Source organism: Arthrobacter sp. SLBN-53, from assembly GCF_006715585.1.
In the GTDB taxonomy this organism is placed as follows: Bacteria; Actinomycetota; Actinomycetes; order Mycobacteriales; family Mycobacteriaceae; genus Mycobacterium; species Mycobacterium neoaurum_A.
In genome coordinates, this window is the sequence record NZ_VFNN01000001.1 from 2060443 (window position 1) to 2116758 (window position 56316).

Consider the following 56316-nt stretch of genomic DNA (forward strand, 5'->3'; position numbering starts at 1 on the left):
CAGCGCACCATCTCCTCGATGGCCGACGGCAACAGCGACAGGTCGCCGCGCAGCAGATCGAACTGTTCGGGATGCTCGATGAGCGCCAGCAGACCGCCCGCGACGGCGTTGCGGGTGGTCTCCGCACCGGCACTGAAAAGCAGGCTGAAGAACAGGTAGAGCTCGACCTCGGAAAGGGGAGCGAGCGAGTCGTCCAGCTCGGCGTTGGCCACCACCGAGAGCATGTCGTCGGTCGGGGTGGCCCGTTTGGCGGCGATCAACTCCATCCCGTAGCTGTACATCCGCGAACCGGCCTCTTCGGCGCTCAGCTGCCCCACCGCCGCGCTTCGCGCCTTGCCGAAGTCGAACTGCGGTTCGATCGCCTCGAACAACCAGTGCCGTTCGGAATCGGGTACCCCCAACAGGATGCAGATCATCTGCATCGGCAGTTCGGCGGCCACATCGACCAGGAAATCCAGCGGCTCGCCCGGGATGACCGCATCCAGCAGGGTGCGGGCACGGGCCCGCAGATCCTCTTCGACGCGGGTGATCATCCGCGGGGTCAGCCCGGAGCTGACCAGTCGCCGGATTTGGGCGTGGCGCGGGTCGTCCATCATGTTGAGCACCTGACCGGCAACCGCGAGATCCTGTAACAGCGTTCCCCCGTAGCGGCGCGTACCTCCGGTCACCGAGGAGTAGGTCTGCGGATCACGCAGTACGGCAAGGGTTTCGGCGTAGGTTGCCACCGACCAGAAGCCCTCGCCGTCGGGGGTGTGCAAGGTCGGTTCGTGCCAGTAGACCGGGGCCTCACGACGATGTAGCGCGAACAGTTCGTGCGGGAATCCCTGCGCGAAATTGTCCAGATCGGTGAGGTCGGCCAGTGTCACAGAATGGCGCCCGAGGTGTACTTCGCCGCGTCGGGATAGCGGCCGATCAGTTCCCCGACGGCGGCCACGACACCGTCGACCTGGTCACCGGCGGCGCCGGTGAACGCCGCCTTGTCGGCCAGTGCGTCATCGAGGGCGATCCGGTCCAGCGGCAGCCGCGGATCGGCGGCCAGCCGGTCCAGCAGATCGGGTTCGGCACCCTTCTCGCGCATGGCCAGCGCGACGGCCACCGCGTGCTCCTTGATGACCTCGTGCGCGGTTTCGCGGCCGACGCCGGCGCGCACCGCCGCGATCAGGATTCGGGTGGTGGCCAGGAACGGCAGGTAGCGGTCGAGTTCGCGCTGGATGACGGCCGGATAGGCACCGAACTCGTCCAGCACGGTCAGGAACGTCTCGGTCTGTCCGTCGATGGCGAAGAAGGCGTCCGGCAGTGCCACCCGGCGTACCACCGAGCAGAACACGTCACCCTCGTTCCACTGCGCGCCGGCCAGTTCGGCGGCCATCGACGCATAACCGCGCAAGACCACCTGCAGCCCGTTCACGCGTTCGCAGGAGCGGGTGTTCATCTTGTGTGGCATGGCCGAGGACCCGACCTGCCCCGGCGCGAATCCCTCGGTCACCAGTTCGTGGCCGGCCATCAGGCGGATGGTGTGCGCGAACGAGGACGGTCCCGCGCCGAGCTGGACGAGGGCCGAGACCACATCGTGGTCCAGCGACCGTGGGTACACCTGTCCGACGCTGGTGAAAACATCGGTGAAGCCCAGGAACTCGGCAACCCGGCGTTCCAGCTCGGCAAGTTTGCCCGCGTCGCCACCGAACAGATCGAGCATGTCCTGGGCCGTGCCCATCGGGCCCTTCACCCCGCGCAGCGGGTACCGGTCGATCAATTCACGCAGCCGCGTCAGCGCCACCAGCGTCTCCTCGGCGGCCGAGGCGAATCGCTTACCCAAGGTGGTCGCCTGGGCGGCGACGTTGTGACTGCGCCCGGCCATCACCACATCGCGGTAGAGCACCGCCCGCTCGGCCAGCCGCGCGACGACCGCGACACCGTGGGTGAACACCAGTTCCAACGATTGCCGGATCTGCAGCTGCTCGACGTTCTCGGTCAGGTCGCGGCTGGTCATGCCCTTGTGCACATGCTCGTGGCCCGCCAGGGCGTTGAACTCCTCGATCCGGGCCTTCACATCGTGGCGGGTCACCCGCTCACGCGCCGCGATGGAGCCCAGATCGACGGTTCCGATCACCCGCTCGTAGTCCTCGACGACCCCGTCGGGGAGCGGAATGCCCAGCTCGGACTGGGCGCGAAGAACGGCCAGCCAGAGCTTGCGCTCGGCGATGATCTTGTTCTCCGGCGACCAGATATCGGCCATCTCGGCGCTTGCATAGCGGTTGGCCAGAACATTCGGGATCGTCACGGACACACAGCTTAGGGTGCGTCCTCGAGATGGCTCGGATCGGTGATGCCCTCACCGCGGATCCCCAGCTGCCGATTGATCAGTGTGGTCACGCCGTAGAGGACGACACCGGTGACGACGAGCAGACCCGCCAGCAGATACTGCTGGGCCGGCCGCCCGGACAACGGGGTGACCAGATAGGCCGAGGCCAGCGCCCCGATGACCGGCAGCACCGTCGGCGTCCGGAAATGCGCCCCGTCGGCCTTCACATCCCGGCGCAGCACCAGTACCGCGATGTTGACGATCGTGAAGACCGCCAGCAGCAGCAGTGACGTCGTGCCGCCCAGGATCGAGATGGCCTTGCTGCTGGCGAAGGCGGACACGTAGAAGATCAGGCCGAATGCGATCACGGTGGTGAAGGCGATGGCGACGTACGGGGTGTGGCGGGTGCGGTGCACCCTGCCGAACACCGGCGGCAGCACATGCTGGCGCGCCATGCCGTAGATGAGCCGGCTGGCCATCAGCATGTTGATCAGTGCGGTGTTGGAGACGGCGAACATCGTGATGAACGGGAACAGCGTGTCGATGGGCAGGCCGGGTGCGGCGGCCTCGACGACGTCGACCAGCGGGGTGGAGCTCTCCTTGAGATCACCGATCGGCACCAGGGCGACCGCGATGATCGATACCAGCACGTACACGACGCCGGCGATACCCAGCCCGGTGAGCAGGACCTTGGGAAAGATGCGGACCGGGTCCTTGGTCTCCTCGGCCATGTTCACCGAGTCCTCGAAGCCGACCATGGCGAAGAACGCGAGCGAGGTCGCGGCCGTCACGGCGACGAATGTGCTTCGGTCGCCTTCGCTTTCGAACACGGTCACCCGGGAGAAGTCGACGTCGCCGCCCTGGGTGAAGGCCCACAGCCCGACCAGGATCACCACGCCGAGGCCGGTGATCTCGACGATCGTGAGCACCACGTTCAACTTGACGCTCTCGCTGACGCCGCGGAAGTTGATCGCCGCCAGAATCGCCATGAACGCCAACGCGATCACGGCGATACCGAACTTGCCCCAGTCCAGCCCGAAACCCTTGACGAAGTTGGAGGCGAAGGCCTGCGATGCCGTGGACGCCGAGGTGATGCCCGAACACATCACCACGAAGGCGACGAGGAAGGTGACGAAGTGGATGCCGAAAGCCTTGTGCGCGTACAGGGCTGCGCCGGCCGCCTGCGGATACTTGGTGACCAGCTCCAGGTAGGAGAAGGCGGTGACGGTCGCGATCAGGAAGGCGATCAGGAATGGCAGCCATGCCGCGCCACCGACCTCGCCCGCGACCTGACCGGTGAGCGCGTAGACCCCGGTGCCCAGGATGTCGCCGACGATGAACAACAACAGCAGCCCGGGCCCCATGACCCTTCGCAGCTGCGGTTCGTCGTTGGTTTTCGGCTCTGGCACTGCCGCCCCCTCACTGGCCTCAGACGTGCGCGACCCGGTCGTCGACCGGCGCGAGCACATCGATCACATCGATCAACGTCGCTCGTGCGGTTGCGCGGGGACCCTCCCCTTCATCCACCAATGAGGCAACCACAGCTCCGTCCACCGCGCACACCAGGGCGGTGACGAGCTCGCTGCGCACCGCACGGCCCGACCGCTCGACGACTTCGACCACCGCATCGGTGCGCTGCCGCAGGATGCGGCGTTGGATATCGCGTAGTTCCGGCTGCCGCGCACAGGCGATGAGACGTTCGTAGCGCGAGATCAGTTGCTCGGGCATACGCGCACCCGGGGCGTCACCCACCAGCAGGTCCACCAGCAGATCCGCCGTCGACTCGGCTCCGCGCCGGCGCCGCGAAAGGGTGGCGACCTGCGCACGGAGTTGCTCGGCCTCTCGCATCCCCACGTACTCCACCGCCTTGGCGATGAGGTCCTCCAGCGACGAGAAATAGTAGGTGGTCGATGCCAGTGGCAACCCGGCGCGAGCGGCGACCGCACGGTGGCGAACCGCGTCGATGCCACCCTCGCAGAGCAGATCGGCGGCGGCGCTGACCAGAGCGCCCCGCCGTCGCTCTCCCTTGGGGGTCACCGCCGCCGTCACGCATTGCATCGTGCCAGCGAAATCCCAGTTGCATGGGGTTTTTCGGCAATCATTACGGCGTTACACATGTATCGCCGCGTGACCAAGATCAAACGCCGATGGCAGGATGTCGCACATGCCCGCACCGAATCGCCGCGCCCTGTTACGGATGGGTCTGGGCGCTCTCGCCGGTTACGCAGTGGGATCCGCGTCCGCGCCTGTCGCACACGCGCAACCGGCACCGACATACCAGTCGGGTTCGTTCCGTTCGGCCGCCCGCGGCGGGCTCGCGACCAACTGGGCGATCGCACGGCCGCCGGGCCAAACGGCACCGCTGCGACCGGTGATCGCCTTGCACGGCAAGGGCAGTGATGCCGCAACGGTGATGGCCGGCGGTGTAGAACAGGGCCTGGCCGAGGCGGTGGCGGGGGGCCTGCCACCGTTCGCGGTGGTCGCGGTCGACGGTGGCGGCGGATACTGGCACAAACGGGCTTCCGGCGACGATGCCGGGTCGATGGTCCTCGACGAGCTACTGCCGATGCTCACCGACCAGGGCCTGGACACCTCGCGCGTCGGATTCATCGGCTGGTCGATGGGTGGTTACGGGGCGCTGCTGCTCGGAGCGCGGCTGGGACCGGCCCGCACCGCGGCCATCTGCGCGGTGAGTCCCGCGCTGTGGACATCGCCGGGGGCTGCTGCACCGGGCGCCTTCGACGATGCCGCCGACTACGAGGCCAACAGCGTATGGGGCCTGCCCGCACTCGGGCAGATTCCGCTGCGCATCGACTGCGGCAACAGCGACCCGTTCGCCTCGGCGACGCGGCAGTTCATCGCCGGGCTACCCAGCCCGCCTGCCGGCGGGTTCTCCCCGGGCGGTCATGACGGCGGATTCTGGAGCGAGCAGTTGCCTGCCGAAATCTCTTGGCTGGCACCGCTGTTGGTCAGAGGCTGATCTTGCCCTCGGCCGCCGCAAGCCCGATGTCGGTACGAAAGTGGCTGCCGGGCAACTTGATCGAGCCGATCAGCGCATAGGCCGCGGCGCGCGCGGCATCCAGGTTGTCGCCGGTTCCCACGACCGACAACACCCGCCCGCCGGCGGAGACCACGGCACCGTCCTCGCGGCGGGCGGTACCGGCGTGCAGCACTCCCGGCGCCTCCGCACCGACGATCACATCACCGGTACGGGGGCGGCCGGGATAGTTCTCGGCGGCGATCACCACCGTGACGGCCGCACCGTCGCGCCACTGCAGCTCACCGAAGGAGGCCAACGTGCCGGTGGCGGCCGCCTGCAGCAATCCGCCCAGCGGGGACTCCAGCAGCGCCAGCACCGCCTGGGTTTCCGGATCGCCGAACCGGCAGTTGAACTCCACCACGGACGGGCCCGTGGACGTGATCGCCAGACCCGCATAGAGCAGTCCGGAGAATGAGCTACCACGCGAGACCATCTCGGCGGCAACAGGTTTGACGATCTCGTCGACGATCTGGGTGACCACCTCGGCCGGCAGCCAGGGCAGCGGGGTGTAGGCACCCATGCCGCCGGTGTTGGGGCCGCTGTCGTTGTCGCCGACGCGCTTGAAGTCCTGAGCGGGCAGCAGCGGCACGACAGTCTCGCCGTCGACGACGCAGAACAGCGACACCTCGGGGCCGTCCAGGAACGATTCGAGCAGCACGGGGTGACCGGAGTCCAGCAGGGCGGCGGCATGCGCCCGGGCGGCATCCCGGTCCGCCGTGACGACCACACCCTTGCCCGCGGCCAGCCCGTCGTCCTTGACCACCCAGGCGGCCTGGCCTGCGGGCGGGCCGAACCGGTCCAATGCCGCGTCCAGGTTGGCGGGGTTGTCGACGATCTCGCTCGCCGCGGTGCGCACGCCGGCGGCGGTCATGACGTCCTTGGCGAAGGCCTTGGACCCCTCGATGCGGGCGGCATCCTTGGACGGCCCGAAGCAGGCGACCCCGGCGGCGCGCAGCGCGTCGGCCACGCCCAGTACCAGTGGGACCTCCGGACCGATCACCACCAGGTCGGCGTCCACCTTGCGGGCCAGCGCCACCACGGCGGGGCCTGAGGTGATGTCGAGGTCGCACTGCTCGGCCAAGGCGGAGGTGCCGGCGTTACCCGGGGCCACCCCCAACCAATCGACCTGCGGGTCGCGCCGCAGCGCGAGCAGCAGGGCGTGTTCACGGGCTCCGGATCCGATGACGAGGACGCGCACGGACGACAAGCCTATCCGCATCGCGACCGCCCGCGCGCCGGGACCGCGGCCATACACTTGACATTGACATGTATGGTCAATGTCGGCGAGTGCGGTAGGTCACAGAAACGAGGCTGTCGATGACGACGTTGGATGCGTGTCCGTTCGGTGCGGGGTACGACTTCACCGACCCAGAGGTGCTGCTGCAGGGGCTTCCGGTCACGGAGTTCGCCCACCTGCGCAAGACCGCGCCGATCTGGTGGAACGCCCAGGGTGAGTCGATCTTCGATGACGGCGGCTATTGGGTGATCAGCAGGCACGAAGACGTCAAGACCATCTCCCGCAACTCCGGCGACATCTGGTCCACCAATGCCAAGGGAGCGGTCATGCGGCTGCCCGATGGCATCACCGCCGACCAACTCGACCTGACCAAGGCCCTGCTGATCAACCACGACGCACCGGAGCACACCCGGTTACGCAAGCTGGTCTCGCGCCTGTTCACCCCGCGCTCGGTGGCTGCCCTTGAGGAGAAGCTGGCGGTGGCGGCGCGCGAGATCGTGGCACGGGCCGCCGAACGCGGCTCGGGCAATTTCGTCGATGACGTGGCGATGCCGCTACCGCTGCAGGCCATCGCCGATCTGATCGGGGTGCCCGAACAGGATCGGGAGAAGATTTTCCATTGGTCGAACTGCATCATGAACACCGACGACCCCGACTTCGACAGCGACCCGACAACCGCCAACGCGGAGCTGATGGGTTACGCCTACAACATGGCCGAACAACGCCGGAAGTGCCCGGCCGATGACATCGTCACCCGCCTGGTCCAGGCCGATCTGGGCGGAGAAGAGGGCATCACCGAGGTGGAGTTCGCCTTCTTCGTCATCCTGCTGGCCGTGGCAGGCAACGAGACCACCCGCAATGCGATGACCCACGGGATGAACGCCTTCCTCGAAAACCCGGATCAATGGGAACTTTTCAAGCGTGAGCGCCCCGATACCGCCATCGAGGAGATCATCCGGTGGGCGAGCCCGGTGCACTGCTTCCAGCGCACCGCGCTGGAAGACACCGAGATCGGCGGGGTCACCATCAAGCAAGGACAGCGGGTCGGGCTGTTCTACAGCTCGGCAAACTACGACGAATCCGTGTTCACCGACCCGTTCCGGTTCGACATCCTGCGCAACCCGAATCCGCATCTGGCCTTCGGTGGCAACGGCGCACATTTCTGCATCGGCGCCAACCTGGCCCGCATGGAGATCAAGCTGATGTTCAACGAGATCGCCAACCAGATCCCGGACATCTCCAAACTGGCTGAGCCGCAGCGCCTTCGATCCGGCTGGATCAACGGCGTGAAGGAACTGCAGGTTTCCTACACCTGATCGCTACAATTCTGCGCGTGCGAACCCACGGGTGGTCGGGTGCGGCGCCGGCCAGTGACGAGGAGGCCGTCGCCCGCATCCTGGCGGCCGCGGGCCGGGCGATCGACGAACGCGGCGCCGATTTCTCCATCGCCGATGTGGCCAGAACCCTCGGGGTCACCCGCCAGACCGTGTACCGCTACTTCCCGAGCACCGATGCGCTGCTGATGCAGGCCGGTGTGGTGGCCGCAGGAGATTTCCTGGAGCGGCTGGCCACCCACATCCAGGGCATCACCGATCCCGCCGACGCCGCGACCGAGGCCATCGCGACGGCATTGGAATGGCTGCCCAAGGACAAACACATCGGACTGCTGCTGACCCCCGAGCGATCGCCATCGCTCAGTGGGTCGGTGACCTCCGATATCGGCCTGCAGTTCGCCCAGTCGGTCGTTCGGCGCTTCGATGTCGACTGGGCCGCAGCCGGTTTCGCCGACGACGATCTCGACGAGCTCGCCGAGCACCTGCTGCGCATCATCCAGTCGTTCGTCGTCGACCCGGGGCGGCCGCCACGCACCGGTGAGCAGTTGCGTGCCTACCTGCGACGCTGGGTCGCCCCGGCGCTGCGACCCTGACCCCCTGCGATTTGTGGAGTCCCGGCCGTACTCATCGCGGGTGCGGCTCCACAAATCGCGGTCAGACCACGGTGAGCGGCAGCGACTTACGCTCCTCGAACACCCAGGACGCGCCGTGACTGAACTCGCACACCTCGACCTCGGGCAGTTTCTTGGCCGCCGTGTCGGTCTCGATCACCCGCACCGTCCAGTCCGATTCGGTACCTGCCACCTCGGCGCGCAGGTGCGGGTCGACGGCAGCGACGATGGCCTGCAGCGGGGCGTCGGCGACCGGCGAGACCAGGGAAATCCAGGCCCCGTCCTCATACGCCGGGGACCGGCGCACATGCACGAAGCCCGGGTCGATATCGGCCGACACATAGGCGGCGGGATTCAGCAGCGGGTGAAGTTCCAGCACCCGCAGGGCGCCGGCGGTGGTCGTCGGCAGCTTCAGCGCCCTGTGGATGCGTTCGGCCGCCACACCCGCGATGCCGATGAGCTGCTTGGTGCGGATCGAGCGGGCCAGCTCGGTGTCCGCACCGGCCCGCTTCTCCACGGCGATCTGGAACGACTTGACCAGTAGGTGCATCTGCAGACACACCTCGTCGGCGATCCGCACCAGCGCCGAATGGGAGAACGCGGCGAAGTCGACGTCGGCGAGCAGCTCACCGGAATAGTCGCTCGCACCGTCGTCGTCGGGATCGATCGGGTCCAGTTCACATGCGTGCGCGTGGGTCGCGGCGACGATGTCCATCTCGGGGATGAACGGAACCTCGGGGTAGGACTCGTCGATGATGACCGTCCACCGGCAGTGCGGGTGCTGGTCGGCCGGGGCGCGCGGCGGCCGATGGATCGGCCGGACCTGAGCCTTGCGGTTGGTGGCCAACGCGGTGGCATCGAAGGTCGGGTCCTCGATGTCGTGGCACATCCCCTTGACGTAATCGGGGCCCATCGGCTCGACGTCCAGCAGCGCCCCGCAGTGATCGAGGTAGAACTCACCATGCCAACGGTCGTGCACGACATAGCGGAAATCCATGAACTGCGGCGGGGCACCGATGTCCAGCTGCAACCCCTTGAACAGGGTGAAGATGTCGACACCCTCGTACTTGAGCGCCTTCTGCATCCGCCGGGTGTATAGCGGACTCGACGCCGCCCACTCCTCGATGGCGATCTGCAGCATCTCTTCCCGACCGAAACTGCTTATGCACCAGGCCATTCCGGAGCGATCGATCAGCTGCCCGATCAGCAGTAACTCGGGTACCAGAGTGGCCAGCTCGTCGCGCGAGAGCGCGGCATACCTACTGGTCATCGAGCGACTTCCCGGAATGCATCCGCAGCGCGGCATCGACATTGGCGCGCTTGTCCTCCGCGCCCGTGCCCTGGGCCTTCTCGGCGGCCTTGCGGCGTTGCCGCACCACCTTGCCGACGGCGCCGTCGAGCTTGGAACCGAGCGGGAATCCCAGGTAGTGCGTGATGAACACGGCCACCTCCTTGAGTTCCTCGGCAGTGAGTTCCTCATTGTGCAGGGCCGCGTTGATCTGGATCTCGGCCAGATCGGAGTTCCCCACCGCGGTCACCGCCGCCAGGGTCAGCAATCGCTTGTCCCGCATCGACAGACCCGGCCTGGTCCAGATGTCACCGAAGAGGTGCTCGACGGTCAGGTCGAAATACGGATCACCCTGGATATCGGGCATCTCCCAGCCGTAGACCTCGTTCATCTTCTGCAGGCCCTGCTGGCGGCGGTCGGTCATCCTCACTGCTCCTTCGTGTGTGGCACTCCGAGTCCGTCGGCCAGGGTCTCCAACGCCACCTGCGCCAACGGAAGTTCTACTCCCACCGCGTCACCGAGCCCGAGCGCCAGCGACAGATCCTTCTCGCCGAGACCTCGGGTGTGGGTGAACATGTCGAACAGCCAATGGTCGGGCTCCAGCGGTGCGGTGTCATCGCGCAGGATGATCGCCCCGGGCCCACCGCTCTGGGCATCAGAGTGGCGGACCACCCGACCCAGCTTCTGCAGGTCGATGCCGGACGCCTCGGCCAGCGCCATCGCCTCGCACGAGGCGGCGAAGCCGATGAAGGTCAACATGTTGCGCGCCAGCTTCATCCGGGTGCCCGCGCCGGGCTCACCGGCGCGCACGACCAACGAGGCCCACTTCTTGAAGACGGGCTTGACCGCGGCATAGGCCTCCTCGGAGGCACCGACCATCACCGCCAGCTCGCCCTTGTCCGCTGCCCCGGCTCCCCCGCTGACCGGGGCGTCGACGATATGGATCCCCTTGGGGGCCAGTCGTTCGGCCAGCTCGGGTGCGGTACCCGGCTCGATCGTGGAGTGGATGGCGATGACGGTGCCGGGTGCGGCGTGCTCACCCAGTTCGGCGACCACGTCGCGCACCTGGGCGTCGTTGAGCACCGTCACGCTGATCACGTCGGCCGCTGAGACTGCAGCGACGTCATCGGCGAGTTGCGCGCCGAGTTCCACCAGCGGCGTCATCGCCTCGGTGCGCACGTCGAAGACGATCAGCCCGTCCGGCCAGTCGACGAGTCGCTTGGCCATCGGCGCACCCTGGTTGCCCAGGCCGATGTAACCGAGCTTCATGAGCGGATGATCTGTCCGCCGTCGACGTTGAAGATCTGCCCGGTGATCCACTTCGCCTGATCCGACAACAGGAAAAGGCACATGCCGACCAAGTCCTCGGGCTGCCCCATCCGGGACAGCGGGATGCCCTTGACGATATCGGCGACCATCTCCTGCGGGGTGGTGGTGCGGTTGGCCTCGGTGTCGATCGGCCCGGGCGCGATGGCGTTGATGCGGATGTTCTGCCCGCCAAGCTCACGGGAGAGCTGCTGGGTCAGGCCGTTGACACCGACCTTGGCCAAACCGTAGAAGTTCGCGTACATCCAAGCCGCCGTGGAGGACTGGTTGACGATCGCGCCGCCGCCGCGCTTGGCCATCTTCTTGTACACCGCACGGGTGCACCACAGCGCACCGTCGAGGTTCACGCTCATGAACTTCTTGTAGTACTCCGGGTCCACGGTCACCAGGAAGTCGAGCTTCATGCCACCGAAGATGGCGGCGTTGTTGACCAGGTAGTCGATCCCACCGAATTCCGAGAGCGTTTGCGCCGCCATGTCCCGTGCCGATTCGGGATCGGACACGTCGACCCGCACCGCCAGCGCGTTACCGCCCTCACCCTTGATCCCGTCGGCCACCTTCTGGGCACCCTCGAGGTTGATATCGGCGACCACGACGGCCGCGCCCTCGCGGGCCAGCGCCTCGGCGTAGGCCTGGCCGATACCGCCGCCGGCGCCGGTGACGATGCCGACCTTGTCCTTGAATTCCGCGTACATGTTCTTCCTCTCGGCCGAGTGGCCAGTTATTGCACGGTATGACCGTTATTGCGTGTAGTAAGTGGCCAGTCGACCTCAGGTGGCGAGCGTGGCGATGAGCTTGGTCTCCAGGTACTCCTCGAAACCGGCCACGCCCATCTCGCGGCCGATCCCGGACTGCTTATAACCGCCGAACGGGGCGTCCGCGGAGTACCAGACACCGCCGTTGACGTTGACGGTGCCGACCCGCAGCCGTGCGGCGACCGCCTGCGCGCGGGCGTCGTCTCCGGAGAAGACGGTGCCCGAGAGCCCGTAGGGCGAGTCGTTGGCGATGCGCACCGCGTCATCGTCACCGTCGTGGGCGATCACCGTCAGCACCGGTCCGAAGATCTCCTCGCGGGATACCTTCGCCGAGTTGTCCAGTCCGGCAATGACGGTCGGCTCGATGAAGAAGCCGCGATCCAGATCCGCGGGGCGGCCTCCGCCGCAGGCGAACCGGCCGCCCTCGGCGATCGCCGAATCCAGGTAGCCCTGGATTCGGTCGCGCTGACGCGCCGAGATCACGGGTCCGCAGACGGTGCGCTTGCTGTTCGGGTCCCCCGGCTTGATCCCACCCAACGTCGCGGCCGCCGCCTCGACGGCCTCGTCGTACTTCGCGCGCGGCACGACAAGGCGGGTGGTGATCGCGCACCCCTGCCCGGCGTGCATGGCCACGGTGAAGGCCGCCATCGAGCACGCGCCGGCCAGATCGGCGTCGTCGAGCACCACGAACGCGGACTTCCCGCCGAGTTCCAAGAACACCTTCTTGATGGTGACCGCGGCATCGGTCATCACGGCGCGACCGGTGTTGGTCGAGCCGGTGAACGACACCATGTCCACCCGCGGATCCTTCGACAGCAACGCCCCCACCCCGTGATCGTCGGAGGTGACGATATTGATGACACCGGCCGGGAAATCGGTGTGCTCGGTGATGATCTCGCCGAGCACCGCAGCCGCCCACGGGGTGTCCGGTGCCGGCTTGAGGATCAGCGTGTTCCCCGCGGCCAGCGCGGGTCCGATCTTGGCGAGGTTGATCTGATGCGGGAAGTTCCACGGGGTGATGGCGCCGACGACACCGATGGCCTCGCGGGCCACCACGCGGTTGGTCGGCATGCCCTGCGGGGTGGCGTGCCCGAGATCGGTGCGCCACTGATAGCCCGCCGCCGTATCGGCCGAGAAGGCCAGATCGTCGACGGGACCCTCCAGTTGGGCACCGGCGGTCAGCATCCGCGGCGCACCCACCTCGGAGATCGTCAGCTCCCGCAGGTCTTCGATGTTGGCCTGCAACGCCTCTCGCAGCTGGCGCAGGCAGCGCACCCGCAGCTCGGTGTTGGTCGACCAATCGGTCTCGTCGAAGGCGACGCGCGCGGCGCCGATCGCCGCTTCCATATCGGACTCGTCGGCGTTGGCGGCGACACCCAGCACCTCCTCGGTGGCCGGGTTGACCGTCTCGAAGGTCCCGCCGCTGCCGGCGACGAGCTTGCCGTCGATGAGCAATCGGCTTTCGCGATCGGCCAGAATCGACATCCCACTCCTAGCGATTTCCTGGACAACTGTCCGGCAACATTTCACCGAACCATAGCCGCACGGCCGCGACGGTGGCAAGACCGGTCACCAAAGGTGGGTCAGGCCGACCGCGATAAACGGTCTTGTAGTGCATATTTCGTTCCAGAGCTTGCCCACCGGCCGCCCCGTCGGATAACTTGGACATGTGTCCAGCGATTCGGTGGTGACTGTCACAGACAGCGCGAGCGGCGGTCCGGCGGAGACGACGCGCAACCGCCGCCAGGAAGAGACCTTTCGCAAGGTCATGACGGCCGGGATGGAGATGCTGCGCGAGACTTCCTATGCCGACCTGACGGTGCGTGCGGTCGCCGCGCGGGCCAAGGTCGCCCCGGCGACGGCGTACACCTACTTCTCGTCGAAGAACCATCTGATCGCCGAGGTGTACCTCGACCTCGTCAAGCAGGTGCCCTATTTCACCGATGTCAACGACGCCATGAGCACCAGGGTCGACAAGGCAGTGCGCGCCCTGACCCTCGTCGTCGCCGACGAGCCCGATCTGGCCGCCGCCTGCACCACCGCCCTGCTGAGCGGCAGCAGCGATCCCGCGGTCCGCACCGTCCGCGACCGCATCGGTACCGAGATCCACAAGCGCATCCGCTCGGCGGTCGGCCCCGACGCCGATCCCCGGATCGTCTCAGCCCTGGAGATGACGTTCTTCGGCGCGCTTGTCAACGCAGGCAGCGGCGCCTTCACCTACCACCAGATCGCCGACCGACTCACCTATGTCGTCGGCCTCATCCTCGGAGAAAACCAATGACCATGAGCCCGGGCGGCGCCAGATGAGCTCTCCCACCGTCGATCTGATACTCGACCCCTACAGCTACGACTTCCACGAGGATCCGTACCCGTACTACAAGCGGCTGCGTGACGAGGCCCCGATCTACCACAACGAAGAGCTCAAGTTCTGGGCGTTGTCGCGCCATCAGGATGTCGTCGCGGGATTCCGCAACAGCGTCGCACTGTCCAACAAGCACGGCGTCGCACTGGACCCGATCTCACGAAACGACGAAGCCCACCGGGTCATGTCGTTCCTGGCCCTCGATGATCCCGGCCACCTGCGGCTGCGCACCCTGGTATCGAAGGGATTCACCCCACGACGCATCCGCGAACTCGAGGGCCGGGTCACCGAGATCGCCCACCAGCATCTGGACACCGCCCTGCAGAGCAGCACCTTCGATTACGTCGACGAGTTCGCCGGCAAGCTGCCGATGGACGTCATCTCGGAGTTGATGGGCGTTCCCGACTCCGACCGGGTCCGCATCCGCGCCCAGGCCGACGCGGTGATGCACCGTGACGACGGTGTTGCCGACGTTCCCGATTCGGCCATCGCGGCCTCCGGCGAACTGTTGATGTACTACGCGGACATGGTCAAACAGCGCCGCAAGCGACCTTCGGATGACCTGACCTCGGCCTTGGTCGAGGCGGAGATCGACGGTGACCGGCTCACCGACGACGAGATCATGGCCTTCCTGTTCCTCATGGTCGTCGCCGGGAACGAGACCACCACCAAATTGCTCGCCAATGCCGCCTATTGGGGGCACAGGAATCCGAGCCAACTGGCACCGGTCTTCGACAACCACGACCTGGTGACCCCCTGGGTCGAGGAGACCCTGCGCTACGACGCATCCAGTCAGATCCTCGCCCGCGCCGTCGTCGATGACCTCACCTTCTACGACACCACCGTTCCGGCCGGCGATGTGCTGGTGCTGCTGATCGGCTCGGCCAATCGCGACGAGCGGGTCTTCGAGAATCCCGACGAGTACCGCATCGACCGCGAGATCGGTTCGAAGACGGTGAGTTTCGGTAGCGGCGCACACTTCTGCCTCGGTGCCCACCTGGCGCGCATGGAGGCCAGGGTGGCGTTGACCGAATTGTTCAAACGAATCCGCGGTTACGAGGTCGACGAGGACAAGGCCGTCCGCGTCCACTCCAGCAGCGTGCGCGGATTCGCCCACCTCCCGATGACCGTCACCCTCCGTTGAGTGGCTTGAAAGGTTCCTGACGTAGATGCCCAGATTTGATCCCCTGCCAGAACGGCGACCCGCGCTGGTGGCCGGTGCCTCCTCCGGTATCGGCGAAGCAACCGCGATCCGGCTTGCCCGCAACGGCTTTCCCGTCGCGCTCGGCGCCCGCCGGGTGGAGAAGCTCGACGAGATCGTCGGCAAGATCCGCGCCGACGGCGGCGAGGCCATCGCGGTGCACCTCGACGTCACCGACCCGGACTCGGTGAAGGCGGCTGTCGAGAAGACCACCACTGAACTCGGTGATATCGAGGTCCTGGTCGCCGGTGCAGGCGACACCTACTTCGGCAAGCTCGACTCGATCAGCACCGAGCAGTTCGACTCCCAGGTTCAGATCCATCTGATCGGCGCCAACCGCGTCGCCTCCGCCGTCCTGCCAGGGATGATCGAACGCCGGCGCGGTGACCTGATCTTCGTCGGCTCCGACGTCTCGCTGCGGCAACGCCCGCACATGGGCGCCTACGGCGCGGCCAAGGCCGCTCTGGTCGCGATGGTGAACAACTACCAGATGGAGCTGGAGGGCACCGGCGTGCGGGCCTCCATCGTGCACCCAGGACCGACCAAGACATCCATGGGTTGGAGCCTGCCCGCCGAGCTGATCGGGCCCGCCCTGGAGGACTGGGCCAAGTGGGGCCAGGCCCGGCATGACTACTTCCTGCGCGCGGATGACCTCGCGCGGGCCATCACGTTCGTCGCCGAGACACCGCGTGGCGGCTTCATCGCCAACATGGAGCTGCAGCCCGAGGCTCCGCTGGCCGATGTGAAAGACCGCCAGAAGCTCGCCCTCGGCGAAGAAGGGATGCCGCAGAATGGCTGATCTGAAGGAAGTGGAACGTGTTTCAGGTGGCGAGGAGGAGCACGGTCACCTCGAGGAGTTCCGTACCGATCCGATCGGCCTGATGCAGCGGGTCCGCGCGGAATGTGGCGACGTCGGTTGGTTCCAGCTCGTCGACAAGCAGGTCGTCATGCTGTCCGGCTCGGAAGCCAACGAGTTCTTCTTCCGCTCCAGTGACGCCGAGCTCAATCAGGCCGAGGCCTATCCGTTCATGACGCCGATCTTCGGCGAGGGTGTGGTGTTCGACGCCGACCCCGAACGCCGCGCCGAGATGCTGCACAACACCGCACTGCGCGGTGAACAGATGAAGGGCCACGCGGCCACCATCGAGAACGAGGTGAAGAAGATCATCGCCGACTGGGGCGATGAGGGTGAGATCGAACTGCTGGACTTCTTCTCGGAATTGACGATCTACACCTCGACGGCCTGCCTCATCGGCCTCAAGTTCCGCGAGCAACTCGACAGCCGGTTCGCCCATTACTACCACCAGTTGGAACGTGGCACCGATCCGCTCTGCTACGTCGACCCTTATCTCGATATCGAGAGCTTCCGGATCCGCGACGAGTCACGGGCGAAGCTGGTTGCGCTCGTCCAGGAGATCATGGACGGCCGGATCGCCAACCCGCCCAAGGGCAAAGAGGATCGCGATCTGCTCGACGTGCTGGTCTCGATCAAGGATGAGCAGGGCGAACCCCGCTTCACCGCCAACGAGGTCACCGGCATGTTCATCTCGTTGATGTTCGCCGGGCACCACACCAGTTCGGGCACCTCCTCCTGGACGCTGATCGAACTGCTGCGCAACCCCGAGGTGTACGCCCAGGTGCAGCAGGAACTCGATGAGCTCTACGCCGATGGCCAGGAGGTGAGTTTCCATGCCCTGCGCCAGATCCCGAAGCTGGACAACTCGCTGAAGGAGACGCTGCGCCTGCATCCGCCGCTGATCATCCTGATGCGTGTCGCACAGGACGAGTTCGAGGTGGCGGGCTACCCGATCCACAAGGGCCAGATGGTGGCCGCCTCCCCGGCGATCTCGAACCGTATCGCCGAGGACTTCCCGGATCCCGATACCTTCGATCCCGATCGCTATCAGAAGCCACGCCAGGAGGACCTGGTCAACCGGTGGACCTGGATCCCGTTCGGCGCGGGTAAGCACCGTTGCGTCGGTGCGGCGTTCGCGCAGATGCAGATCAAGGCCATCTTCTCGGTGCTGCTGCGCGAGTACGAGTTCGAGATGGCACAGCCCGCCGACACCTATCAGAACGACCACTCGAAGATGGTCGTTCAGCTCGCGCAGCCGGCGAAGGTCCGCTACCGCAGGCGAGTACGGGGCTGATCGCCGATGGGTTGCTATCGCATCGAACTCGACGAGGACCTGTGCCAAGGCCACGCCATGTGCGAGCTGGAGGCGCCCGATGTCTTCCGGGTACCCAAACGCGGTGTCGTCGAGGTTCTCGACCTCGAGCCGCCCGATGATCTGCGCGACGCCGTCGAGATGGCTGTAGACATGTGCCCTACCCGCGCTCTATCCATAATCGAAAAGAACTGAAAGGCAACGACAATGGCGTCAAGAGAAGCTCTCGAAGACTGGGTCCAGCGCTGGCTGCAGGCCAACCGGGATGCCGAAGCGGCCGGCGACTGGAAGCCGATGGCGGACTTCTACACCGAGGACGCGACGTACGGCTGGAACATCGGCCCCAAGGAAGACGTCATGTGCGTCAACCGGGACGAGATCCGCGATGTCGCACTCGGGCTGGAGATGGAAGGGCTGGAGAACTGGGTGTACGAGTACCAGAAGACCCTCATCGACGAGAAGCAGAACGAGATCGTCGGCTTCTGGAAGCAGATCGCCCACAAGAGCGACGGCACCAAGGACGAGATCTACGGTATCGGCGGCAGCTGGTTCCGCCTCAATGACGACTTGCTGATCGAGTGGCAGCGCGACTTCTTCGACTTCGGGCATGTCCAGAAGGCGTTCATGAAGCTGATCTCCTCCGGTGACCTGACCCCGACCATGCAGAAGCGCATCGAGCGTTCGCTGGCGGGCGAGAAGCTGCCCGGCTACTACCCGCTCGGCGAGGCTCCCGTACCCCTCTGGTGACCACCCGGCCAAGCGGTTGCTTGGGGGTGGGTGTGACGTACCTAACTACTGCCTCTAGTCTGATGGGCACCGGTTCTAGTGGAAGGCATATGCGCATGAAGACAAAAGGCGCTCTCATCTACGAGTTCAACCAGCCGTGGTCGATCGAGGAGATCGAGATCGGCGACCCCGTCAAGGACGAGGTCAAGATCCAGATGGAAGCCTCGGGCATGTGCCATTCCGATCACCACCTGGTGACCGGTGACATCCCGATGGCCGGTTTCCCCGTGCTGGGCGGACACGAGGGTGCCGGCGTGGTGACCGAGGTGGGCCCGGGAGTCGAGCACATCGCCCCCGGTGACCACGTGGTGCTGTCGTTCATCCCGTCCTGCGGTGAATGTCCGGCATGCCAGGAGGGCCTGCGCAACCTGTGCGACCTGGGCGCCGGACTGCTCGCCGGCACGGCCGTGTCCGACGGCACCCACCGGATCCACTCCGTGAAGACGGGTGAACCCGTCATCCCGATGACCCTGCTGGGCACCTTCAGCCCGTACATGGTGGTGCACAAGAGCTCGGTGGTGAAGATCGACCCGAGCATCCCGTTCGAGGTGGCCTGCCTGGTCGGTTGCGGTGTGACCACCGGGTACGGGTCGGCCGTCCGCAGCGGTGACGTGCGCCCCGGTGACGATGTCGTGATCGTGGGCGTCGGCGGTGTCGGGACCGGCGCCCTGCAAGGCGCACTGAACGCCGGCGCGCGCAACATCTTCGCCGTCGACCCGGTCGAGTTCAAGCGGGACAATGCGCTGAAGTTCGGTGCCACCCATGCCTACCCGGACATCTTCAGCGCCATGGCCGGTGTCGCCGAGGTGACCCAGGGCCGGATGGCACACAAGACGATCGTCACCGTCGGTGAGCTCAAGGGCGAGGATATCGACCACTACATGAACATCACCGCCAAGGGCGGCACGGTGGTGGCCACGGCGGTGGCGAACATGGCCGAGAACGACGTCAAGCTCAACCTGTCGATGCTGACCCTGCTGCAGAAGCGCCTGCAGGGCACCATCTTCGGCGGCGGAAATCCCCACCACGACATTCCTCAGCTGCTGTCGATGTACAAGGCCGGCCGGCTCAATCTGGACGACATGGTGACCAGGCAGTACCGGCTGGAGCAGATCAACGATGGCTACGCCGACATGCTGGAGGGCCGCAATATCCGCGGTGTCATCCGCTACACCGACGCCGACCGGTAACCACGCATGACCCAGAGCTCGCAGGACACCTCGGTCTCCCCGGTTGTCGCGGCGTCGCGGAATTCGTGGCGGTGCGTGCAGTCGGGTGACCGAGAGGGCTGGTTGGCGCTGATGGCCGACGACATCGTCGTCGAAGATCCCATCGGCGAGGCCGTCACCAACCCCGACGGCACCGGGGTGCGCGGCAAGGCCGCCCTGGCGGCGTTCTATGACACCAACATCGGTCCCAACCAGTTGCGTGTCACCTGTGAGGCGACGTTTCCGTCGAGCAGTCCCAAGGAGATCGCCTACATCTTGGTGCTGGAGACGACGTTTCCGAACGGTTTCGTCGCCACGGTCCGGGGCGTGTTCACCTATCGCGTCGACGATGCGGGCCTGATCACCAACCTGCGTGGCTACTGGAACATGGACGCCATGACCTTCACCGAGGCCTCCGATCGCTAGGACTCCGGGGCGGCCGTTGGAAGAGAGCTGCGCCGTCGTGGTCGGCGGCACCCGCGGTGTCGGCCTGGCGGTCGCCGAGCTGCTCGCCGCGCAGGGCGCCGGGGTGGTCGTCAACGGCCGCGATCCCGATGCGGTCACCGAAGCCGCCGAACGGATTTCGGGTGTCGGCTTCGTGGGATCCCCTGCCGACCCGGAGGTGGCCGACGCCCTTGTCGGGCGGTGCATCGACGAGTTCGGCCGGATCGACATCCTGATCAATTGCGCAGGCACCGCCGAACCCACCGGATCCTCGATCCTCACCGTGACCTCGGCACAGTTCCGGGACCTGTTGGACGCGCACCTGCTGACCACCTTCGAGACCTGCCGCGCTGCCGCACCCCATATGGTGCGGCAGCGCTCGGGTGCGATCGTCAACACGAGTTCGTTCGCCTTCCTCGGCGACTACGGGGGCACCGGGTACCCGGCGGGCAAGGGCGGGGTCAACAGCCTGACCCTTGCGATCGCCGCGGAGCTCGCCGAGCATGGCGTCCGGGCCAACGTGGTGTGTCCCGGTGCCAGGACACGGTTGTCGACGGGCTCTGACTATGAGCAGCACATCGTCGAGTTGAACCGGCGCGGGCTGCTCGACGATGCCAGCATGCAGGGGGCACTCGACGCCGGTCCGCCGGAGTACGTCGCACCCACCTACGCGTATCTGGCCGGTGATCTCGCCCGCCACATCACCGGGCAGATCTTCATCGCTGCAGGAGGTTTCGTCGGTCGGTTCGACCGGCAACAGCCGGCATTCGTCGCCTACCGGGACCATCACGACGCGCCACCGTGGACGGTCGAGGAGATCGCCGCCGCCGTCAACTAGCGGTGTCGGGCAACCGGTGCTCGCGGTACTCCTTACGCAGTTGGATCTTCAGCAGCTTGCCGGTCGCGGTGTGCGGTAACTCCTCGACGAAGACGACATCATCGGGCAGCCACCACTTCACCACCCGCTCGGCGAGATAGTCCAGGATCTCCTCGCGAGAGGCATCCTGTCCGGGCCGCCGCACCACCAGCAGCAGCGGACGCTCCTGCCATTTCGGATGCGGCACACCGATCACCGCGGCCTCGGCGATCGCCGGATGCCCGGTGGCGGCATTCTCCAGATCGATCGAGCTGATCCACTCGCCGCCGGATTTTATGACGTCCTTGGCGCGGTCCACCAGCTGCAGGTAACCGTCCGGGTCGACGGTGGCGACGTCACCGGTGGGGAAGAAACCCTCGGCATCGAGCTTGTCGCCGCCCTCGCCCTTGAAATAACCGCTGGCGATCCACGGGCCGCGGACGAACACCTCGCCGAACGCCTCACCGTCCCACGGCAGTCGATTGCCCTCGTCATCGACGATCTTGATATCGACACCCCAGATGGCGTGGCCCTGTTTGAGTTTCAGCTTCATCTTGTCGGCAGCGGACAGGTGGGCGTGCCGGGGCGCCAGCTTGCCGATCACACACAGCGGGCTGGTCTCGGTCATCCCCCAGCCCTGCACCACCTCCGAGCCGAAATCCCGTTCGAAGCGTTCGATCATCGACTGCGGCAACGCCGCGCCCCCGGTGCCTGCGAACTCCAGCCGCAGTTCGTGCGGGTCGATCTCGGGGTGGTCGTCGAGGTAGGAGAACAACATCATCCACACGGTGGGCACACCCTGGGTGAAGTTGACCCCTTCGTCGCGCATCAACTCATACAGACTCTCACCATCCAGGTGCGGACCCGGCAGCACGAGCTTCGCGCCGACCATCGGGGCGGTGTAGGGAGTGCCCCAGGCGTTCGCGTGGAACATCGGGACCACCACCAGGATGGTCGATCCGCTGTGCAGGTCGAAGCTGTCGCGTGGGATCGCACCGAGTGCGTGCAGCACCGTCGAGCGGTGGGAGTACAACACGCCCTTGGGATTACCGGTCGTCCCCGAGGTGTAGCACAGCGACGAGGCGCTGCGTTCGTCGAATTCGGGCCACCGATAGTCGGTCGACTGCGCGCTCACCAACTCGTCGAAACACAACAACCGGTCGACGGCCATGTCGGGCATATGGTCGCGATCGGTCATGGCGATGTAGGTGTGCACCGTCTGCAACTGCGGTGCGATCTGCTCGACCAGGGGCGCAAAGGTGATGTCGAAGAACAACACCCGATCCTCGGCGTGGTTGATGATGTAGATGATCTGCTCGGCGAACAACCGCGGGTTGACGGTGTGCAGGACGGCGCCGGATCCGGAAACTCCGTAGTACAGCGACAGATGCCGGTCGCTGTTCCAGGCCAGTGTGCCCACCCGGTCACCCGGTTCGATGCCGAGTTCGGACAGGGCGTTGGCCACCTGCTTGGATCGGTCCCGCACGGCCGACCACGTGGTCCGCGCGATCATGCCCTCCGGCAACCTGGACACGATCTCGGTGTCGCCGTGGAATGTCGCGGCGTGGTCGATCAGTGACGAGATCATCAACGGCCGGTCTTGCATCAGCCCAAGCATCTGGTCAGGCTAATGGTGCCGCCTGCGCATCGCAGGCGATCCACGGACTAGCCTCGATGCCATGGCGACCGTCTTCTCCATGATCATCAACCGCGAGATCCCCGGCCGATTCGTCTACGAGGACGACGAGATCGTGGCGTTCCTGACCATCGAACCGATGACCCAGGGCCACACGCTGGTGGTGCCTCGCGCCGAGGTCGACAACTGGCAGGATCTCGACCCCGCCCTCTTCGGCCGGGTGATGGCGGTGGCGCAGAAGATCGGCAAGGCCGTCTGCGCCGCCTTCGACGCCGAACGGGCCGGGGTGATCATCGCCGGACTGGAGGTGCCGCACCTGCACGTCCACGTGTTCCCCGCCCGCGATCTCAGCGATTTCGGATTCGCAGGCGTGGACCGTAATCCGTCACCGGAATCTCTCGACGAGGCACAGGCGAAGATCACGGCGGCACTGGCTCAGCTGAGCTGAACCGCGGCCTCCACGATCCGTGGCAGGGTGACCCGGAACCGGCAGCCCTGCCCGGGCGCGGTGTCCACCGACACGCTGCCACCGTGGGCGAGCACCAACGAATCGACGATCGAGAGCCCCAATCCGGAGCCGCCACTGGTCCGCGTGCGCGACGAGTCCGCACGGTAGAAGCGCTCGAAGACACGTTGGGCGTCTTCGGGATTCATGCCGGGTCCCGCATCGCATACCTCGATGACCGCGTCATCGCCTTCGGTGCCCACCCGCACCGTCACCCGCGCACTCTCCGGGGTGTGCTGCAACGCATTGGACATCAGGTTGCTCAGCACCTGACGTAGCCGGGCCTCGTCACCGAGCACCTCCGGCGTGCCCGGTCCGTCGAAGACCTGCATCCCGATAGGTCGCCCCGGGGCGACCGTCTGCGCGTCGTGCACCGCGTCACTGGCAAGCGCCAGCAGGTCGACGCGGCGCTGTTCCAGCGGACGTTGTTCGTCGAGCCTCGCCAACAGCAACAGATCCTCGACCAGCAGGCCCATCCGGCCGGCCTCGCTCTCGATGCGCCCCATCAGCATCTCGGTATCGCGCGCCGCGCCCTGCCGATACAGCTCCGCGTATCCCCTGATGGTCGTCAGCGGCGTGCGCAGGTCGTGGCTGGCATCGGCGATGAAGCGCCGCATCCGCTCCTCGGATTGTTGCGCCAACTCCGCCGATTCCGCCGACGATGCCATGGCGCGCTGGATTTGGGCGAGCATGCCGTTCAACGCCAGCGACAGCCTGCCCACCTCGGTGCGTGGGTCACGTTGCGGAACACGACGGTCCAGTTCCCCGTCGGCGATGGCGGCAGCGGTCTCCTCGACCTCGGCCAAGGGTTTGAGGCTACGGCGCACCACGGCGTAACCGACGACGCCGAGTACCAGCAGCACCGCGGTCCCGATCCCGAGCTGAGACCAGACCAGCGCGCGCACACTGGATTCCACATCGGTCAGATCGATGGCGACCGTCGTCAGCTCCCCGTCGGGCCCGCCGACGGTGACCGCGCGCCATTGCACCCCGGACCCGTCCACGGAGCCGACGGTGACCGGTTCGGGTCCGACGTCGTTGCTCACCGGCAGGACCGGCTCTGCCGAACTGTCGTTGATGGCCAACTGGATCCGGCCGTCGGCGTCGGTGCCACGGACGTAGAAGTTGGTGGGCGGATTCGCGGGGCTGGGATCCTGCAACGGTTCGGCGAACGCGTGCGGCGCCTGCGCCCAGCCGCCCGACGCCTCCAGCAGGGTGTCGTCGACACGCTTGATCTCGGTGTGGCGCATTATCGAGGTGACGGCGATGCCGGATGCCAGCAGTCCGAACGCCACCAACACCAGCGTGGCCGCCACCAACCCGACACGCAGCGGCACCGCCCGCCGGTATCTACCGATCATGGATGAATGATCGTTTACCGCGGCTCACGCAGCACGTACCCCACACCACGCAGCGTGTGCAGCAGTCGCTTGTCACCGGTGTCGATCTTGCGTCGCAGGTAGGAGACATAGGACTCGACGACGTTCACGTCGCCGCCGAAGTCGTAACGCCACACGTGGTCGAGGATCTTCGGCTTGGACAGCACCGTGCCCGCGTTGATGATGAAGTAGCGCAGCAGCGTGAACTCCGTCGGCGACAGCGATACGGGCTCGCCGGCCTTCCACACCTCGTGGGTCTCCTCGTCGAGTTCGATATCGGCGAAGCTCAGCCGGGCGTTCTTGGGTTCTTCGACACCGCGGCCGACCCGGCGCAAGATGACCCGCAACCGCGCCACCACTTCCTCGAGGCTGAACGGTTTTGTCACGTAGTCGTCACCGCCGAGGGTGAGTCCGGTGATCTTGTCCTGCAGGTTGTCGCGCGCGGTGAGAAAGAGTGCGGGCGCGTCGATACCGTCGGCACGCATGCGTCGCAGCACGCCAAATCCGTCCATGCCCGGCATCATCACGTCGAGGATCACCGCATCGGGCTTGATCTCGCGGGCCTTGGCCAGCGCGTCGGGACCGCTGGCAGCGGTGTGCACCTCGAATCCCTGGAACTTCAGGCTCACCGAGAGCAGCTCCACGATGTTGGTCTCGTCATCGACGACGAGGATGCGCGCCTCGGGGATGCTGTCGTGAGATTCGGATATCGCTGCCATTGCCATGGAGTTCACAGTGCACTCTCTGGTTGAACCGCACCTGGAGACCGGCTGTGAACTCACTGAGAATACAAACTCGGCCGGCCCCGTCGACGGTCGCCCCTAGACTGGCGACATGAACCTCGGCAACACCATCGTGCAGGTTGCCACGGCCCCGGTGCGGGTCGGGCTGGCCGTTGCCGACATCGGACTCAACATCGCTGGTGGCACGCTGAAGGTGGTGCAGCGATCGCTGACCGACGCGGCCCCGGTCAGCGGTACCACCGGCTTTGCCGCGATGCTGGGCATCGACGACGCGGTCGACCGCGCAAACCGGCTGGCCCGGTTGATGGACGATGATGCCCCACTCGGCCGGGCGCTGGCTCCCGAGGGTCCGCTCAACCAGCTGCTGCGACCCGGCGGGCTTGTCGATCAGCTGACCGCCCCGGGGGGACTGCTCGATCGGCTGAACAATCAGAACGGACCGGTCGCCCGCGCGCTGGCCGAAGACGGGCTGATCGACCAGATCACCGCCGAAGGCGGACTCGCCGACCGGCTGACCGCAGAGGGCGGTGTCGTCTCCCGGGTGATCGCCCCCGGCGGGTTGGCCGACCGGTTGCTCGCCGACGACGGCCTGGTGGAGCGGGCCCTGCGCGAGGACGGGGTCGCCGAACAACTCCTCTCCGAGAACGGCCCGGTCGGCCGGGCGCTGGCCAAGGGCGGGCTTGTCGATCAGGTCACCGCGGAGGGCGGACTGATCGATCGGCTGACCACCGACAGCGGCGCGCTGTCGCGGCTCATCGCACCCGGCGGACTGGCCGACCAGCTGCTCGCCGACGACGGCCTGATCGAACGGATCCTTCGGGAGGACGGCGTCGTCGACACGCTGCTGGCCGAGGGTGGTCTGCTCGACACCTTGACCGATCCGGACGGACCGCTGCTCAAGCTCGCCGATGTCGCCGACACCCTCAACCGCCTGGCACCCGGGCTGGAGGCGCTGGCGCCGACCATCGACGCCCTCCACGAGGCCGTCATCACGCTGTCCCAGGTGGTCAACCCGTTGTCGAACATCGCCGGGCGCATCCCGCTGGGACGTCAGCGCAGCCGCCGCACCGCCACCATGCCGCGCGCGGTGGTCTCCGAACGCGTCATCGACGACGAGGGCTAAGCTGTCCGGCGTAGTACACGCCTCCGTAGCTCAGTGGTAGAGCGGCGCTCTTGTAAAGCGTAGGCCGTCGGTTCAATCCCGACCGGGGGCTCCACCGCCGATCCGACTTGTCAGCCATCGGTTGTAACTTCCGCACATGAGGCTCTGCCGCGGCTGCGGCACGGCACTTTCCACCCGCAGCCAGAAGATCTATTGCAGCAACTCGTGCCAGGCCGCGGTCCGTCGCCGCCAGAATGTCGCGCTGTGGCTGGAGTCGGGACGAGCCCGCATCGACGGACATCAGGGGCATTACATCCGGGAGTATCTGGCTGCAGCGCAGTCGGGACTGTGCGCGATATGCGGTTGTATCGGACTGTGGCAGGGACTCCCCCTGATCATGACCCTCGACCACATCGACGGCAATTCCGAGAACAACCGGCGCGAGAACCTGCGCCTGGTGTGCCCGAACTGCGATTCCCAGCTGCCGACGTACAAGAGTCGTAACCGCGGCAATGGACGCAGCATCCGCCGCCGGCGGTACGCCGACGGGAAGTCCTACTGACGTTCGGCCCGTACCGTCAGGTCTCGTCGGCGATCTGGCGGCGGCTCTGGTGCAACCCCGGCCCATCGGGGTCCTCGTGCCGGCGGTCGAGCTGGTCTTGCACCTGGCGCTGGTCGGCGGTGGCCTCGGTGGCGTCCGCGGGGTTGGCCGGCGGGTCGCTGCGGTTTTCGCTGCCGTTTTTGATGCCGTTTTCGTTGCCGTTTTCGCTGCCGTGTTCCATGCCCGCGGGTTCTCCCCGCCGACCGAAAACTAAACGCCTTTGCCGGAGCACACCCCCGGGCATGTGTAGCTTGTGAGGCGAGAGAGGGAGGTGCGCCGTGGCCGATGCCGGATTCTGGGTTGCCTGGGGGTTGCCCACCCAGGGCCGCGAGGCCCTGGCACTGGAGACCCTGAAGTCGTCTCGTGACTTCCTGACCGAGCTGGCCGAGACCGGGCGCATCGAACGGTACGACACGGCCATCTTGAAGCCGCAGACCACCGAGCTCGGTGGGTTCTTCCTCATCCAGGGCAGCCGGACGCAGATCGATCAGCTCCGCCGCGATGCCGATTTCGAGCGCTGGGCCAACCGCGTTCAACTGGTTGCCGACCGCGTCGCGATCGTGGACGCCTGGGCGGGTAACGGAATCGACGAAGCGACCGATCTCTATATCGAGGCGCTGCGTGAGGCCGGTCTGCACGGCTGAATCCCCCGGCCGGCCGGGCCGGTTGCAGCGCGCGCATTAATTGCCTCTTCCGTTAACGGCTTTGCTGAGGTTCTATTAGATGTACTTGTTGGGCCGGGGGCGGACAGCACGGAGGCACCATCATGGGCTCATCGACGTTCTTCTGGCGGGGCGGGGGGCTGGCGGTGGGTCGCGTCGGGGGCCTGGCCGTGGCGCTGGGCGTCGGAACGGCGATCGTCAGCGGGCACGGCATCGCCGCGGCCGAGGGCAGCGACTCCGGCGGCGCCGGCAGTTCGTCGAGCGCATCCAACAGCACCGGCGGATCCGCCACGACGTCGACACACGCGGGCGGCGCCACGGGTTCGGGCGAGAAGTCCGGGGACTCCGAGGGCTCCGGCAGCGGTGGGCTCACCACCCGAGACCGCGACACCGACCGGGAGAACGAGAAGGACGCCACGTCCGGCGGCTCCGGCTCCGAGGCCGTCAAGGGATCCGGCGACGACGTCATCGACGACTCCAAGATCGACGATTCAACAACCGACGATGACGAGCCGCTCGGCGGGGGCTCCAACAGCAGTGGCTCCAACAGCGGTGGCTCCAAGGACGACTCCCCCACCTCCGAGTCCGGCTCGACGCCGCCCGACGACCTCGAACCGACAGAGCAGACCGCGCCGCGCACACCGCGCGTCACCATCGGCCAGTCCGACCGGCCGCACTCGGTAGCTCAGACCACCGAGCAGCCGAGCGCCGCGCTCGAAGCCGGTGCGGGCACCACCGACGACTCGCGCACCACCACCGAGACGGCCAGCTTGAGCACCACCCGGGTCGCCGATGCCTCGGACACGATGGCCACCGCGGGCAATGTCGCGGTGTTCGCCTCGGCGCGCACCCTGGCCACCGCCACGGTCACCGACAATCCGTCCCGGCCGGCCGCCACCGCCTCGGCCCACCCGTTGACCGGCGTGGTGAAGGTCGTCGCCAACGTTCTGGACTGGGCGGCGGGCGTGGTGCCGGGCTCGCCGAGCGCGCCCACCCTGGCATGGGCCCTGCTCGCGTTCGCCCGGCGCGAGGTGGACAACCTGCTCAGCCGGCTCGATCCCGCGCACGCTGCGGCGACCGCGGCGGCCAACTCGGCGGCCGCCGCGACCGATAACGCGGCGCGCGCCCTGGCGGCTGCCGCGATCAATCCGCGTCCCGGCTTCCCTCCACCGGGCTATCAGTTCAGCCCGTCGACCAGCTTCGTGGACTGGGTCACCGGTAACTTCGCCCCCAACGACACCTTCAACCGGTACGGGATCTGGGGTACCGATATCGGAACCATGTGGGACAACGGTATTCCCGATGACCCGACGACCCCGATCAACGAGAACCAGGTCCTCATCGCCTTCGGTGACACCTTCGGTGGACCCAACATGACCGGCACCTGGCGGCTCAACACGCTGTTCCGCAGCCCGGACCGCAACCTTGCCGACGGTCTGGCGGTCCCGGGCGGACAGTGGTTCAACGGCAACATGTTCGGCGGTTCTCCACTGTGGGAGGAGCATTACGCCCGGCAGATCATCCTGCCCGAACGGCTCCCCAAGGGACTGCCGTCCGGTGTCACGCTGATCCCGACGGCCGGCATCTCGGTTCCCACTCCGGGCACCAAATACGGTGCCACGCAATACCTGAGCTTCATGTCGGTCAAGCAGTGGGGCGCGGCGGGACAGTGGTCGACCAACTATTCGGCCATCGCCTATTCCGAGGACAACGGCGAGAACTGGTACATCGCCCCGAGCAGTGTGCGCACCAACTTCGGCGGTAACGCGAACTTCCAGCAGGGCGCGTTCGTGCGGCCCGGCGACGGATTCGTGTACTCCTACGGAACTCCGAACGGTCGGCAGGGCCAGGCCTTCGTCTCGCGGGTCGCCGAGAAGGACATCCTCGACGTCACCAAGTACGAGTACTACAGCGCGGGCAGCAGCGGCTGGCTGTTCGGCATCGGGGCCTACAGCTCCGGCTGGTATCGCAACGACCCCGGCAAGGCCTCCCCCGTCTTCGGACGCGAGACCGGGGCGTGCGGCGTTGCCAAGGCCGGCAACCAGGTCAGCGAGATGTCGGTGCAGTACAACAAGACGCTTGGCAAATACGTTGCCATGCACGGGGATCAGTTCAACAACATCATCCTGCGCACCTCGGATCGCCCCGAGGGTGGTTGGTCCGCACCCACGGTCGTGATGGGTCAGCAGGGCGGCGGCATCTACGCACCGATGATGCATCCGTGGTCACCGTCGACGCTGGGTACCGGCACCGAGCTGTACTTCAACCTCTCGGTGTGGAACGACTACAACGTGTGGCTGGTGAAAACCGACCTCGCCAAGCTCTGACATGCGCACGATCCTGGCGGCGATCGCGTTGCTCGTGGTGACGGCGGCGCCCGCCGCCGCCGAACCGCCGTCACCGAACACCCCCTGCACACCGGATCTGACCGGTGCCACCACGATGCAGGCCGGACAGCTCCTACCGCTGGTGTGCACGGGCGGACGATGGGCGGCGGTGACCGTGCCGGGCGATCCCAGCGATCGCTGGGTGAGCTTCGGCCCGGAAATGGCTTTGCACGGTGAGGGTTTGCGTAACCCGAATCTGGCCTCGGGGACCTGGACCGCAACCCCGTTGGAGCCGCAAACCTCCTGCGGGGCAACGCAGCAGAGCGTCGTCAGTGCAGGTGTCGTCGGCGCCCCCATGACCACGACGGCACCGATCGGTCAGCCGCTCACCGTGGTGGTGGCGCCGCGACTGTTCGACATCGTCATGACCGGACATTGTTTGTGGACGCGCAACCGCTAGGCGGCCACGCACCGCCCTTCCACTTCGCCGCGCGACGGCACCGCGTGCACACTTAGACTTCGCTGGTGCGCGAGATCCTCGGCGACGTACTGACAACCTGGCATTCCGGTGGCACCGCCGGCCTCGCCACGGTCGTGCGCACCTTCCGCTCCGCCCCACGCGCGCCAGGCGCGGCCCTGGCTGTGGCACCCGACGGGAGCGTTGCCGGGTCGGTATCCGGCGGTTGTGTCGAAGGCGCGGTGTACGAGCTTGCCGCCGAGGTCGTCGCGACCGGATCGCCGCAACTACAGCGCTACGGGATCAGCGATGACGACGCCTTCGCCGTCGGACTCACCTGCGGCGGCATCATCGATGTGTTCGTCGAACCCGTGTCACGACAGACGTTTCCCGAACTGCCGGCGTTGGCCGACGCCGTCGACCACGACAGGCCGGTGGCGGTCGCCACCGTGATCGCCCACCCCGATGTACGTCGGGTCGGACGCCGCATGGTCATCGAGGCCGAGCGCTGCGATGGCTCGCTGGGGTCGGCGCGCGCAGATGACGCCGTGACCGACGATGCACGCGGCCTGCTGCTGGCGGGACAGACCGCGGTGCTGTCCTACGGCCCCGACGGGCAACGTATCGATGAGACGGCCGACCGGGGCATGGAGGTGTTCGTCGCCAGTTACGCTCCGGCACCACGAATGGTGATCTTCGGCGCCATCGACTTCGCCGCAGCGCTGACCCGGCAGGCCAGGCTGCTGGGATATCGGGTGACGGTATGCGACGCCCGCCCGGTATTCGCGACCGCAGCCCGATTCCCGGCCGCCGACGAGGTGGTCGTCGACTGGCCCGACCGTTACCTGCGCGCTCAGCAGGATCTCGGCGCCATCGACAACAGAACCGCGATCTGCGTGCTGACCCACGACCCGAAGTTCGATGTGCCCGCCCTTGCGGTGGCGCTGCGGCTGCCCCAGGTCGGGTATGTCGGGGCGATGGGCTCCCGACGCACCCATCTGGACCGATTGGCCCGACTGTCCGAGGCCGGGCTCGGCGACGACGAGCTGGCCCGGCTGTCCAGCCCCATCGGACTGGACCTCGGCGCGCGGACGCCGGAGGAGACCGCGGTGTCGATCGTCGCCGAGATCATCGCCAGCCGATGGGGTGGCGGCGGACGCCCCCTCGCCGCGCTCGACGGTCGCATCCACCGCGATCGGGAGGCCCGCACCTGAGTCGGTGTTCGGTAACGTCGGGTCCGAACCCGCCGATAGTCCTCACAGCGTCTGCCGATGCATCTCGCTCGGTGCTGGGACAGGAGAACAATGATCACGCGCATGCTGGCCGCCGCTTTCCTGGCCGGCGCTGTCATCGGCCCGGCTGCCGGGCTCGGCGCCGCCGCGCCGGCCGCCGCCGATGAGCTCACCCAGGAGCAGTTCCTCGCGGCGATCGCCCAGCAGGGCGTGCAGGTCGGCAGCGACGAGGACGCCGTCCGGATCGCCCAGCGGATGTGCGAGATCGCCGGCGACGGCAGCGGCACGAAACTGCAGAAGGCCGTCTACTACGTGCGCGATCACACCGAGCTGAGCAAGGACGCCGTCACGACCTTCGCCGGTATCGCCGCCAGGGTGTACTGCCCCGACGTTCTGCCCAGCTAGTCGGTCACCACCCCGCGCAGACCATCCGCGCCGAACAGCGGCTCGAGCATCCCGGACAGATCGGGCCCGCGGCGCAGGCCGTGGCCACCGTCGACGTTGATCACCTGGCCGGTGATGAAGCTCGCGGCATCGCTGAGCAGGAACACCGCCAGATTCGCGACATCCTCGACCTCACCGACCCTCGGCAGCGGCGTGCAGGCGGCGTAATCGGCGCTCAGGGCCGGCACGTCGAAGATCGGCGCCACCATGTCGGTACGGGTCAATCCGGGCCGGATCCCGTTGACACGCACCGAGGACGGCCCCAGCTCGTCGGCGGCGACCATCATCAGATGATCCAGCGCGGCCTTGCTGGGCCCGTAGGCGCCGAACCAGCGGTGGGTGTTGCTCGAGGCGATCGAGGAGATTCCGACGAACGATCCGCCGCCGCCGCGGACCAGCTCGCGAGCGGAATGCTTGAGCACATACATGGTCCCGTTGATGTTCAGGTCGACCGTGTTGCGCCAGGCCGCGGAGTCGATCTGGGTGAGCGGGCCGATCGTTTCCGAGCCGCCTGCGCTGTGCACGACGCCGTCGAGCCGCCCGTGCCAGGCGGTCGCCGCGTCGACGAGGCGGGCAGCCTCGTCCTCGTCGGTGATATCGGCGGGCTCGTAGTTCACCTGGCCGGCGCCGGCGCCGCCGATCTCGGCAGCCGCGGCCTCCAGCTTGTCGGCGTTGCGGCCGGCGAGCACGACGTTGCCCCCGGCGCCGACGATGGCGGCCGCCACCCCCTTACCGATACCGCTGCCACCCCCGGTGACCAGGTAGGTGCGCTCGGCCAGCGACAGCAGCATGGACATACCTCCGCGAAAGAGAAGACCGACTAACTAGAACAGGTTCCAGTTATACGGCACCGCTGACCTCGGCGCGGAGGTTTCCGCCGACAACGGAATCCTCCCTGGCAATCCCCGCCCGACGTCGGTCGCCTAGCATTGGAGGATGCCTGCAAAAACAGAAGCCGCCGATATCGGCGAGGTCGAGCCCGTCGCCGACGATACGGCCAGCCAGGCGCGCCGCGTCGTCGCCGCCTATGCCGTCGACGCCGAGGAGTGCCGGATGTTCCTGGCGATGCTGGGTATCGGACCCGCGAAGTCCGAGGCCTAGTGGCACCGGGAGTCGATTCCGCCGACTCCATCCCGGAATCCGGGCACGCCGACTTCGTAGTCGTCGCCAACCGGCTGCCGATCGATCAGGTCCGTCTCCCCGACGGCACCACCACCTGGAAGCGCAGCCCCGGCGGCCTGGTGACCGCGCTGGAGCCGATTCTGCGCAAGCAGAGCGGTGCATGGATCGGTTGGGCCGGCGTTCCGGACGGTGACGAGGAGCCCATCGTCCAAGAGGACCTCAAGCTCTACCCCGTGCGGTTGTCCACCGAGGACGTGGCGCTGTACTACGAGGGTTTCTCCAACGCCACCCTCTGGCCGCTGTATCACGATGTCATCGTCAAACCGCAGTACCACCGGCACTGGTGGGACCGCTACGTCGAGGTCAATCGGCGTTTCGCCGAGGCCACCGCGCGCGCCGCCGCGCCCGGGGCGACCGTCTGGATCCAGGACTACCAGCTGCAGCTGGTCCCCAAGATGTTGCGGATGCTGCGCCCCGATCTGACCATCGGCTTCTTCCTGCACATCCCGTTCCCGCCGGTGGAACTATTCATGCAGATGCCGTGGCGCACCGAGATCATCGAGGGGCTCCTGGGCGCCGACCTGGTCGGTTTCCACCTCGCCGGCGGCGCGCAGAACTTCCTGATCCTGGCTCGTCGCCTGCTGGGCGCCAACACCTCACGCGCCACGATCGGTGTGCGCTCCCGCTTCGGTGAGGTGCAGATCGGCTTCCGCACCGTCAAGGTGGGCGCATTCCCCATCTCCATCGACTCGGCCGAACTCGATCGCAAGGCGCGCGCCCGCGGCATCCGTCAACGTGCGCGCGAGATCCGGGCCGAGCTGGGCAACCCGCGCAAGCTGTTGCTCGGCGTCGACCGACTGGACTACACCAAGGGCATCGATGTCCGGTTGAAGGCCTTCTCCGAGCTGCTGGCCGAAGATCGCGCCGACCGCTCCGACACGGTGTTGGTCCAGCTGGCCACCCCGAGCCGTGAGCGGGTGGAGAGCTATATCGAGATGCGCGAGGGTATCGAGCGACAGGTCGGACACATCAACGGTGAGTACGGCGAGGTCGGCCACCCGGTGGTGCACTACCTGCACCGGCCGGTCCCCCGCGATGACCTGATCGCCTTCTTCGTCGCCGCCGATGTCATGCTCGTCACCCCATTGCGTGACGGGATGAACCTGGTGGCCAAGGAGTATGTCGCCTGCCGCAGCGACCTCGGCGGCGCCCTGGTGCTCTCCGAATTCACCGGCGCCGCAGCGGAATTGCGCCAGGCCTACCTGTGCAACCCGCACCACACCGATGGTGTGCGCGATGCCATCGAGCAGGCGCTGAACCAGACTCCCGAGGAGGGCAGGCGCCGGATGCGGGCGTTGCGCAGGCAGGTCCTCGCCCACGATGTCGACCGCTGGGCGCGGTCGTTCCTTGATGCCCTTGCCGGGACCGGCCCGGACTAGATCGGCGTGATGTAGCTGATCAGCCAGCGACCGTCGACCTTCTGGTAGTCGACCTTCAGTCGGCTGCCGTCGTACACCGACTCCTTGGACTTGTCGGTGACGGTGCGGTTCATGAACACCAGCACCGATGCCGAATCCCGTTGTGCGCTCAGCATTCCGGCGCCGACGGCATGCGCCTGGCTGACCACCTGACGCTCCCGGGCCTGCGGGATGATGTCCTTGGCGGCGCGGTCCTCGAATTCGCGGCGGTAGTCCGGGGTCAGCAGCGTCGCTGCCTCGGACAGGCTGCGCTCCACCGTCTGGAAGTCATAGCCGAACACCCGCGGGATCTGCTGAATCGCCAGGGCGGGCAGTTCTGCCTCGGCGGCCTGCGCCGCGCGGGTCTGCACCCTGTCCCAGTACAGCCCGCCCGCGACGGCGGCCAGCGCGACCAGGCCGAGGGCGAACAACACCGACACCGCCTGGATGAGTCTGGTGCGCATCAGTTGCCGCCTTCGGGGTACTTCAGGTCATATCCGGTCATGTGGCCGTTACCGTCCTCGTGCACGATCACCCGCATCCGGTACGGCTGCGACGGCGTGTTGACCCCGTCGATATCGGTGACGGTCACCCGTACCGATACCAGAACCGATGCGTTACCGCCGATATCGTCGACCTTCTCCAGCGCCGCGCCGCTGATGACGGCCTCTGAGCTGGCATTGGTGTCGCGGAAGATCGCCTTCAGGTTGTCGACGTTGTTGTCCTGGCTCATCATGTCGCGCAGCGGCCCGCTGGTGCCGTCGACGAAGCGGTTGACGCTTTCGTCGATGCTGTCCTGGTCGTAGCTGAACATGTTCATCACCGTCTGGGAGGCGGTGTCGACGAAACGCTGTTCGCGGGCCTGGGTTTCGGCCGCCTCGCGTCGCTGAACGGTGAGCACCACGACGGCGGTCACCAGGACGGCGGCGGCGATCAGGGCCGCCACCGCCGATACCAGGGATACCAGCGCCCGGTGCGGCCGGCGCGGCGGCAGGGCCGCCGCACGCACCGGCGTGGGCACCGTCACCGCGGCCGACGGCGCCGGCAAGGACGTGGTCGCCTCGGTGACATCAGCGCCCGCCGGACCCGCGGCCCGGGACGCACGTCGACGGGCTACCTTGCGGGTCTGCTCGCCATCGGTGTCGGTGTTGTCCGTCGTTTCTTCGTCGACCATCTACAGCTGTCCTGGCGCCATCATCAGATCCACCCAATTCTCCGCGGGGGTGAACTTGTCACTCCCGGATGCGAACACTCCGGTGCCGCCGTTCGTGGGATCGGCGAACACTCCCGTCTTCGGATCGTAGGTGGTCGTCAACGACGCGCTGGCCACGGGCTGTTCGGCGGGCAAGGGTCCCGGCATCGGAGGTGCAGGAGCCGGCGGCACCAGCGCCTCGGGCGGTGGCGCCAGCGCCGGCGCCTCCGAACCCGGCGGTCGGTAGATCGGCGTGCCCGGCGGCAGCGGCGGCGCAGGCACCTGGCGACCGTAGGGCGGCAGCACCTGATCCGGCGGAGCATAGAACGGCCACGGGGGTGCCGGCGGATTGTTGTTCGGCGGCACCGGGTTCGGGAACGGCGCATTGGGCGCGGGTCCCGGTCCGGGTTGCACGCCAGGGGGCAACTGCACTGCCGGCGGGCCGGGATCGTAATCCGCCGCCGGCGGGATGTTCGGGAACTTGTTCGGCGGCGTGATATTGCGCGGATCCGTGATCGGGGTGCCATAGGGCACCGGCGGACCCCGCCACGGATTGCTACCGATCGGGACATACCCGACCGGATCGCGGCACAGCTGCACCGTGGGCGCCCGCTTGCCGGGAAACTCCTGGCACGGATAGTTGCGCGCACCGCGCACCACCGACGGGTCGCTCTGGGCCGTCTTGCAGTACAGATCGGTCGGCAGCTCACGCAGCGTGGTGTCTGCCGGCGAACGGATCTCCGTCGGGGGCAGGAAACCGACCGAACACGGCGGCGAGTCGCCGAGATTGATCTTGAAGTCGAGCTTGCCGCCCTCGTCGGCGGGCAGACCGGTGCCGACGGTGTTCAGCGCGGCCAGCAGGGCCGGGAAGATCACCAGCGCCTGCTCGATCGACTTGTGATAGATCACGCCGATGCGGCCTACATTGGCGAGATTGGCCGCCAGCACCGGGAATGTCGGCCGGATCCCCTCGAACGTCACATTGGCCTCGGCGGCGGCACCGGGCACCGTCTGCAGCACCGAGCGCAGCTGCGGGTCCGCGTTGGCGACCTCACCGGTCAACCGGGCCAAACCGTCGGCGGTGGCGCGGATGCTGTCCCCGGACTCGATCTGGGCGTCCAGGAACGGGCCGGCCTCGTCGATCAACTGGGCGGTCTGCGGATAGGCGGCGTTGGCCTCGTCGACCAGATCGCGACCGGACTGGATGAGCCGGGCCAACTCCGGACCGGACCCGTTGAACGCCTTGAACGTCTCCGAGAGCAGATCCTGGATGCGGGCATCGCCGACGCTGTTGACCAGATCATCGGCCTGTTTGAGCATTCCGGCGATGTCCTGTCCGATCGCGGTGCGCTCCACCCCGATGGACGAACCGTTGCGCAGCAACGCGGAGTCGGCCTGCCCCTCCGGGGGAACCAGATCGATGTACTGCTCACCGACGGCCGAGACGCTCTTCACCGTGGCGGTGACATTGGCGGGCACCTCGGTATCGGTGTTCAACCGCATCTTGGCGACAACACCGTCATCGGTCAGGCCAACCTCCTCGACGCGGCCGATGGTGACACCGCGGTAGGTCACGTTGGCGTTCTGATACAGACCGCCACCCGCCGCGAAATTGGCCGTGACGTTGTAGGTGCCGATCCCCAGCGTGGCGGGTACGTGCAGATAGAACGCCGAGATGGCGGTCACTGTCAGCACCGTCACCACGGCGAAGATGGACAGCTGCAGGCGGGTCAGACGGGTCAGCATTACGGCGCCTCTCCGTGCTGGGTCGCGGTGCCCGGCGGGATCTTGAACGGGTCCGCCGCCTGGCCCGACAGATTGGCCACCGCGCCGGTCAGGAAGTCCGGCGGGTTGATCACCTCATTGAGCCGCTTCATGTTCGGGTCGAAGAACGATGTCGTGAACACCGTTTCACCGAACCGGCGCACCGTCAGGTCGAAGGTCACGAACACGTTCAGATAATCACCCCGGACGGCATTGCGCAGGTACTTGTAGTGGAACGGGAACGTCGGGAGGAACTCCAGGTCCTTGATGAAATCATCGGCATTGTCGTTGAGCGATTTGATGACCGGGTACAGATCCTTGAGATCGGCCGCGAAATCGTCCTTGGTCTCCGAGAGCACCCGCGAGCCCACCTCGGCGAACCCGCGCAGGGCCGAGAACGCATCGACGATGTTCTGCCGGTTGTTGTTGAGCACCAGCAGCGCGTTGGGCAGCGTGTCCAGCGTGCGGCCCAGATTGTCCTTGCTGCGGGCCAGGATCGAGGCGAACCGGTTCAACCCATCGGCCGCGGCGATGATGTCATCGGTCTGGCGGTCCAGCGAGGCGGTCAACTCGGCCAACCGGGGCAGCAGACCGGTGAAACTCCCGGACCGGCCCGCGACCGCGGCATAGGCCTCATCGGTGATGTCCTGCAGCGCACCGAGATTACCCTTGTTGACCACGATTCCGAGGGCGGAGAGCACCTCCTCGGTGGTGGGATATCGCCCGATGGCACCCAGCGGGATCCTCGACCCCTGTTTGAGCTTGCCCACCGGATCATCGGCCGGTGGCGCCAGCTGCACGTGCTGGGATCCCAACAGCGATGTCTGCGCGACGGTCGCCGTCGCGTTCTCCGGCAGGTCGACGTCTCCGTCGAGAGACAGTTGCACGGCGGCGTAAAAGGTGCCGTCGGGCCGCTGCACGGCCTCGATACCCGAGACACTGCCGACGGTGACATCGTCGAGCATCACCGGTGAGTTCTGCGGCAACGTCGCCACATCCGGCAGCTCGGCGGTGATGACGTAGGAGCCGGCACCATGGCCGGCGGTCCCCGGCATGTTCAGCGAGTTGAGTCCGCCGAATTGGCAGCCGGCCAGCACCAGCGCCGACGCGCCGAGTGCGCCGCCCCGCAACAGCTTCCGGGTCATCCACCCGCTCCTTCCGCCGGTGCCGGGCCGGGCAGCGGCCCGGTTCCCATCGGCGGAGCCGGCGGGACCGGTCCGGCCGGGGAGACCTGCCCTGGTACCGCTGGTGGCGGCAGGATGAGTTGGCTGAGGTTGCCGCCCGGCGGGGCGGTCGGCGGGGTCACCCCCGGTGCCGGCTGCCACTGCAGGTACGGAACCGGCGTCCGGGACTTGGCCTCGGTGGCCGGGGTGTCGTAGATGACCTGACCCTTGTAGGCGGTGATGCTGTCGATGGGGTGGAAGAGGATCGGCGGGTAGTTCATGGTGATGCGCTTGAGCACCGGGCCCATCCGCTGCCGGCAGATCTCGGCACGCTTGTAGTTGTCCGGGTTCGCGCCGGTGTCGAAGGTGCCCGCACAGATGAACTGGACCGGGTTGGCGAAGTTGGGCAGCGACAGCAGACCTGCGACCGTGCCCTGCGCCGGGTTGTAGATGTTGTAGAAGTTGGCAAGACCGTTGGGCGTCACGTGCAAGATCTGCTCGATGTCATCGCTGTGATCGGTGAGGATCTGGGTGAACTCGGTCAGGCTGTTCACCGATTTGATCAGCGAGGAATTCGACTCGCTGAGCAGTCCGCGGACGTCACCGAGTGCGGTATTGAGCACCCCTAGGGTGTTGTCCAGATCGGCGGAACTGTCGGCCAGCACCTGGGACACCGACGCCACATGGTTGGTGAACTGCACGATCTGCTCGTTGCTGTTGGACAGCGCATTGACCAGCACCTGCAGATTGCGGATGGTGCCGAACAGGTCGGCACGTGAGTCGCCGAGGCGACCGGCGGTCTGCGACAGTTCGCGCAGCGCCTTCCGGAAGGAGTCGCCGTTACCGTCGAAGGTGTCGGCGGCCTGGTTGACGAAGGTGGTCAACGGCCCCTGCAGGCCACCCTCCTTCGGACCGAGCTGGGTGCTCAAGGCCGTGAGCTGTTCCTTGACCTCGTCCCACTCGACCGGTACACCGGTGCGGTCCATGCCGATCTCGGCGCCGGAGGCCAACGTCTCACCGCCGGTGTAGGCCGGGGTGAGCTGGATGAACCTGGCCGAGACCAGGTTCGGGGCGATGATGATCGCGCGGGCGTCGGCGGGCACCCGGACGTCGTCCTGCACGGTCATGGTGATCTTGACGTCATCGGCCCTAGGCTGGATCGAGTCGATCCGGCCGACCGGAACGCCGACGACCCGGACATCGTCACCCGGGTAGAGCCCGACCGCGGTCGGGAAGTAGGCGACGATCTTGTGTCCGCCGCGATTCGGCCACACCAGGTAGACGCCGACTGCGAGCAGCGCGACGAGGGCCACCGCGACGGCCCCGCGCAGCCAACTGGATCTTTTCGATTTCGGTTGCGTCATGGCGATTTCGGCCTAATCAGAGTGCGTTCGGAGATGTATCCGCGCAGCATGTCGGCGAGGCTGTCGGGCAGCTTGCCGGGCTGGAAGTAGGTGTCCAACAGCACCTCGGAGATTGTTGCAGGCGGCAGACCGTAGAGGTTGATGTTGAAGCCGGGGCCGTTGCCGACCACCTCGGCCAGCGCGGTGGCATACGGCGGCAGCCGCTTGAGTGCCTCCCCGATGTGCTCCTTGCGCTCCAGCAGGTTCGCCATCACGGCATCCAGCTTCTGCAGCACCGGCAGGAACTCGCGCTTGTTGTCGGCGACAAAACCCGAGAGCTGTTGGGAGACATCATCGATGCCGGCAATCAGCGTGCTGAGCGCCTGCCTGCGCTCATCGAGGGCGGCGAAGAGCTGGTTACCATCGGTGATCAGCTGATTCACCTGACCGGAGCGCTCCGCCAGCGTCTGCGAGACGTTCTTGGCGTGCAACAGCAGCTGTTCGAGCGCGGCATCGCGCTTGTTCAGGCTGCGGCTCAGGTCGGCGACACCGTCCAGGGCGCCACGCAGCTGCGGGGTGGCATCGCGCAGCGTATCGGTCAGCGTCTGCAGGGCCTGCTCGAACCGGGGCTTGTCGAGTGCGGCGACGTTGCCGCCGAGATCCTGCAACGCGGTGTTGAGGGTGTACGGCGTCGTGGTGCGGTTGACCGGGATGACGGTGGAATCCCCACTGCCGCCTGGGGTGACCGACAGCGATTTCTGACCGAGCACGGTGTCGGTCTTGATCGCCACCAGGGTCTGGTTGCCGACCTTGATCTTGCGGTCGACGGTGAAGCCGACCTTGGCCTGATCACCGGCCAGGGACACCGAGTTCACCTTGCCCACGTTGATACCCGAGATGTTCACATCGTTGCCGGGGGTGATACCGCCGGCATCGGTGAAATAGGCCTCGTAGGTGCGGCCCTGCGGATACCAGGGCAATCCGGTGTACCCGAAGGACACCAGCACCAGGCAGGACACCACGAAGATGCCGAGGATGCCGGTGCGCAGCGGATTGCTGCGATCTGGGCTAGCCATTCGCCGAACACCTTCCCTTCGACGGGTCCGGCGGTCCACCGAACGGGATCAGGATGTCGCTACCGGCCGGGCCGTTGATCTTCATCCGGATCGAGCAGTAGTAGATGTTGAAGAACGCGCCGTAGGCGCCCAGACCGTTGAGGCGCAGGTAGTTTTCGGCCAGTGGCTCGATGACCTTGTTGATATCGGCCTTGCGCTCGTCCATTCGTTGCATCAGCGGACGGGCGTTCTCGATGACACCCTGCAGCGGCCGCCGTGACGCCTTCAGCATCTCGGTCAGGTCGTTCTCGGCACTGGCCAGCGGTGCGATCGCACCGGCGATGGGATCGCGGTTCTCGGCCAGTCCGGTGATGAGCTTCTGCAGTTCGTCGACGCTGGCGTTGAACTGCTCCCCCTTGTCGTCGATGGTGCCCAGCACGGTGTTCAGGTTCGTGATGACATCGCCGATCAGTTGGTCGCGGGCGGCCAGATTCTGGCTGAACGAACTGGTGCTGGCCAGCATGCTCTGGATGGCACCGCCCTGCCCCTGCAGCAGTTCGATGACGGCATTGCTGACCTCGTTGACCTTGTTGCCGTCCAGGCCCTTGAGCACCGGCCGCAACCCGCCGAGCAGCGCGTCGAGATCCAGCGCGGGCTGGGTGTTCGCCGTCGAGAGCGTCGACCCGGCCGGCAACTTCTGCAATTCCCCTGGGCCGGAGGTGATCTCCATATAGCGGTCACCGACGAGGTTCTCGTAGCGCACCACCGCGCGGGTAGAGGTGTAGAGCTGATAGCGCTTGTCGACATCGAATGCGACATCGACGGTGTTGTCCGGGTTCAGGGTGACCGCACTGACCGAGCCGACCGGCACCCCGGCGATCCGGACATCCTGACCGCTCTTGAGTCGCGAGGCCTCGGTGAACGTGGCGTGGTACTGGTTGCTGGAGGCGAACCGGAACTGCCCGAACACGACGATCAGCCCGGCGGCCACCAGCACCATCGCCATGGTGAAGACCGCGACGTTGATGAGGGTTCTGCGCTCGCTGCTCATCAGAACCCCATGTTCTTCGCGCTAGCGCTCATCAGAAATCATCCCGTTCGGCGAAGGCACCGTTGAACAGGAACTGCAACGTGGACGGCGCGTTGAACTGCACTTCGGTGTTGGGCTGGAAGGGCACGTAGGCGTTATCGGTCACCAGGAACGGTGTGTGGTACCAGGATCCACCGAATTGTTTGCCGGGAACATCGGGCAAACCACGGCAGTTGGGCCCGCCGGAGGCGTTCACGATCGGCAGGCTCTCCGGGTACGTGTACGACGGGGCACCCGGGATGAAGCTCGACGCCACGAACAGGCCGGGCCGGATCCCGCCGATGATCGGAGCGAAGGTGTCGATCGCCTTCGCGGTGCCCTGCAGGGTGCAGCCGATGACCGGGGAGTAATCGCCCACCACCTTGAGCGGCGCACGCAACCGCTGGATGGCGGCAATGTAGTCGTCGGCCGCGGGTTCCAAGGTGGCGGTGCCGTTCTGGGCCAGCCCGGTGGCGGCCAGCAGCGCGGCGTTGAGGCTGTCCTGCTCGTCGACGATGGTCTGGGCCACCCGCGGCGCGTTGTCGAAGATGCTGGCCAGATCGGGACCCGCGTCACCGTAGATCCCCGCGACGACGGCGGTCTTGCGCAGATCGTCCTGCACCGTCGGCAGTTTCGGATTGAGCTGGGCCAGATAGCTGTTCAGGCCGGACATCGCGACGCCGAGATCCTCACCGTGACCGCGCAAACCCTCACCGAGCGCGGTGACGGTGGCGTTCAGATTCACCGGGTCGACCTTGTGCAGCACATCGGTCAGCGTCTGGAAGAGCGTGTTGACCTCGAGCTGCACAGACGATGCCTGGATGTTCGTCCCGGCCTGCAGGGTGGTGCCGCGGGGATCCTTCGGCGGCAGGAACTCGACCGATTTCGCGCCGAAGACGGTGGTACCGCCGATCTTCACGTCCGCATTCGACGGGATGAACCGCATCTGGCTGCGGTCGATCGACAGCGTCAGCTTGGCCTGGTCCCCGGCGTATTCGATATCGGAGACCTTGCCGATCTGGATCCCGCGGTACTTGACCTTGGCATCGCGCTCCATCACCAGGCCCGCCCGCTGCGAGGTGACGGTGACTGTGTCGGTGGCGGTGAAGGCCGCGGTGAAGAACAGGTACGTGAGCACCACCGCGATCACCACGATGGTGGCCAGGATCGCGGCGGCGATCCTGACATGGCTGCGTTTGGCCGATCCGTCTGACATCTTCTGGCCCTATCCGGAGAGGTTGAAATTGCCGGACGCGCCGTACACGGCGAGCGAGATGAACAGGGTGATGGTGACGACCACGATCAGTGAGGTCCGCACGGCCTGGCCGACGGCGATGCCCACGCCCACTGGGCCGCCGGAGGCGTTGTAGCCGTAGTAGGTGTGCACCAGCATGACCGCGATCGACATGACGATCGCCTGCAGGAAGGACCACAGCAGGTCGCTCGGTATCAGGAACGTGTTGAAGTAGTGGTCGTACAGACCGGCGCTCTGGCCGTTGATGAAGACGGTGGTGAACCGGGCCGCGAAGAAGGCCGCCAGGACCGAGAGCGAGTACAGCGGCACGATGGCGATCAGCCCGGCGATGATCCTGGTCGACACCAGATACGAGACCGCGTGCACGGCCATCGCTTCCACGGCGTCGATCTCCTCGGCCACTCGCATGGCACCCAATTGCGCCGTGGTGCCCGCACCGATGGTGGCCGCCAGTGCGATGCCCGCGATCACGGGGGCAACGATGCGCACGTTGAGGAACGCCGAGAGGAACCCGGTCAGCGCCTCGATACCGATATTGCCCAGCGAGGAGTAGCCCTGCACGGCGATGACGCCACCGGAGGCCAACGTGAGGAATGCCGCGACGCCGACGGTGCCGCCGATCATGACCAACGCGCCCGCGCCCATGGTCATCTCGGCGACCAGCCGGATGGTCTCCTTGCGGTAGCGGGTGATGGCGTTGGGGATGTAACGCATCGACTCGCCGTAGAACAGTGCCTGCTCGCCGATGTTGTCCACCGCGCGGGGCACGCCACGGAAGAACCGGCGCAGTCGAAGTGTGGCGTCGTAACTCATGCGGTCAGCGCTCCAGAACTCGGACGCCGACGGCGGTAAGGATGACATTGACTACGAACAGACAGATGAAGGCGTAGACAACGGTCTCGTTGACCGCGATCCCCACGCCCTTGGGCCCGCCCTGGACCGTCAGACCGCGGTAGCACCCGACCAGGCCGGCCAGTAGACCGAACAGCAGCGCCTTGAACATGGCCAGCACCAGCTCGCCCAGTCCGGTCAGGATGGTCAGCCCGTTGATGAATGCACCCGGGTTCACACCCTGCAGGAACACCGAGAACACATAGCCGCCCGACAGACCGATCGCGCACACCAATCCGTTGAGCAGCACCGCGACGAATGTCGATGCCAGCACACGCGGCACCACCAGGCGCTGGATCGGGTCGATGCCGAGCACCCGCATCGCGTCGATCTCCTCGCGGATGGTGCGGGCGCCCAGATCGGCGCAGATGGCCGTCGCACCGGCTCCGGCGACCACCAGCACGGTCACCACGGGACCCAGCTGGGTGATGGTGCCGAACGCGGTGCCGGCGCCGGAGAGGTCGGCCGCACCGATCTCACGGAGCAGGATGTTGAGAGTGAAGGCGACCAGCACGGTGAACGGGATCGACACCAGCAGCGTGGGCACCAGCGAGACCCGCGCGATCATCCAGGTCTGATCCAGGAACTCGCGGAACTGGAACGGCCGCTGGAACATCTTGACGAACGTGTCGATGGTCATCTCGACGAACCCACCCACGGCTCGCGCCGGAGCCGAAAGCTGTTCGATCAACCTCGACTCCATTCTCGAGTGGGGCTGCCGTCCCGTCGTGGCGAAGAACCCGACAATAGCGGGAATCGGTTCGCTCCGGCGGGCTTTCCACCCCTGATGTGCACGTCGTTCATAGTGAGCGGGCTCATAGTAACTAGAACACGTTCACAGTGTCAAAGAACCGAAAAGTTCTTGGAAATCTCCCATTTTTGCTGGTCAAAGCCAGTGTGACGGATGTCATCCTAGAACAGGTTCTAATAGTCCTACACCGCCGGAAATGACATTCTCGTAGGTCAAGAGCCCATGAGCTCGGTAGCGGAGAAGCCGATATTCGGATCCCTTTTAGCAAAGAAGTCACCCAGCGTGGCGCTCAACGCGGCGGGGTCCCAGGCATCACCCTCGGCATCGAACCTCTGCGCGGCCACCGGGGCCGCGACCAAGGTGACCGTGGGCCCGTACACGATGAACAGCTGCCCGTTGACATCCTCGGACGCCGGCGAGGACAGGTAGGTCACGAGGGTGACGACATGCTCCGGTGAGAGGGCATCGACCTGTCCGTCGACGAGCTCGGGTGCATCACCGAACACGCCTGCGGTCATGGCGGTGCGGGCACGCGGTGCGATGGCATTGGCCCGCACCCCGTACCTGCTCAATCCGCGCGCCGCCGACAGGGTCAAGGCCGTGATACCGGCCTTGGCCGCACCGTAATTGGCCTGCCCCACCGGTCCGGCGATCCCGGCTTCCGAAGAGGTGTTGACGATGCGTCCGTAGACCCGCCCTTCGGCGGAGTCCTTTGCCTTCGCCTTCCAGTACGCCGCGGCATTGCGGGTCAGCAGGAAGTGCCCGCGCAGATGCACGGCGATCACCGCGTCCCAGTCCTCGTCGGACATGTTGAACAGCATCTTGTCCCGGGTGATGCCCGCATTGTTGACCACGATGCCCAGTCCCCCGAGCCGGTCGGCGGTCTCGACGAGCTCGTCGGCCGTGCTGCGCGCACTGATATCACCGGCGACGGCGACACCCTTGGACCCGACGGCCTCGATCTCGGCCAGCACATCGGAGGAGTCCAGTGCGCCGGCCATGTCGTTGACCACGACCGTCGCACCGGCGCGCGCCAGGCCTATCGCCTCGGCACGACCGAGGCCGGCGGCCGCGCCGGTCACGACGGCAACCTTTCCGGACAGGTCGATCGGATTGTCGTTGATCGCTGCTTCAGGGGACACGGTTATGAATACCTCTAGTCTCTACGGATCAGGGCCGCCCGAGGGCATTCGGCCACGGATTGTTCGGCCAGATCCTCCTGGCCTGCGGGTACCGGGTCGGCTTTCACCACGGCATAGTCTTCGTCATCGAGATCGAACAGGTCGGGCGCTATCCCGACACATACCGCATTACCTTCGCAGCGGTCCCGGTCGACTTCTACGTGCATGTGAACCTCCTCGCGCTCGGGGCACGGGCTGTGTGCCCCTGTGCAGGCTAACGGTACCGCCCTGGACCGCAAGACTAGAACGTGTTACAACGAGCATATCGGCGGGCAACCGGTTTTCGGCCGGTCGCCCCGCAACCTCAGACAGACAGGATGCCGCCATGCGGATCGGTTACACCGCCGAGCAGGAGGAGTTGCGTCGCGAACTGCGCTCGTACTTCACCAAACTGATGACCCCGGAGCGGGCCGAGGCGCTGGCGGCCAGCGATGGCGAGATGGGCCGCGGGAACGTGTACCGCGAAACCGTCGAGCAGATGGGCAAGGACGGGTGGCTCACCCTGTCCTGGCCGACCGAGTACGGCGGCCAGGCCCGACCGCCGATGGAAGGGTTGATCTTCAACGACGAAGCCGCCATCGCGAACGTGCCGGTGCCCTTCCTGACCATCAACAGCGTGGCGCCGACGATCATGCATTTCGGAACGGAGGAGCAGAAGAAATTCTTCCTGCCGAAGATCGCGGCGGGCCAATTGCACTTCTCCATCGGCTATTCCGAGCCGGGTGCCGGCACCGACCTCGCCTCGCTGCGCACCACGGCGGTACACGACGGTGACGACTACGTGATCAACGGCCAGAAGATGTGGACCTCGCTGATCGCCTATGCCGACTATGTCTGGTTGGCGGTGCGCACCAATCCCGAGGCCAAGAAGCATCGCGGCATCTCGATGCTGATCGTGCCGACCACGGCCGAGGGCTTCTCCTGGACGCCCGTGCACACGGTGTCCGGAGTCGATACCAGCGCGACCTACTACCAGGACGTCCGGGTTCCCAAGTCCGCCCTCGTCGGCGAGGAGAACGCCGGCTGGAAACTGGTCACCAACCAGCTCAACCACGAGCGTGTCGCGCTGGTCTCGGCGCAGCCGATCTTCGTGGCGCTCAACGGTGTCCGTGAGTGGGCACAGAACACCAAGGACGTCCACGGCAAGCGGCTGATCGACGCCGAATGGGTGCAGTTGAACCTGGCCCGGGTACACGCCAAGGCCGAGGTCCTCAAACTGATCAACTGGGAGCTGGCCTCGGCCACCGACGCGGCTCCGTCACCGGCCGACGCATCGGCGGCAAAGGTGTACGGCACCGAACTGGCCACCGAGGCCTACCGTCTGTTGATGGAGGTGCTGGGCACCTCGGCCACGCTGCGTTCCGGGTCACCGGGAGCCTTGCTGCGCGGCCGGATCGAGCGCATGCACCGCTCGTGCCTGATCCTCACCTTCGGCGGCGGCACCAACGAGATCCAGCGTGACATCATCGGCATGGTCGCGCTCGGCCTGCCCCGAGTGAACCGATAGGAACGACAATGGATTTCACCCCAAGCGAAGCCTCGGTCGACCTGGGCGGGCTGGTCCGCACCATCACCGAATCGGTGGTCACCAATGACCACCAGCGGATGCTCGACGGGCTCGACGAACGGTTCGACCGTGCCCTGTGGACCAAGCTGATCGAAGCCGACATCCTGTCCACCGCGGCACCGGAAACACTGGGCGGCGGTGGATTCGGCGTGCTTGAGCAGTCGGCGGTGCTGACGGCGCTGGGCAGGCAATTGGCCGCCGTGCCCTACCTGGAGTCGGCGGTGCTGGGCGCCGGCGCCCTGGCGAAATTCGGATCCGCCGTCCTGCAAGAGCAATGGGCCACGCCGGCGATCAATGGCACGACCATCCTCACCGTCGCCCTCGACGGTGAGATGGGCCAGGGCCCGGTTCAGGCCCAGTCCACCGACGACGGGTACCAGCTGACCGGATCGCGCACCCAGGTCGCCTACGGCCCGGTGGCCGACGCCTTCCTGCTGCCCGCCGACACCGACAACGGCCTCCAGGTCTTCCTGGTCACCGGTGACGACCCCGGCGTCACGGTTTCCGCGCTGGACACCACCGGTCATGGCACCGTCGGCCATCTGGAGCTGAGCGCGACGCCGGTCGATCCGAGCCGTCTAGTCGGCGGCGCGGAGGTCATGGAGTGGCTGACCGTGCACCACGCACTGGGGCGCAGCGCCTTTCAGCTCGGCGTGCTGGAACGTGCCCTCGAGCTCACCGCCACCTATGCCCGCGAACGCGAACAGTTCGACCGTCCGATCGGCAGCTTCCAGGCGGTCTCGGCCCGCCTGGCCGACGGGTACATCGATGTCAAGGCGTTGCGTTCCACGCTGACGCAGGCCGCGTGGCGGTTGTCCGAGGACCATCCCGCGACGATCGACGTCGCCAGCGCCGCGTTCTGGGCCGCCGATGCCGGGCACCGTGTCGTACACACCGCGGTGCACGTGCACGGTGGTGTGGGCATCGATATCGACCACCCGATCCACCGGTACTTCCTGGCCGCCAAGCAGACCGAGTTCGCGGTCGGCAGCGCGACCGGACAGTTGCTGCGTATCGGTCGCGAGCTGGCCGATACCCCCGTCTGAGGACGTGGACAACCCGACCGGCCCGACCGTGGGCGAGCTGCTCGCGCCGTTGGTCGAGGTCACCGATCGCGGCGTGCACGACGAGGAGTCGTTCACGCCGTGGCGCGACCACATCGCCGCGGGCGCGGCATTGGCCGCAGCCCTGCGGGCCCGCCTGGATCCGGCGCGACCGCCCCATATCGGGGTGTTGTTGGGCAACACCGGGTTCTTCTCCACCGTTCTGGTCGCCGCGGCATTGTCCGGTCTGGTTCCGGTCGGGCTCAACCCCACCCGGCGCGGCGCGGCGCTCGCGGCCGACGCCGACCGCGCGGACTGCCAGTTCGTGCTGGCCGATTCCGGCGCGGACGTGCCCGCGGGCGTGGTCGCCCTCGACGTCGAATCCGCCTACTGGGCAAGCGAACTGGCCACACACTCCGGTACGCCGGTGACGTTCGCGCCGCTGTCCGGTGACGATCTGTTCATGCTGATCTTCACCTCCGGTACCAGCGGTGAGCCCAAAGCGGTGCGGGTGACCAATGACAAGGTCGCCTTCCCCGGCCGGATGCTGGCCCAGCGGTTCGGGCTCGGGCCCACCGATACGTGTTACCTGTCCATGCCGTTGTTCCACTCCAATGCCGTCATGGCCGGCTGGGCGGTGGGGGTCGCGGCAGGGGCGTCGATAGCACTGCGCCGCAAATTCTCGGCGTCGCGTTTCATCCCCGATGCCCGCCGCTTCGGAGCCACCTATGCCAACTATGTAGGCAAGCCCCTGTCCTACATCCTGGCCACCCCAGAACAACCCGATGATGCCGACAATCCACTGAAGTTCCTGTACGGCAACGAGGGTGCCCCCCGCGACCTGCCGCGCTTCGCCGAGCGATTCGGCGTGCACGTGGTCGACGGCTTCGGCTCCACCGAGGGTGGCGTGGCCATCGCCCGCACCCCCGATACCCCGGACGGATCGCTCGGTCCGCTGACCGACGAGGTCGCCATCATCGATATCGAGACCGGTGTGCCCTGCCCGCCCGGGGTGGTCGGCGAGATCGTGAACCCGAGGGGGCCGGGTTGGTTCCGTGGCTACTACAACTCCCCCGATGCCGAGGCCGAGCGGATGTCCGGCGGTATCTATCACTCCGGCGATCTGGCCTACCGTGACGATGACGGGTACGTGTACTTCGCCGGACGACTCGGTGACTGGATGCGGGTCGACGGTGAGAATCTGGGCACCGCCCCGATCGAGCGGATCCTGCTGCGTCATCTCGATATCACCGAGGTTGCGGTCTACCCGATTCCCGACCCTGCGGTCGGTGACCGGGTGATGGCCGCGATCGTGCTCGCCGAGGGCGCGGTTTTCGATCCCGAGGCCTTCCGGGCGTTCCTGGCCGATCAACCGGACCTGGGGCCCAAGCAGTGGCCGTCGTTCGTGCGAGTGGCCACCGAACTGCCCCGCACCGAAACCTTCAAGGTGCTCAAGCGGGAGTTGTCCGCGCAGGGGCTGGATTGCCCGGATCCCGTCCATCCCTGCCGCCGGGACTGATCCTCAATCCCCACGTGGACGGGCTCGCAGCCGCGCTGCGGTGGGGATATGTGGGTTACGCTTCCGATCGGAGAGCATGGCCGACGTATGCCATGAACCCGAGACCTCATGACGGAGGGTTTGATGAGGACGTCTGCGCTCACCGGCGTCGCGGCACTGGCCACCGCGCTCGGCGTGCTCCTGTCCGGCTGCGGCTCGACCAAGGCCGTCGACGGCACCCCTGTCGCGGCACCGTCGGCATCGGGTCGCACCTCCGCACCGGCGCAACCCGACGAGGGCACCCCCGGCTCGTACGAGACGATCGCCAGCTATATCAGCCAGAACGGTATCCAGGAGACACCGGTGAAGGCCGGCGATCCGGGGGCTCCCACCATCGACCTGCCCTACCCACAGGGGTGGGAGGATGCCGGCCCCGAGACACCGGACTGGGCCTACGGCGCGACGGTGTACCGCGGCCCGGAGGCCGCCGAGTACACCCCGAGCATCGTGGCGTTGATCTCCAAGCTCAGCGGCGACGTCGACCCCGCGAAGATCATCGAGCTCGCCCCCGGTGAGCTGCAGAACCTGCCGGGCTACGAGGCCATCACCGACGGCACGACCAGTCAGCTGAGCGGGTTCGACGCCTACCAACTCGCCGGGACCTGGGACCAGGACGGGCTGCGGAAATTCGTCGCCCAGAAGACCGTCGTCATCCCCGGCGGCGACGGTCTCTACGTGCTGCAGCTCAACGCGGACGGCCTGGCCGACCAGGCCGATATCCTCAGCGCAGCAACCGATGTGATCGACGCCGAAACCGTCATCACGCCCTGAGCCCGGCCGCCTCGCGCACCACGCACCGGGTACCGGTGTAGACGGTCGGCATGCACTTCATGCAGTGCACGCACAGACCGGTTGCGCGGTCGCCGCGCTCGAACCGGTTGACCAGGTCCGGCTCGCGCAACAGAGCCCGCGCCATCGCGACGAACTCGAAGCCGTCCTGCAGCGCCGTGTCGACAGTGGTCAATTCGTTGATGCCGCCGAGCAGGATCAACGGCATGCGCAGTGTGTCGCGGAACTGGCGCGCCGTGTCGACGAAGAACCCCTCCTCGAACGGATACTCCCGGAACAGCCTGCGCCCCATCACGCGCAGGCCCAGCCCGACCGGGGCGGGTTGCGAGGCGATGAACTCCGCCATCGGCACCTGACCGCGAAAGTAGTACATCGGATTGCTCAACGAGCTTCCGCCGGTGAGTTGCAGGGCATCCAGATGCCCGTCGTCCTGCAGCAGTTTCGCCGTGACCAGGCTGTCGGTGAGCCAGAAGCCGCCGGGCACACCATCATCCATGTTGAACTTCGCGGTGACCGCCACACCGTCGCCGGCGGCACGGCGGACCCGTTCGGCGACGCGGCGGGCCAGTTCGGCCCGGCGCACCACGTCACCGCCGAAGGCATCGCGGCGTTTGTTGAGGTTCGGGCTGAAGAACGAACTCAACAGGTATCCGTGGCCCATGTGGATCTCGATCGCGTCGAATCCGGCCGCCACTGCGTGCGCTGCGGCCGTGCCGAAATTGTCGACGACGGCGGCGAGTTGGGTGGCCTCGGCCGCCCTGACCCAGCCCATCGCCGGAGCGCTGAAACGCGCACTCGGCGCCAGCGTGGGCTGCCGGTTCGACAACGTGTTGGCGACCAGACCGGCATGCCCGATCTGGGCACACACCTTGGCCCCCTCGGCATGCACGGTGTCGGTGAGGGTGCGCAGCGCGGCAGCGCGAGCCGCATCCAGGACGATGGTGTCGCGGTGCACCCGTCCGCCGGGCGAAATGGCCAGGTAGGCAACGGTCGTCATCGCGGCTCCGCCACGGGCCACCTCGGCGTGAAATGCGATGAGCTTCTCGCTCACCTGACCGCGCGGCATGACCCCCTCGAAGGTGGCGGCCTTGATGAACCTGTTCTTCAGGGTCAGTGGACCCAACGGACACGGGGTGAACACTTTCGATACCATTGGCATCGAAACATACCAGGAGGTCGTATGCGCATCGCCGTCACCGGTGGCACCGGGTATCTCGGCGCACACATCACGCGCGCTCTGCTGGCCGCCGGACATCGGGTCCATCTACTCGTCGCGCCGGGTGCCGCCGCCGACCCGGTCATCGCGCACTTCGCAGGCGAGGGCGAGGTGACGCCGGTCGAGGGTGACGTGCGCGATACCACCACGGTCGAGCGGCTGTTGCGGGGCTGCGACGCGGTGTTACACGCCGCGGGCGTGGTCGGCACCGATCGGCGGCGAGCGCGGCTGATGTGGGAAGTCAACGCCCATGCCACCGAAACACTGTTGCTGCGCGCCGTTGATGCCGGCCTGGATCCCGTTGTCTGCGTGAGTAGTTACAGCGCCCTGTTCCCGCCACCGGATAGCGTCATCACCGAGAACACCCCGCCGGCCGCCGGACGCAGCCCGTACGCGCAGACCAAGGCGTATGCGGACCGGGTGGCCCGGCGCCTGCAGGAGCGCGGTGCGCCCGTGGTGGTGAGCTACCCGTCCAGCGTGGTCGGCCCCGCCTGGCACACCGCACCGGGGGTGACCGAACGCGGGTGGGCACCGATCGTGACTCACGGTCTGGCACCGCGGATGCCGGGCGGTATGCAGATGATCGACGTCATCGATATCGCCGACGTCCATGTGCGATCGATGGCGCCCGGCCGCGGCCCGCAGCGCTATGTCTGCGGCGGTGAGATGGTGGCTTTCGACGACATGATCGATCTTTTGGAACAGGGATCAGGCCGGCGGATTCGTCGGATACCGCTGTCCCCCGGTCTCTTTCGTGGGATCGGGAGGGTCGCCGATCTGGCCGGCCGGATCTTGCCACTCGGCGACGGGATCAGCTACGAGGCAGCCTTGCTGCTGACCTCGGCGACGCCGACCGACGATCTGCACACCCGGACTGCACTGGGCGTCGACGCCTGGCGCTCACCTCGGTCGGCGATCCTGGCCTGCCTGCAGCGCTGAGGTCAACAGTTCGACCATCCGGTCCTGAAGCTGCGGGGAGTCGTCCTCATCGGCCACCGTCGTCACGAACAACGCCGCACCGGCCGCCATCGCCAGGGCCGCCCTGGCGTCCAGTTCGGCACCGTGACCGTTTTCGGCGAACAGCCCCACGGCCGGGCCGCTGAAACCGGTCCACAACTGCCTGCGCAGCTCCGCGTTCTCCCGCAACGCCAGCAACAGTCCGGGAACGGCGGCCCGGACATCGGGGCGGGTGAACAGCTGATGGCTGCCACGCACCACCCAGGCGATCCAGCCGGCCCGATCGGTGCCGGAAAACGGTGCCATGTCGGGGGTTTCCCCCAGAATCGCGTGCAGCACCAGCTCGGCCTTGGAAGACCAGCGCCGGTTCAGGCTGGAACGCCCGACCCCGGCACGGGTGGCGACCAACCGCACACTGAGGTCATCCCAACCCACTTCGATGAGCAACTCCCGGGTCACCGACAGCACCCGTTCGTCGATCGAGGCGTCACGTGGTCGACCGGTCATGCACCGATTCAACCGTACCGACGGGCGGCAACACGCCACCCGCCCTGCGCTCAGCCCTGCGCGATCCCGTCGAGACGCTTGGTGGCCGCCTCGAAACCGCTGACCAGTTCGGCGATGATGTCGGCGACCGGGCGGATCTCGTTCATCCGGCCGACGATCTGGCCGACCGGCATGGCCACCGCGGTCGGGTCCGAGGACTCGTTCATCCGCTGGTGCGCCTCGCTGACGAGGATGTTCTGCAACGGCATCGGCAACGGATCGGGTGCATTGTCGGCATCCCAGGCGTCGGTCCAACGGCTCTTGAGCAGACGCGCGGGCTTACCCGTGTAGATCTTGCGCCGAACGGTGTCCGCCGACGTGGCATCCAGCATGGCCTGCTGAATGGTCGACACCCCGGAGGACTGCCGCACGCCGAGGTCGTATTCGGCAGAGGTCAAGAAGGCGGAGCCCATCCACACACCCTGCGCGCCGAGCGCGAGCGCGGCGGCGACCTGACGTCCGGTGCCGATGCCGCCGGCGGCGAGAACGGGGGTCTTGCCATCGAGGGCATCGACGATCTCGGGCCACAGCACCACCGAGCCGATCTCGCCGGTGTGACCACCGGCCTCATGACCCTGCGCGACGACGATGTCGACACCGTTCTCGGCATGGCGCAGAGCATGTTTGGCGCTGCCGGCCAGGGCCGCCACCGGCACACCGGCGGCGTGTGCCTGGTCGATGACATCCTTGGGCGGTGAGCCCAGCGCATTGGCGATCAACTTGATCGGATGCTTGAGCGCCACGTCGACGTGGCTGCGCGCCACCGAGTGCAACCAACCCAGCACGCCTTCGGACTTTTCCTCGTCCTCGGGCAACGGCGGCACGCCGAGGTCGGCGAGCGTCTTGGCCACGAAGTCGCGGTGCGTCTCCGGGATCAGCTTGTTGATGTCGACGCTGGTGCCCTCGGTGGGCACCTTGGCCGGCATCACGATGTCCACGCCGTAGGGCTTACCGTCGGTGTTGGCATCCATCCACTGCAGGACGTTCTCCAGGTCGTCGGCGTCGTTGAACCGCACGCAGCCCAGCACGCCGAGACCGCCGGCCTTGCTGACCGCGGCGGCCACCTTCTCCGACGGGGTGAAGACGAAGATCGGGTATTCGATACCGAAACGTTCGCACAGTTCAGTTTTCATGCCTTTGCTCCTGCATGCTTGGCGTGCACATCATCGGCGGCACGCTCCTCGGTGGTGTCCTTGGCCCAGCGGTAGTCGGGCTTGCCCGCGGGCGAGCGCTTGACCTCGTCGACCAGCCAGAGGCTGCGCGGCACCTTGTAGCCGGCGATCTCGGTGCGGACGTGGGCATCGAGGTCGGCCAGCGTCGGGCGGGTGCCCTCGCGGGGCTGCACGACGGCGGCAACGTGCTGACCGAAGCGCTCGTCGGGGACCCCGACGACCAGTGCGTCGAACACATCGGGATGGCCCTTGAGTGCCGCCTCGACCTCTTCGGGGTAGATCTTTTCGCCGCCGGAGTTGATCGACACCGATCCGCGACCCAGCATGGTCACGCTGCCGTCGGCCTCGACCTCGGCGTAGTCACCCGGGATGGCGTACCGCACACCGTGGTACGTGCGGAAGGTCTCGGCGGTCTTCTTCTCGTCCTTGAAGTAGCCGACCGGGATGTGGCCGCACTTGGCGATGATGCCGCGCACACCCGAACCCGGCACCACCTCGTTACCGTCCTCGTCGAGGACCTTGGTGTTCTTGTCGATGGTGACCCGCGGACCGCCGGTGTGGCTCTGCCCCTTGGCCACGATGCTGGTGCCACCGAAACCGGTCTCCGAGGATCCGATCGAGTCGGTGATCACCCGGTTGGGCAGCAGCTCAAGGAACTTCTCCTTGAGGCTTGTGGAGAACAGCGCCGCGGTGCTGGCCAGCAGGAACAGGCTCGACAGGTCGTAGGTGTTCCCCTCGTCCTGATGCGCCAACAAGGCGTCCAGCAGCGGGCGGGCCATCGCGTCGCCGGTGAAGAACAGCAGGTTGACCTTGTGGTCGTGAATCAGGCGCCACACCTGATCGGCGTCGAATTCCGGTGTCAGCACCACGGTCTGGCCCGAGAACAGCGCCATCCAGGTGGCCGACTGCGTCGCGCCGTGGATCATCGGCGGGATCGGCAGCCGCACCATCGGCGCGTTTTCCTTGGCCTGTTTGGACAGGTCGTACTCGTCGGCGATCGGCTCACCGGTGGCGAAATCGGTGCCGCCGAACAGGACCCGGTAGATGTCCTCGTGGCGCCACATGACGCCCTTGGGGAATCCGGTGGTGCCACCGGTATAGAGCAGATAGATGTCGTCTTCGCTGCGCGGCCCGAAATCACGCTCGGGTGACCCCTTGGCGAGTGCGTCCTCGAACGACACTCCGCCATAGCGCGCGAAGTCATCGTCGGTGCCGTCCT

At 66.6% G+C, this 56316-nt stretch carries 58 protein-coding genes and 1 tRNA gene (2 of these 59 cut by a window edge); 28 read left to right on the top strand and 31 right to left on the bottom strand.

The genetic code is table 11. The features are described 5' to 3' along the window. The 4 genes from FBY28_RS09765 to FBY28_RS09780 form a co-directional block, all read right to left on the bottom strand. On the bottom strand, positions 1-866 hold the 5' portion of the coding sequence (locus tag FBY28_RS09765) for a cytochrome P450 (protein WP_174241583.1). 352 nt of this gene lie to the left of the window's left edge; 866 of the gene's 1218 nt are visible here — the first part of the coding sequence; it begins with the start codon at positions 864-866; the stop codon falls past the left edge of the window. Next, the gene (gene purB / locus FBY28_RS09770) at positions 863-2281 is read right to left on the bottom strand and encodes an adenylosuccinate lyase (RefSeq protein ID WP_141866281.1); all 1419 of its coding nucleotides are present in this window, start codon (positions 2279-2281) and stop codon (positions 863-865) included. Before purB ends, FBY28_RS09765 begins: the two co-directional genes overlap by 4 nt. An 11-nt stretch (positions 2282-2292) precedes the next feature. Next, the gene (locus FBY28_RS09775) at positions 2293-3666 is read right to left on the bottom strand and encodes an APC family permease (RefSeq protein ID WP_141870146.1); all 1374 of its coding nucleotides are present in this window, start codon (positions 3664-3666) and stop codon (positions 2293-2295) included. 64 nt (positions 3667-3730) lie between these two features. Beyond that, on the bottom strand, positions 3731-4351 hold the full coding sequence (locus FBY28_RS09780; protein ID WP_110807088.1) for a TetR/AcrR family transcriptional regulator: 621 nt from the start codon (positions 4349-4351) through the stop codon (positions 3731-3733). Positions 4352-4466: 115 nt separating this feature from the next. Between FBY28_RS09780 and FBY28_RS09785 the strand changes: the two genes are divergently transcribed. After that, positions 4467-5282 carry an alpha/beta hydrolase gene (locus FBY28_RS09785; protein WP_286177898.1) on the top strand — a complete coding sequence of 272 codons (816 nt, stop codon included), beginning with the start codon at positions 4467-4469 and terminating at the stop codon, positions 5280-5282. Here FBY28_RS09785 and purD read toward each other — a convergent pair. Further along, complete coding sequence (gene purD, locus FBY28_RS09790) at positions 5272-6540, bottom strand: phosphoribosylamine--glycine ligase (protein ID WP_141866285.1); 1269 nt, start codon at positions 6538-6540, stop codon at positions 5272-5274. The genes FBY28_RS09785 and purD overlap by 11 nt on opposite strands. Before the next feature lie 119 nt (positions 6541-6659). Between purD and FBY28_RS09795 the strand changes: the two genes are divergently transcribed. Then, positions 6660-7895: a cytochrome P450 gene (locus tag FBY28_RS09795; protein ID WP_141866287.1), complete on the top strand. Its 1236-nt coding sequence runs from the start codon at positions 6660-6662 to the stop codon at positions 7893-7895. A 17-nt stretch (positions 7896-7912) separates the two neighbouring features. Further along, a complete protein-coding gene (locus tag FBY28_RS09800; RefSeq protein ID WP_141866289.1) occupies positions 7913-8506 on the top strand; it encodes a TetR/AcrR family transcriptional regulator in 594 nt (197 codons plus the stop codon). 61 nt (positions 8507-8567) lie between these two features. Here FBY28_RS09800 and FBY28_RS09805 read toward each other — a convergent pair whose 3' ends face one another. From FBY28_RS09805 to FBY28_RS09825, 5 genes are all read right to left on the bottom strand, one after another. Then, on the bottom strand, positions 8568-9794 hold the full coding sequence (locus tag FBY28_RS09805; protein WP_141866291.1) for a hypothetical protein: 1227 nt from the start codon (positions 9792-9794) through the stop codon (positions 8568-8570). Beyond that, complete coding sequence (locus FBY28_RS09810) at positions 9784-10236, bottom strand: carboxymuconolactone decarboxylase family protein (protein ID WP_141866293.1); 453 nt, start codon at positions 10234-10236, stop codon at positions 9784-9786. The genes FBY28_RS09805 and FBY28_RS09810 overlap by 11 nt, the downstream gene beginning before the upstream one ends. Before the next feature lie 2 nt (positions 10237-10238). After that, positions 10239-11081: an NAD(P)-dependent oxidoreductase gene (locus FBY28_RS09815; protein ID WP_141866295.1), complete on the bottom strand. Its 843-nt coding sequence runs from the start codon at positions 11079-11081 to the stop codon at positions 10239-10241. After that, positions 11078-11833, bottom strand: a complete 756-nt coding sequence (locus FBY28_RS09820) for an SDR family oxidoreductase (protein ID WP_141866297.1) — start codon at positions 11831-11833, stop codon at positions 11078-11080. The genes FBY28_RS09815 and FBY28_RS09820 overlap by 4 nt, the downstream gene beginning before the upstream one ends. A gap of 75 nt (positions 11834-11908) precedes the next feature. After that, positions 11909-13378: an aldehyde dehydrogenase gene (locus tag FBY28_RS09825; RefSeq protein ID WP_141866299.1), complete on the bottom strand. Its 1470-nt coding sequence runs from the start codon at positions 13376-13378 to the stop codon at positions 11909-11911. A gap of 202 nt (positions 13379-13580) precedes the next feature. Between FBY28_RS09825 and FBY28_RS09830 the strand changes: the two genes are divergently transcribed. The 9 genes from FBY28_RS09830 (at position 13581) to FBY28_RS09870 (ending at position 20900) form a co-directional block, all read left to right on the top strand. Beyond that, entirely contained in the window at positions 13581-14174 is a 594-nt protein-coding gene (locus FBY28_RS09830) for a TetR family transcriptional regulator (RefSeq protein ID WP_216847605.1), read from the top strand. Between the two features lie 22 nt (positions 14175-14196). Further along, complete coding sequence (locus tag FBY28_RS09835) at positions 14197-15399, top strand: cytochrome P450 (RefSeq protein WP_141866302.1); 1203 nt, start codon at positions 14197-14199, stop codon at positions 15397-15399. A 25-nt stretch (positions 15400-15424) separates the two neighbouring features. After that, entirely contained in the window at positions 15425-16255 is an 831-nt protein-coding gene (locus FBY28_RS09840) for an SDR family oxidoreductase (protein WP_141866304.1), read from the top strand. Continuing rightward, a complete protein-coding gene (gene cyp51, locus FBY28_RS09845; protein WP_141866306.1) occupies positions 16248-17606 on the top strand; it encodes a lanosterol 14-alpha demethylase in 1359 nt (452 codons plus the stop codon). Before FBY28_RS09840 ends, cyp51 begins: the two co-directional genes overlap by 8 nt. A 6-nt stretch (positions 17607-17612) precedes the next feature. Continuing rightward, positions 17613-17819: a ferredoxin gene (locus FBY28_RS09850; protein ID WP_019511057.1), complete on the top strand. Its 207-nt coding sequence runs from the start codon at positions 17613-17615 to the stop codon at positions 17817-17819. Between the two features lie 12 nt (positions 17820-17831). Beyond that, positions 17832-18371, top strand: a complete 540-nt coding sequence (locus FBY28_RS09855) for a nuclear transport factor 2 family protein (RefSeq protein WP_141866308.1) — start codon at positions 17832-17834, stop codon at positions 18369-18371. Positions 18372-18466: 95 nt separating this feature from the next. Continuing rightward, positions 18467-19600: an NDMA-dependent alcohol dehydrogenase gene (locus tag FBY28_RS09860; protein ID WP_023986301.1), complete on the top strand. Its 1134-nt coding sequence runs from the start codon at positions 18467-18469 to the stop codon at positions 19598-19600. 6 nt (positions 19601-19606) lie between these two features. Further along, the gene (locus FBY28_RS09865) at positions 19607-20044 is read left to right on the top strand and encodes a nuclear transport factor 2 family protein (RefSeq protein ID WP_141866310.1); all 438 of its coding nucleotides are present in this window, start codon (positions 19607-19609) and stop codon (positions 20042-20044) included. 16 nt (positions 20045-20060) lie between these two features. Beyond that, the gene (locus FBY28_RS09870; RefSeq protein ID WP_141866312.1) at positions 20061-20900 is read left to right on the top strand and encodes an SDR family NAD(P)-dependent oxidoreductase; all 840 of its coding nucleotides are present in this window, start codon (positions 20061-20063) and stop codon (positions 20898-20900) included. On the opposite strand, the gene FBY28_RS09875 is transcribed toward FBY28_RS09870, so the two are convergent. After that, on the bottom strand, positions 20893-22536 hold the full coding sequence (locus FBY28_RS09875; RefSeq protein ID WP_141866314.1) for a long-chain-fatty-acid--CoA ligase: 1644 nt from the start codon (positions 22534-22536) through the stop codon (positions 20893-20895). The two genes, FBY28_RS09870 and FBY28_RS09875, sit on opposite strands and share 8 nt — an antisense overlap. A gap of 61 nt (positions 22537-22597) precedes the next feature. On the opposite strand from FBY28_RS09875, the gene FBY28_RS09880 reads away from it, so the two are divergent. After that, entirely contained in the window at positions 22598-23002 is a 405-nt protein-coding gene (locus FBY28_RS09880) for an HIT family protein (protein ID WP_019511051.1), read from the top strand. Here the strand turns inward: FBY28_RS09880 and FBY28_RS09885 are convergent. Continuing rightward, positions 22990-24420, bottom strand: a complete 1431-nt coding sequence (locus FBY28_RS09885; RefSeq protein WP_174241584.1) for a sensor histidine kinase — start codon at positions 24418-24420, stop codon at positions 22990-22992. The genes FBY28_RS09880 and FBY28_RS09885 overlap by 13 nt on opposite strands. A gap of 14 nt (positions 24421-24434) precedes the next feature. After that, positions 24435-25163: a response regulator transcription factor gene (locus tag FBY28_RS09890; RefSeq protein WP_031601696.1), complete on the bottom strand. Its 729-nt coding sequence runs from the start codon at positions 25161-25163 to the stop codon at positions 24435-24437. A gap of 109 nt (positions 25164-25272) precedes the next feature. Between FBY28_RS09890 and FBY28_RS09895 the strand changes: the two genes are divergently transcribed. The 3 genes from FBY28_RS09895 (at position 25273) to FBY28_RS09905 (ending at position 26845) form a co-directional block, all read left to right on the top strand. Beyond that, positions 25273-26304 carry a hypothetical protein gene (locus FBY28_RS09895; protein WP_141866316.1) on the top strand — a complete coding sequence of 344 codons (1032 nt, stop codon included), beginning with the start codon at positions 25273-25275 and terminating at the stop codon, positions 26302-26304. Positions 26305-26323: 19 nt separating this feature from the next. Next, a tRNA-Thr gene (locus FBY28_RS09900) sits at positions 26324-26398 on the top strand. A 42-nt stretch (positions 26399-26440) separates the two neighbouring features. Continuing rightward, on the top strand, positions 26441-26845 hold the full coding sequence (locus FBY28_RS09905; protein WP_141866319.1) for an HNH endonuclease signature motif containing protein: 405 nt from the start codon (positions 26441-26443) through the stop codon (positions 26843-26845). 16 nt (positions 26846-26861) lie between these two features. Here the strand turns inward: FBY28_RS09905 and FBY28_RS09910 are convergent, their stop codons facing one another. Next, positions 26862-27065, bottom strand: coding sequence for a hypothetical protein (locus tag FBY28_RS09910; RefSeq protein WP_141866321.1), 204 nt, complete (start codon positions 27063-27065; stop codon positions 26862-26864). Positions 27066-27162: 97 nt separating this feature from the next. On the opposite strand from FBY28_RS09910, the gene FBY28_RS09915 reads away from it, so the two are divergent. From FBY28_RS09915 to FBY28_RS09935, 5 genes are all read left to right on the top strand, one after another. Further along, on the top strand, positions 27163-27528 hold the full coding sequence (locus tag FBY28_RS09915; protein WP_019511045.1) for a hypothetical protein: 366 nt from the start codon (positions 27163-27165) through the stop codon (positions 27526-27528). Between the two features lie 122 nt (positions 27529-27650). After that, the gene (locus FBY28_RS09920) at positions 27651-29873 is read left to right on the top strand and encodes a DUF4185 domain-containing protein (protein ID WP_141866323.1); all 2223 of its coding nucleotides are present in this window, start codon (positions 27651-27653) and stop codon (positions 29871-29873) included. 1 nt (position 29874) lies between these two features. Beyond that, entirely contained in the window at positions 29875-30333 is a 459-nt protein-coding gene (locus tag FBY28_RS09925) for a hypothetical protein (protein WP_141866325.1), read from the top strand. A 65-nt stretch (positions 30334-30398) separates the two neighbouring features. Next, positions 30399-31544: an XdhC family protein gene (locus FBY28_RS09930; protein ID WP_141866327.1), complete on the top strand. Its 1146-nt coding sequence runs from the start codon at positions 30399-30401 to the stop codon at positions 31542-31544. 90 nt (positions 31545-31634) lie between these two features. Continuing rightward, positions 31635-31967 carry a DUF732 domain-containing protein gene (locus tag FBY28_RS09935; RefSeq protein WP_160145471.1) on the top strand — a complete coding sequence of 111 codons (333 nt, stop codon included), beginning with the start codon at positions 31635-31637 and terminating at the stop codon, positions 31965-31967. Here FBY28_RS09935 and FBY28_RS09940 read toward each other — a convergent pair. Then, positions 31964-32803: an SDR family oxidoreductase gene (locus FBY28_RS09940; protein ID WP_216847606.1), complete on the bottom strand. Its 840-nt coding sequence runs from the start codon at positions 32801-32803 to the stop codon at positions 31964-31966. The two genes, FBY28_RS09935 and FBY28_RS09940, sit on opposite strands and share 4 nt — an antisense overlap. Before the next feature lie 139 nt (positions 32804-32942). Here FBY28_RS09940 and FBY28_RS09945 point away from each other — a divergent pair, with 139 nt between their 5' ends. Next, positions 32943-33107: a hypothetical protein gene (locus FBY28_RS09945; protein ID WP_141866334.1), complete on the top strand. Its 165-nt coding sequence runs from the start codon at positions 32943-32945 to the stop codon at positions 33105-33107. Next, positions 33107-34567: an alpha,alpha-trehalose-phosphate synthase (UDP-forming) gene (locus tag FBY28_RS09950; protein ID WP_174241585.1), complete on the top strand. Its 1461-nt coding sequence runs from the start codon at positions 33107-33109 to the stop codon at positions 34565-34567. Before FBY28_RS09945 ends, FBY28_RS09950 begins: the two co-directional genes overlap by 1 nt. Here FBY28_RS09950 and FBY28_RS09955 read toward each other — a convergent pair. From FBY28_RS09955 to FBY28_RS10010, 12 genes are all read right to left on the bottom strand, one after another. Then, the gene (locus FBY28_RS09955; protein ID WP_019511037.1) at positions 34564-35049 is read right to left on the bottom strand and encodes an Rv1363c family protein; all 486 of its coding nucleotides are present in this window, start codon (positions 35047-35049) and stop codon (positions 34564-34566) included. The genes FBY28_RS09950 and FBY28_RS09955 overlap by 4 nt on opposite strands. Beyond that, positions 35049-35759, bottom strand: a complete 711-nt coding sequence (locus FBY28_RS09960) for an Rv1363c family protein (protein ID WP_141866336.1) — start codon at positions 35757-35759, stop codon at positions 35049-35051. The genes FBY28_RS09955 and FBY28_RS09960 overlap by 1 nt, the downstream gene beginning before the upstream one ends. After that, positions 35760-37523: an MCE family protein gene (locus FBY28_RS09965; RefSeq protein ID WP_141866338.1), complete on the bottom strand. Its 1764-nt coding sequence runs from the start codon at positions 37521-37523 to the stop codon at positions 35760-35762. Beyond that, positions 37523-38686, bottom strand: a complete 1164-nt coding sequence (locus FBY28_RS09970; RefSeq protein WP_174241586.1) for an MCE family protein — start codon at positions 38684-38686, stop codon at positions 37523-37525. Before FBY28_RS09970 ends, FBY28_RS09965 begins: the two co-directional genes overlap by 1 nt. Continuing rightward, positions 38683-40068 (bottom strand): MCE family protein, encoded by a 1386-nt coding sequence (locus FBY28_RS09975; protein WP_141866340.1) that lies wholly within the window; start codon positions 40066-40068, stop codon positions 38683-38685. The genes FBY28_RS09970 and FBY28_RS09975 overlap by 4 nt, the downstream gene beginning before the upstream one ends. Next, positions 40065-41123 carry an MCE family protein gene (locus FBY28_RS09980; RefSeq protein WP_141866342.1) on the bottom strand — a complete coding sequence of 353 codons (1059 nt, stop codon included), beginning with the start codon at positions 41121-41123 and terminating at the stop codon, positions 40065-40067. Before FBY28_RS09980 ends, FBY28_RS09975 begins: the two co-directional genes overlap by 4 nt. Next, complete coding sequence (locus FBY28_RS09985; protein ID WP_141866344.1) at positions 41116-42153, bottom strand: MCE family protein; 1038 nt, start codon at positions 42151-42153, stop codon at positions 41116-41118. Before FBY28_RS09985 ends, FBY28_RS09980 begins: the two co-directional genes overlap by 8 nt. Before the next feature lie 31 nt (positions 42154-42184). Next, complete coding sequence (locus FBY28_RS09990; RefSeq protein WP_141866346.1) at positions 42185-43387, bottom strand: MCE family protein; 1203 nt, start codon at positions 43385-43387, stop codon at positions 42185-42187. A 9-nt stretch (positions 43388-43396) separates the two neighbouring features. Then, positions 43397-44239, bottom strand: coding sequence for an MlaE family ABC transporter permease (locus FBY28_RS09995; RefSeq protein ID WP_019511019.1), 843 nt, complete (start codon positions 44237-44239; stop codon positions 43397-43399). A gap of 4 nt (positions 44240-44243) precedes the next feature. Further along, positions 44244-45008 carry an MlaE family ABC transporter permease gene (locus FBY28_RS10000; RefSeq protein ID WP_023986310.1) on the bottom strand — a complete coding sequence of 255 codons (765 nt, stop codon included), beginning with the start codon at positions 45006-45008 and terminating at the stop codon, positions 44244-44246. A gap of 272 nt (positions 45009-45280) precedes the next feature. Then, positions 45281-46210 carry a 3-oxoacyl-ACP reductase gene (locus tag FBY28_RS10005; RefSeq protein ID WP_216847607.1) on the bottom strand — a complete coding sequence of 310 codons (930 nt, stop codon included), beginning with the start codon at positions 46208-46210 and terminating at the stop codon, positions 45281-45283. Between the two features lie 14 nt (positions 46211-46224). Next, positions 46225-46416 (bottom strand): ferredoxin, encoded by a 192-nt coding sequence (locus tag FBY28_RS10010; RefSeq protein ID WP_081650007.1) that lies wholly within the window; start codon positions 46414-46416, stop codon positions 46225-46227. A gap of 158 nt (positions 46417-46574) precedes the next feature. On the opposite strand from FBY28_RS10010, the gene FBY28_RS10015 reads away from it, so the two are divergent. From FBY28_RS10015 to lpqN, 4 genes are all read left to right on the top strand, one after another. Further along, on the top strand, positions 46575-47756 hold the full coding sequence (locus FBY28_RS10015; protein ID WP_141866350.1) for an acyl-CoA dehydrogenase family protein: 1182 nt from the start codon (positions 46575-46577) through the stop codon (positions 47754-47756). Between the two features lie 8 nt (positions 47757-47764). After that, complete coding sequence (locus FBY28_RS10020) at positions 47765-48862, top strand: acyl-CoA dehydrogenase family protein (protein WP_141866352.1); 1098 nt, start codon at positions 47765-47767, stop codon at positions 48860-48862. A 4-nt stretch (positions 48863-48866) separates the two neighbouring features. After that, on the top strand, positions 48867-50378 hold the full coding sequence (gene fadD17 / locus FBY28_RS10025; protein ID WP_141866354.1) for a long-chain-fatty-acid--CoA ligase FadD17: 1512 nt from the start codon (positions 48867-48869) through the stop codon (positions 50376-50378). 123 nt (positions 50379-50501) lie between these two features. Next, positions 50502-51188 carry an envelope biogenesis lipoprotein LpqN gene (lpqN, locus tag FBY28_RS10030; RefSeq protein ID WP_174241587.1) on the top strand — a complete coding sequence of 229 codons (687 nt, stop codon included), beginning with the start codon at positions 50502-50504 and terminating at the stop codon, positions 51186-51188. Here the strand turns inward: lpqN and FBY28_RS10035 are convergent. Further along, a complete protein-coding gene (locus FBY28_RS10035) occupies positions 51178-52365 on the bottom strand; it encodes an NADH:flavin oxidoreductase (protein WP_216847608.1) in 1188 nt (395 codons plus the stop codon). The genes lpqN and FBY28_RS10035 overlap by 11 nt on opposite strands. Positions 52366-52386: 21 nt before the next feature. Between FBY28_RS10035 and FBY28_RS10040 the strand changes: the two genes are divergently transcribed. Next, on the top strand, positions 52387-53361 hold the full coding sequence (locus FBY28_RS10040) for an NAD-dependent epimerase/dehydratase family protein (protein ID WP_141866358.1): 975 nt from the start codon (positions 52387-52389) through the stop codon (positions 53359-53361). Here FBY28_RS10040 and FBY28_RS10045 read toward each other — a convergent pair. The 3 genes in view from FBY28_RS10045 to fadD19 are tightly spaced (at most 50 nt apart) and all read right to left on the bottom strand, a layout consistent with a single transcriptional unit that may run on beyond the window. After that, entirely contained in the window at positions 53323-53886 is a 564-nt protein-coding gene (locus FBY28_RS10045; protein ID WP_141866360.1) for a helix-turn-helix domain-containing protein, read from the bottom strand. The genes FBY28_RS10040 and FBY28_RS10045 overlap by 39 nt on opposite strands. A 50-nt stretch (positions 53887-53936) precedes the next feature. Further along, positions 53937-55058, bottom strand: a complete 1122-nt coding sequence (locus FBY28_RS10050; protein ID WP_019511008.1) for an NAD(P)H-dependent flavin oxidoreductase — start codon at positions 55056-55058, stop codon at positions 53937-53939. Beyond that, positions 55055-56316, bottom strand: the 3' portion of a protein-coding gene (gene fadD19, locus FBY28_RS10055; RefSeq protein WP_141866362.1) for a medium/long-chain-fatty-acid--CoA/3-oxocholest-4-en-26-oate--CoA ligase. It continues 391 nt past the right edge of the window; the window shows 1262 of its 1653 coding nt (coding positions 392-1653); its start codon lies beyond the right edge, outside the window; its stop codon occupies positions 55055-55057. Before fadD19 ends, FBY28_RS10050 begins: the two co-directional genes overlap by 4 nt.

Bases quoted from the DNA above. Each gene is read 5' to 3' on its own strand.
- FBY28_RS09840 (WP_141866304.1), top strand. From the start codon at position 15,425: ATGCCCAGATTTGATCCCCTGCCAGAACGGCGACCCGCGCTGGTGGCC.
- FBY28_RS09925 (WP_141866325.1), top strand. From the start codon at position 29,875: ATGCGCACGATCCTGGCGGCGATCGCGTTGCTCGTGGTGACGGCGGCG.
- FBY28_RS09820 (WP_141866297.1), bottom strand. From the start codon at position 11,833: ATGTACGCGGAATTCAAGGACAAGGTCGGCATCGTCACCGGCGCCGGC.
- FBY28_RS09905 (WP_141866319.1), top strand. From the start codon at position 26,441: ATGAGGCTCTGCCGCGGCTGCGGCACGGCACTTTCCACCCGCAGCCAG.
- FBY28_RS09935 (WP_160145471.1), top strand. From the start codon at position 31,635: ATGATCACGCGCATGCTGGCCGCCGCTTTCCTGGCCGGCGCTGTCATC.
- FBY28_RS09920 (WP_141866323.1), top strand. From the start codon at position 27,651: ATGGGCTCATCGACGTTCTTCTGGCGGGGCGGGGGGCTGGCGGTGGGT.
- FBY28_RS09795 (WP_141866287.1), top strand. From the start codon at position 6,660: ATGACGACGTTGGATGCGTGTCCGTTCGGTGCGGGGTACGACTTCACC.
- FBY28_RS09825 (WP_141866299.1), bottom strand. From the start codon at position 13,378: ATGTCGATTCTGGCCGATCGCGAAAGCCGATTGCTCATCGACGGCAAG.
- FBY28_RS09980 (WP_141866342.1), bottom strand. From the start codon at position 41,123: ATGGCTAGCCCAGATCGCAGCAATCCGCTGCGCACCGGCATCCTCGGC.
- FBY28_RS09895 (WP_141866316.1), top strand. From the start codon at position 25,273: ATGAACCTCGGCAACACCATCGTGCAGGTTGCCACGGCCCCGGTGCGG.
- FBY28_RS09810 (WP_141866293.1), bottom strand. From the start codon at position 10,236: ATGACCGACCGCCGCCAGCAGGGCCTGCAGAAGATGAACGAGGTCTAC.
- FBY28_RS09965 (WP_141866338.1), bottom strand. From the start codon at position 37,523: ATGCTGACCCGTCTGACCCGCCTGCAGCTGTCCATCTTCGCCGTGGTG.
- FBY28_RS09775 (WP_141870146.1), bottom strand. From the start codon at position 3,666: ATGGGGCCCGGGCTGCTGTTGTTGTTCATCGTCGGCGACATCCTGGGC.
- FBY28_RS09995 (WP_019511019.1), bottom strand. From the start codon at position 44,239: ATGAGTTACGACGCCACACTTCGACTGCGCCGGTTCTTCCGTGGCGTG.
- FBY28_RS09815 (WP_141866295.1), bottom strand. From the start codon at position 11,081: ATGAAGCTCGGTTACATCGGCCTGGGCAACCAGGGTGCGCCGATGGCC.
- FBY28_RS09865 (WP_141866310.1), top strand. From the start codon at position 19,607: ATGACCCAGAGCTCGCAGGACACCTCGGTCTCCCCGGTTGTCGCGGCG.
- FBY28_RS09855 (WP_141866308.1), top strand. From the start codon at position 17,832: ATGGCGTCAAGAGAAGCTCTCGAAGACTGGGTCCAGCGCTGGCTGCAG.
- FBY28_RS09990 (WP_141866346.1), bottom strand. From the start codon at position 43,387: ATGTCAGACGGATCGGCCAAACGCAGCCATGTCAGGATCGCCGCCGCG.
- FBY28_RS10035 (WP_216847608.1), bottom strand. From the start codon at position 52,365: ATGCCAATGGTATCGAAAGTGTTCACCCCGTGTCCGTTGGGTCCACTG.
- FBY28_RS09985 (WP_141866344.1), bottom strand. From the start codon at position 42,153: ATGAGCAGCGAGCGCAGAACCCTCATCAACGTCGCGGTCTTCACCATG.
- FBY28_RS10015 (WP_141866350.1), top strand. From the start codon at position 46,575: ATGCGGATCGGTTACACCGCCGAGCAGGAGGAGTTGCGTCGCGAACTG.
- cyp51 (WP_141866306.1), top strand. From the start codon at position 16,248: ATGGCTGATCTGAAGGAAGTGGAACGTGTTTCAGGTGGCGAGGAGGAG.
- FBY28_RS09805 (WP_141866291.1), bottom strand. From the start codon at position 9,794: ATGACCAGTAGGTATGCCGCGCTCTCGCGCGACGAGCTGGCCACTCTG.
- FBY28_RS09785 (WP_286177898.1), top strand. From the start codon at position 4,467: ATGCCCGCACCGAATCGCCGCGCCCTGTTACGGATGGGTCTGGGCGCT.
- FBY28_RS09945 (WP_141866334.1), top strand. From the start codon at position 32,943: ATGCCTGCAAAAACAGAAGCCGCCGATATCGGCGAGGTCGAGCCCGTC.
- FBY28_RS09835 (WP_141866302.1), top strand. From the start codon at position 14,197: ATGAGCTCTCCCACCGTCGATCTGATACTCGACCCCTACAGCTACGAC.
- FBY28_RS09860 (WP_023986301.1), top strand. From the start codon at position 18,467: ATGAAGACAAAAGGCGCTCTCATCTACGAGTTCAACCAGCCGTGGTCG.
- FBY28_RS09850 (WP_019511057.1), top strand. From the start codon at position 17,613: ATGGGTTGCTATCGCATCGAACTCGACGAGGACCTGTGCCAAGGCCAC.
- FBY28_RS10010 (WP_081650007.1), bottom strand. From the start codon at position 46,416: ATGCACGTAGAAGTCGACCGGGACCGCTGCGAAGGTAATGCGGTATGT.
- FBY28_RS09890 (WP_031601696.1), bottom strand. From the start codon at position 25,163: ATGGCAATGGCAGCGATATCCGAATCTCACGACAGCATCCCCGAGGCG.
- FBY28_RS09955 (WP_019511037.1), bottom strand. From the start codon at position 35,049: ATGCGCACCAGACTCATCCAGGCGGTGTCGGTGTTGTTCGCCCTCGGC.
- FBY28_RS09875 (WP_141866314.1), bottom strand. From the start codon at position 22,536: ATGCTTGGGCTGATGCAAGACCGGCCGTTGATGATCTCGTCACTGATC.
- FBY28_RS09940 (WP_216847606.1), bottom strand. From the start codon at position 32,803: ATGTCCATGCTGCTGTCGCTGGCCGAGCGCACCTACCTGGTCACCGGG.
- FBY28_RS10020 (WP_141866352.1), top strand. From the start codon at position 47,765: ATGGATTTCACCCCAAGCGAAGCCTCGGTCGACCTGGGCGGGCTGGTC.
- FBY28_RS09975 (WP_141866340.1), bottom strand. From the start codon at position 40,068: ATGACGCAACCGAAATCGAAAAGATCCAGTTGGCTGCGCGGGGCCGTC.
- FBY28_RS09880 (WP_019511051.1), top strand. From the start codon at position 22,598: ATGGCGACCGTCTTCTCCATGATCATCAACCGCGAGATCCCCGGCCGA.
- FBY28_RS10045 (WP_141866360.1), bottom strand. From the start codon at position 53,886: ATGACCGGTCGACCACGTGACGCCTCGATCGACGAACGGGTGCTGTCG.
- FBY28_RS09970 (WP_174241586.1), bottom strand. From the start codon at position 38,686: ATGACCCGGAAGCTGTTGCGGGGCGGCGCACTCGGCGCGTCGGCGCTG.
- lpqN (WP_174241587.1), top strand. From the start codon at position 50,502: ATGAGGACGTCTGCGCTCACCGGCGTCGCGGCACTGGCCACCGCGCTC.
- FBY28_RS10040 (WP_141866358.1), top strand. From the start codon at position 52,387: ATGCGCATCGCCGTCACCGGTGGCACCGGGTATCTCGGCGCACACATC.
- FBY28_RS09960 (WP_141866336.1), bottom strand. From the start codon at position 35,759: ATGGTCGACGAAGAAACGACGGACAACACCGACACCGATGGCGAGCAG.
- FBY28_RS09885 (WP_174241584.1), bottom strand. From the start codon at position 24,420: ATGATCGGTAGATACCGGCGGGCGGTGCCGCTGCGTGTCGGGTTGGTG.
- FBY28_RS09910 (WP_141866321.1), bottom strand. From the start codon at position 27,065: ATGGAACACGGCAGCGAAAACGGCAACGAAAACGGCATCAAAAACGGC.
- FBY28_RS10050 (WP_019511008.1), bottom strand. From the start codon at position 55,058: ATGAAAACTGAACTGTGCGAACGTTTCGGTATCGAATACCCGATCTTC.